A 57671-nucleotide genomic window follows, 5' to 3' on the forward strand; every position below is an offset into this window, starting at 1 on the left:
CTGCAGCCGTGAACGATGGCCTGCGGCCGCGCCGGCAATCGGCATAGAGCGTGAATTGGGAGACCACGAGCACGGAGCCGCCCACGTCGGCAAGCGAACGGTTGGTTTTGCCCTCGTCATCCTCCATAAGGCGCAAGGCGAAGATCTTCCTCCAAAGGCGCTCCGCCTCCGCAGGCGTATCGGTGGCGCCAACGCCCAACAGGATGAGATAGCCCTGGCCGATCTGAGCGGTCACCTTGCCGTCGATCGTAACGCTCGCGCGGGTAACGCGCTGGAGTACCGCCCTCATCGGCAATCCCCGCTCGCAGCGGAGCCATCGGAGCCCGCGAGCGAGCCCTCAGGTGCCCGGAGCTTGGCGCAGAGGTCCTGAAGCGCATGGAACCGGTGGCTGATAGCGTTCTTCTCCTCGGGCATGAGCTCCGCCATGGTCTTGCCCGGCGTATCCTCAGGCAGAAACAGCGGGTCGTACCCAAAGCCAAACGACCCGCGGCCCTCGAAACCGATGGTGCCCTCGCAGAACCCCTCGCCCATCGTAACCGTGCCATCGGGTTCGATGAAAGCGATGGAGCTTACGAATCGCGCGGTGCGCCCCGGTTCAGCCACGCCCTCAAGGGAGCGAAGGAGCTTCGCGTTGTTCGCCGCGTCGTCACCGTGCACGCCGGCATAGCGAGCCGAATACACGCCCGGCTCGCCATCGAGGGCATCGACCATGAGGCCCGAATCGTCGGCAACCGCGGTAAAGCCCGTTTCCTCGACGGCGGCCCGCGCCTTGATCTGAGCGTTCTCAGCAAAGGTGGTTCCCGTCTCATCGGGGTCGTCGAAGTCGCCGAGCTGCGAGAGGGCGACGAACCTCATGCCGGGAAGCGCCGCGGAAAGCATCGTCTCGATCTCCACGAGCTTGTGCGCGTTGCCGGTTGCCACCACGATGGTGCGCGCAGGATCGAGCGCTGCCGGATCGAGCTTCTCAAGTGCCATCTGAATCCCCTACTCGTCGTCGCGAAACGCCGTGACCTCGTTTTGGAGGTCGATGAGCTTGGCGATGCCCTTGTCGCCCAGATCGAGCAACCTGCCCAGGCGCTCGCGGGAGAACGGCATGCGCTCGCCGGTACCCTGGATCTCGACGATCTCGCCGGTATCGGTCGCCACGAGGTTCATGTCGACCTCTGCACGCGAATCCTCGCGGTAATCGAGGTCAAGCAGCTCGCAGCCGTCCACCACGCCCATGGATACCGCTGCAACCTGGCCGGTGAGCGGCAAGCGCGCGATCTTGCCCGCCTCGACCCACGCCATGAGCGCGTCATGAAGCGCAACCCAAGCGCCCGTCACGGAAGCGGTGCGCGTGCCGCCATCCGCTTGGAGCACGTCGCAGTCGACCGTCACCGTATACTCGCCGAGCATGCGCATATTGGTCACCGTGCGCAAGCTCCGACCGATGAGGCGCTCGATCTCCATCGAGCGACCTTTGCGGTTGCCGCGCTCGCGCGCCGTACGACGTCCGGTCGAGGCAGGAAGCATGGCGTACTCCGCCGTCACCCAGCCCGCGCGGCTCGCCTTGCGCCAACCGGGAACCCCCTCCTCGATGGTCGCGGCGCAGAGCACGCGCGTATCGCCGAACTCTACCAAGCAGGAGCCGAGGGCATGCTTCATGACGTCGCGGGTGAGCGCCACCGGACGCATCTCGTCCATTGCGCGACCGCCCGAGCGATCGATCTCGATGTAATCCATAGGTATCCCTTCTTTTAGCGCGGATCTATTCCGCAATCATGCGACGCCGCGGGGCCTGAGGCAGCAGACACGTCGTGCTCCATCGCTGATGGAGCACCCGCTAGCACGGCGCACCGGAGCCGGCATCTCAGCGATACAGCCGCTCCAGCTCGTCGATGCTCACATGCTCGATGCTTTTGAGCGGCTGCCCGAAGATGAAGCTGCCTGCCGCGGCGAATTCCGCGATATTGTCCGACGTCGTCGCAAAACGATGCTGGGGCTGGGCGAGCTCGCCGGCAAGCTGATCGCGGCGCGCGAGGATGTCCTTAAGCTCCCTTGTGGTCTCCTCCGCAGACGATACCACACGAACCTCATCGCCGAGCGCCGCCCGGATGGGACCGGCGAGCAACGGAAAATGCGTGCAGCCGAGCACCACGGTGTCGACATCGCTACCGGTGATGGGAGCGAGCGTGCGCGCCACTTCGGCACGGGTCTCGGGCGTGTCGAAGATATCGCCGTTCTCCAGCCAGCGCTCCTGCAGGTGCGCGCCTGTTGCGAGCTCGCGCTCGACGATCTCGACGAAGCTCGGAGCTGGGCAGCCGTACACATCGACGCCCGCATCGAGGTCCTGGATGGCGCGCGTGTAGGCACCCGATCTAACCGTGAGGTCGGTAGCGAGCACGCCGACCTTGCGTGTGCGCGTGGTGTTTATGGCTGCGCGGGCTCCCGGGGCGATGACCCCGATCACCGGCACCGCAAGCGTTTGCTGCGCGACCTTGAGCGCGGCGGCAGTCGCCGTGTTGCACGCGATGACGATGATCTTGACATCGTGCTTCTCGAGCCAGCGCGCCGCCTGCATGGCGAAGCTGCGCACCTCGTGCTCGGTGCGCGTGCCGTACGGGCAGCGCTTGGTATCGCCCGCATAGAAGATCGACTCGTGGGGCAGAGCCATCGCGATGGACCGCGCCACCGTGAGCCCGCCCAAACCGGAATCGAAAACACCAATGGGCCGTGCATCGCCCTCCGAGGCGGCGCTCACCCCGCCTCCCGCGTCAGCCGTTGTGCACAGCGACATATCCGCCCTCCTTCACAGTTTCAAAACCCGCAAGCTAGTCCTGTGCCTCGAGCAGCGTGCGCATCGCGCGGACCCATCCGTCCACGATCCGCCCGCGCGCAACGCGAACCTCGGGATGCGACGCCAGGAAGTCCTCGGCATCGCTGTTGTGCAGGGCGTTTTCGACCAGCAGGAACATCCCGACGTAATCTGCCATGAGGTAGTCGGAGGTCGCGTCGCCAATGGCGAGCGTTTCAGCCGGATCGATGCCTTTGAGCTCGCAGAACCGCTTGATCGCGCGCCCTTTGTCGAGTCCCTTGGGCATGATGTTGAATGCGCGACCGGGCACGCCTTCGGGGAGCTTGAGCGTCGTGGGCGCCGAGATGTAGTTGAGATAGCCGTTATCCGCCCAGTCAAGATCAAGCCCGCAGCCGTCAAGCAGGGCTCGCGCCTCCTCATCAGGAATCTCACCGCGGAGTCCGACCGTCACCTCACGATACTTGTATCCCGTCGACATGTCGTTGTGGTACTCGAGCAGCCCAGGCCAGCGCCCCACGAATTCGTCGCATACGCCGGTTTGCTCGATAACCTCATGGGGCGTGAGGCCGCAATCGGGATCGTACGCCATATCAGCCGTGAAGTATTCCCACTCGTCCTTGGAGCGATCGAGCATGATGATGCCGCCCATCTCTCCGATGTAGGACTTGAGCCCAAGAAGGCGCGAATCCTCATGAAGCATAGAGCGATTTCGCCCCGAGCAGGGAATGACCTCGATGCCCGCGCGCTTGAGCTCGACGAGCACCGACACGAAGGAAAGGCTGTGCTCGCCGGCCGCGTTCAGGAGCACGCAGGACCCGGGTCCGTACATGGTGCCATCAAGGTCGCTGAAAACGTAGCGCACCTTCGCCAGCCGCTCGCGCAGCTCGCCGGTCGCCACCTCCGGCAAAAAGACGTTTTGCTCAGGCATGTATCCTCCAAAAGCCCCGCGGGACGGCGGCTCCGCCCACTTGTGCCCTTATCATACCGAGCGCCACGGGGCCATGGGGGCACGCGCCCGAAGCGACATTGCATTTCCGTAGGGTTGCGATGCGCTCTGTTAGGCTATACTGTGTACCCACGGGCGATTGGCGCAACGGTTAGCGCAGGTGCTTTACACGCACAAGGCTGGGGGTTCGAATCCCTCATCGCCCACCACTGAGCTGCTAGGCGCTCGGTTCGGCATGTTCGAATCGGGCGCTATTTTTTCGCGAGCACCGTGGGGCACGCGCCCGACCCAACCGCCCCGAGCCGCCTCCACGGTATGAACGCAAACCTTTTGTGGTAGAAGAACCGAATACAACTTGCCGCATCCTGTCTCTGGCGGCGCATGATTGGAGGAACCCATGCACGCAAAAGCCGAGCATTCCGGAAAGACCGCCCTCATCCTAGAAGGCGGCAGCTTCCGCGGCCAGTTCACCGCCGGCGTGCTTGACGTGATGCTCGAGCACGGCATCGAGGTTCCCGTATGCTACGGCGTCTCCGCCGGAGCGCTCAACGGGCTGAATTTCAAATCGCGCCAGATCGGTCGCGTCAACCGCGTCAATCTCGCGTTCTGCAACGACCGGCGCTATATCGGCACCAAGTCGCTTACCGCAACGGGCAGCCTCATCGGTTATGACTTCATGCTCAACGATGTCCAGGACCGGCTCGATCCCTTTGACAACGACGCGTTCCTCGCGAATCCCATGCGCCTGTTCGCCACGATGACGGACATCCTGTTCGGAACTCCCTCCTACCTCGAAGTCAAGAATGCCGTCCTCGATATCGATATCCTTCGCGCCACCACCTCGCTTCCCCTCATAACCCAGCCGGTCTCCATCGACGGCCATCTCTATCTCGACGGCGGCGTGGCGGACTCGGTGCCCATCGAGCACGCGCTCGAAGACGAAGGCTATCGCCGTGCCATCGTCGTGCTTACGCAGCACCGCGGCTACCAGAAGGAACCCTATGAGCTCATGGCTGCCGCACGAGCTCGCTATAGCGAGTATCCCTACCTGCTCGAGGCCCTCGAGACGCGCCACGAGCGCTATAACGAGCAGCGCGAGCACATCTGGGACTACGAACGCGACGGGCGGGCGCTGGTGATCGCACCGCAACGCCCCGTCGAAGTGGGCCATATCGAACGCGACCCGGCCAAGCTGCTTGATCTGTACATCCAGGGGCGCCAAGAAGCAATCCGTCTGCTCGATCGCATTCGGGAGTTCGCCGCTTAGTTTGTTACAAATTCGTAATCTCTCATAATGAGTGCTATTCTTCCGTATCAACAAATAATCGATTCTTCTTTATTCACGATACGGGTGATGGTATGGGATATAGGGTTGCTGTCGTGGGCGCGGCGGGATATGCGGGCGTCGAACTCGTGCGCTTGCTGCTCGCCCATCCCGATTTCGAGCTCGTCGCAGCCACGTCGGCGGAAGACGCCGGCAAAGCGATCTCCGACGTGTACCCCGCCCTTGCCGGAGCGACCGATCTTTTCTTCACCCCGCACAACGACCCCGTACTCGCAACGTGCGACGCCGTGTTCCTAGCGGTGCCGCACACCGCGGCGCTCAAGATCGCGCCGTCGCTGCTGGACAGCGGCGTGACGGTCATCGACCTCTCGGCGGACTTTCGTCTCGCCGATGCTGCAACCTATGAGTCGTGGTATGGAGTGGAGCACACCGCGCCCGAACTCCTTGCCACGAGCGCATTCGGTCTCCCCGAGCTCTTCGCCGAGGACCTCCTGCGCGCCAAGGACCAGCGCGCCTCTGGAACAGCACCGCTCGTTGCCTGCGCCGGATGCTTCCCCACGGCGACATCGCTCGCAGCCGCGCCGGCCATCCGCTTGGGCTGGGCCCGCGAAGGAGCTCCCATCGTTGTGAATGCGATCTCGGGTGTGACGGGCGCCGGCAAAACCCCCACCGCACGCACCCATTTCTGCAGCGTCGCGGAGAACGTCGAGGCATACAGCGTCTGCCGTCACCGCCATACCCCCGAAATCGAGCAGATCCTTGGTCTCGAGGGACGCGTGGTCTTCACGCCGCACCTGGCACCTTTGAAGCGCGGACTGCTGTCGACGGTTACCATTCCGCTCACTGAAGATGCGCAGTCTCTTGATGGCGATGCCGTGATCGATGCATATCGCGCCGCGTATGAAGGACACCCACTCGTCGACGTCCTCGATGCAGGGAGGACGCCGCGTACCGATTCCGTTGCAGGAACGTGCCTCTGCCAGGTAGGGCTCGCGATTGACCGTCGCACAGGGGTCCTCGTCGCGATCGGCGCCATCGACAACCTCTGCAAAGGCGCAGCTGGCCAGGCCGTGCAGTGCGCGAACATCGTATTCGGACTCGACGAGCGACGAGGCTTACCGCTCAGCGCCCTCCCCGTTTAATCGCTTGCACGCGATAACTGATGCGCGGGTGGCGTTGCCCGTGCGGCACCCGCTCGGTACACTTGATGGTGCTGCATGGCACTCGGCTTTGCACCCTCGTCTAGCTCAGGAGAGACCTTATGGATATGGAACAGTTCGATGCGGCAATCCGCGCCGTTCCGCAAGGCGGAGTCACCAGCGCACGCGGCTTCAGGGCAGCCGGTGTTCACGCCGGCTTCAGGAAGAATCCCGAACGTCTCGACCTCGCGCTCGTCGCTGCAGACGAGCCCTGTCCTACCGCCGCCGTCTTCACCACCAACCGCTTCTGCGCTGCGCCCGTCCTGATCAGCCGTGACCACCTTGGTGGTCGGGGCTCGGGGATCGCCCGTGCCATCATGGTGAACTCAGGCAACGCAAACGCTGCAACCGGAGACCAAGGGCGCGCCGTCGCACAGGAGTCGGCAGAGATCGCTGCCCAGATCCTCGGCTGTGATACCAATCAGGTGCTCGTCGCTTCGACCGGGGTAATCGGCCAGCCGCTCTCGACCGATCCCTTCGAAGCCGGTGTTCCCATAGCTGTCGACGCTCTCGCCCGCGACGGTGGTCACGATGCCGCTTGCGCGATCATGACCACCGACACGCATCCTAAGGAGTACGCCGTATCCTACGAGACCCAAGCGCTCGAATATCTCGGCTGCACCTTCACCGTCGGAGGCTGCGTCAAGGGTTCGGGCATGATCATGCCCAACATGGCAACCATGATCTCGATCATCACCACGGATGCACCCGTTGCGCCCGCCACGCTCGGCAGCCTGCTGACCTCCGTCGTGGGCAAGACCTTCAATAAGGTGACCGTCGACTCCGATACCTCGACCAATGATACGTGCGTGCTCATGGCGTCGGGCGCCGCCGCGCCGGGCGCGGAGCCCATCGAGGAGGGCAGCGACGCGTACTGCGAGCTCGAGCAGGCGCTCTTTGTCGTATGCGAAGCGCTCGCAAGGGCTATCGCCTCCGACGGCGAAGGGGCCTCTAAACTCGTGACGGTCAACGTCAGCAGCGCTGCCAGCGATGCAGATGCCGATGCCGCCGCGCGCGCCGTCGCCAACTCGCCCCTGGTGAAGTGCGCCATCGCGGGCCGTGATTGCAACTGGGGCCGCATCGCCGCCGCGCTGGGCAAGTCCGGTGCCGAGTTCGATGAGAGGCGCACCTCGATCGACTTCATGGGCATCCCGGTGTGTCGAGACGGCCTTGCGGTTCCCTTCGACGAAGACGAAGCCCTGCGACGATTCGAAGCCCCCGAGATCGTCATCTCTTGCGACCTCGGCGCAGGCACCTCGGCGACCACGATCTGGTCCTGCGATCTCACGCATGACTACATCTCCATCAACGCCGATTACCGTTCGTAAGAACTTCGTTCACAAGCACAATCGGTGCGGTCGCGCTTCAAGAGCTCGCCGCACGCATGGCCGGGTGCCCGCGAGGCGCCTGCCCTTCGCCTTATCTTTTCCTATCTAAACCTGGAAGGCCGCTATGAAATACGCACGTGACACCGCTTCCACCCGCCCTTACCAAGAAACCGGCGAGCTGCTGTACGAGACGCTACCATGGGTCAAGAACCTCACCGGCAAGACGGTCGTCATCAAGTACGGCGGCGCCGCCATGGTGGATGACCTCCTACGCGATGACGTGATGAGCGATGTCTTGCTGCTCAGGATCATCGGCGCGCGCGTGGTCATCGTCCACGGCGGCGGCGCCGAGGTAAGCGGCGCCCTCAAACGCCTCGATCTGCCCGTTGCATTCAAGGATGGACAGCGTGTCACCACGCCCGAGGTCATGGATGTGGTCCGCGAGGTCCTCGTCGGCAAGGTCAACACCGATCTCGTATCGGCTCTCAACCGGCATGGCACCGTGGCCGTCGGCGTGTCCGGCAGCGATGCGGGTACCTTGATCGCCCAGCAGCTCGACCCCGCGCTCGGTCGTGTGGGCGATATCGTCCGGGTCAATCCCGATTACCTCGAGAGCCTGCTCGACAATGAGTACATCCCCGTGGTCGCCACGGTCGCTCAGGGCGAGGACGGCGGCTTCTTCAACATCAACGCAGATGTCGCCGCGGGGCATATCGCCGCTGCGATCCATGCGCACAAGATCATCTTCCTAACCGACGTCGACGGTCTATACGAGGATTTCGATGACAAGGACTCGCTCATCTCGAACCTCACCCTCGAGGAGACCGAAGGGCTCCTCGCCGACGGAACGGCCGCCAAGGGCATGATTCCCAAGTTGCGCTCGTGCGTGCACGCGTTGCGCCACGGCGTGTACCGCTCACACATCATCAACGGCACGACGCCGCACGCGTTGCTGCTCGAGCTGCTCACCGACGCCGGCATCGGCACGGTGATACACGCCACGGCCGAGGCGTACGAGTTCGATCGCCATCCGCATCCAGTAGGTGCACTCGCCGCCCGCCTCTCGCAGGATGTCGAAGAGGAATTTGGCATCGAGGGCACCGAGTAACGTCGCCACGGCCCGGGGCGCATCTCATCAACGGATGGATGCCGCCAACGCCCGCAATCATTGGAGGAAACCATGGACCTCGAACAGGAACGCTCCCTCGATGGAACGTATATCATGCCCACATTCGGTCGCCTGCCGGTACTGTTCACGCATGGCGAGGGCATGAGGCTTTACGACGACACAGGCAAGGAGTATCTCGATTTCCTTGCCGGCATCGGCGTCTGCTGTCTTGGACATGGGCATCCGGCGCTGGTAAACGCTCTTTCGCATCAGGCAGAGCAGCTCCTTCATGTGTCGAATTACTACTACATCGAGCATCGCGCCGAGGTGGCCGCGCTTCTTTCCAAGCTCGCGAACAATGACATGGAGGGTGCTGAGCGGCTCGCTCGGGCGCTGTGCTCTGGAGATGCGCAGGCTGCCATGGACGCGGCGCAGCCGGCTGCGGGCGAACAGGTTTGGCAGACGTTTTTCGCCAACTCCGGTGCCGAGGCGAACGAGTGCTCCCTCAAGCTCGCGCGCCTCTACGCGCAACGACACGGCAACGGCGGCAACGCGATCGTTTGCTTGCATGGCGGGTTCCACGGGCGCACGCTCGAGACCCTGGCCGCAACGATGCAGGAGCGGCTCCAGGAGCCGTTCCAGCCGCTGCCTGGGGGATTCCTCATGTGCGAGCCCAACGACATCGATGGGCTACGGGAGCTCTTCGCACAGCATGGTAAGCAGATCGCGGGCATCTTGATCGAGCCGATCCAAGGCGAGAGCGGAGTCCATCCCCTTACCGCTGAATTCGTCCACGAAGCTGCCGAGCTGGCACACGCAGCCGGCGCGCTCCTCATCTCCGATGAGGTGCAGGCGGGAATATTCCGGTGCGGTACGCCATTCGCCATACAGTCGCTCGGCATCGCACCCGATATCATGAGCCTTGCAAAGGGCATCGCTGGCGGCGTTCCATGCGGCGCCTGCGTGGCACGGGCGGAAATCGCCCGCACGTTCGCCCCCGGTGAGCACGGGACGACGTTTGGCGGCAGCAACCTCGCGGTAGCAGCTGCCGAGGCCGTGCTCTGCGAGCTCATCTGCGGAGCATATGGAGAGCATGCCGTCCATGCCGGCACCTACCTTATGGAGCGCCTTGACGCCCTTCCCTGCGTCACCGAGGTGCGCGGACGCGGGCTCATGGTCGGCTGCGACCTCGCGCCCGATGCATGCGACGCCCATGACCTCGTTGCGGCCCTTCTCGACGACGGATTCGTGCTCAACGCCACAGGCGATCACACGCTACGGTTCCTCCCCCCGCTCATCTGCACGCCCGATGATATCGACCTTCTGGTTGACGCTCTCGCGCATAGGCTCGAGCAGGCTGGGTAAGAGCTTGAGCACAGGCAGCGACCGTGGTATGCTGCTTTTCCACGCTGCATGCGCAGCAGGTACTTTGACAGGTCGAGTACGGCTTTGCGGTGACAGCGCCGCAGCCTGCCAGACCGCCTTCTGGGGCCGACTGGTTTCGACGCGATAGCTCTGAGAGAGGAAGCAGGCCGTGGTCTCCTCGCCACGTTAAACAGGGGTACTGTCAAAATGAATTGACAAGAATTCTTCTTACGAGCCTCAGCTGGCTCTTGCTGCTTAATTACATAGCAGCACGCCAAACCCGGGAGTTCCCCGCCCCGGGAGCGGTGTCATCTTAGGGGAATGCTCCTGCGCACGTAATCGGTATGGCGCAGGCTAAGACTGAACCGGTTGGGGTGCCGCGAGCGTGTCGCTGCGCGCAAGGCACCCGAGATCAAATCAGCGACTGAGCCTGGAGATGCCGATCAGGGGGCTTTCGTGGACCGGAGTTCGATTCTCCGCGGCTCCACCAACTTTTTCCGGGCTTTCTACCCCGTCGCAGGTAGAAGGCCCGTTTTTCAATCCGCTAGCCCATATATCTCCCGCTGTCTTTGGCTAATTTTGGCTAACGCACGCCCCGCGCGCCATGTCAACGGCGAATCTTGGCGAACGTCGGAAACATAGGCTTGCCTATGAATCGAAATATGCTATATCTCGCCTATTTCGATTCTCAGTATAGGAGACTTCTAGCCTATTGCAAGACTTTTCTAAGATATTTCTTGCCTATTCTTAGTGCGGCTCATACGATATAGGCGATGTATTGCCAATTCTGAAGGGAGTGAGATGTGATCCTTCAGCTGAAGCGAATCAGAAAAGCGAAGAAGCTTTCCCAAACCCAGCTCGCAGAATTAATTGGGGCGAACCTTCGCACAATCGGCGCTTGGGAACGCGGTGAAACCATGATGAGCATCGAGCAGCTGTGCCGGTGCTGCGAGATCCTGGGCACCACGCCGAACGAGATGACCGGCTGGTACATCGAGCACCCCGAGGATGCGCCTGGAGCGGGTGGGGCGTCGGCCGACCCCCGCCGCGCCGCCATGGTCGACGCCTACGACGCGCTTACCGAGGACGGCAAGACGCTCGCCTCGGAGACGATCGCGAGCCTCGCCCGCGACCCCCTGCGCCGCGCCGACGCCGCGGGGGGAAGTGCTGGACATGGCGCTGCGCCGGATCGCGAGGAGATGAGCGCATGAGCGCGCGGGAGAAGGTCGCCGAGGCGGCGCAGGCCGTCGCCGCCCAGAAACTCGTGGGGATCGTCTTCGACGCCGTTTTCACCGTCGCGCTCGTCGCCTGGGGAGCCCTCAGCGGATCGTTCGCGACCGTGTGGGCATTCGCCGTGGCGCATCCCGCCGAGTGCGCGCTGTGGAGCGCGGCGTTCCTGTTCGGCGGCGCCTTCCTCGGCCTCCTGCTCAGCCGCCTGCTCGAGTTCGGCAAACGGGCGCGGCGCGTCGACTTCCTGCGTCGCTCGTTCGAGTTCATGTCGCCCAGGCGCAGGGCCATCGTTGCCCTCGCGCTAGAGGAGGGCGTGGTGAGCCTGCCCGACCTCGACACCGATGCCGCGACACTCTGCCAGCTCGGCATCCTCGGGGCGCCGCCATTCGGGTTCAGACTCGCCAACGTCGACTACAGCATCCAGCCCGCGGTCGCCGACATCATGAAGAAGCACGGTGCCGAGTGGACCGGGAACATGGACGCCGAGACGGCACGCCGCTTGATCGCAAGGAGATGAGCGCGTGATGGGGGAACCGAAAGAAATGTCGGGATTTTTGTAGACAACGTTTGACACCGGGGCCTGTCCGGGAATATCTTGTACTGCAGATACGGCCCTTGGTGAGATGCCCCGCAGCGATGAGCGGTGCGCGTAAACCAAGGGCCTTCTTTTGTAATATGAGAAAGCCATTGTCAAGAGGCATGACGTTACAGGTCCCAGATTTTATTCCGGGACCTGTAACTATTTCTCGCCGGTTCGCCTGCATGAGATGCTCGTTAGTCGTCGCTCGCCTGGCAGGCTAATATCCGCGGACTCGTGCGCCATTTTGTTTGCGTTTAGCTCAGCTGGCATATGTTTTGCGCACCTACCGCATTCCGATTCTCCGTCCGGGGCCGTCGCTCGAAAACCTCCCAGTCTTTGTCCTCGGGCGCCGCCTCGCCTGGCTGCCCATCAAAAAAGCCGTGAGCCGGTCCCGGCGATGCGTCGATATGCAGGCGCATCCGGCAAGAAGGTCTGTATCGCCCGGGCCTAGCCGAGCGTCCCCTCGGCCCGCCTGCCGATCTCCCAGACCCAGCAGGCGAGCTCCCGGGCGACGGCGACGTTGGCGACGCAGGTCCGCTTGCCGGCGGCCCTGAGCGATTCGTGGCGATGCGCCAGACGTGCGGTGGCATCGTCTGCCCGGCTTTTCACGTGCCGCGGCACCTCATATCCCGAAGGCGCCGCCTTGGGCTTGGGCGAGCAGCTCATATAGTGCCAGGAGGACTCCACGAGGACGCGGCGGGAGGCGCCGTTCCCCGTCTTGGTGATGCCGCCCCGCGCCTCCCTTTCGCCGCTGGAATGCTCGGAAGGGGTGATGCCCACCCAGGAAGCGTAGGCTCCCGCGGTCGGGAAGCGGCTGAAGAGGCCCGCCTCGGCGGCGAGGCTGAAAGCGGATATGACGTAGATGCCCTTGATGGAGGCGAGGGCGCCGACCCTATCCTTCCATCTTCCGCTCCGGGCCTCGGCAAGCACCAGCTTCTCGAGGGCCCGCTTGTCCGACTCGGCGCAGCGCACGCAGGTGACGTAGTGGTCGAACGCATGGGCCGCTGCCGCCTCCTGCGGGCGCAGGCCCTCGACCCATCTCCAGAAAGCCCGGGTCCAGGCCCCTCTCTTCCGACCGAGCGCGTCGACCTCGTCGAAGGCGTATCCTCGCCTCAGCAGGAACTTGGAGAGGCGCTGCCGCGCGCGCTGCAGGTCGATGCGCGCATCGTCCAGCGCGCGGGACAGGTCGCGCGCCGCCTCCACCTCGACGGGCGGTATCCAGACCTCGATGATGTTGTGGGTGGCGAGGAGCCTTGCCAGGAAGGCGGCGTCGCGCCTGTCGTTCTTGCGGCGCTTATCGGCCGCCGGCTTCTGCATCTTGGAGACGGCGCCGACGATGCAGTCGACGCCGAGCCCGCGGAGCTCGCGGCACAGGGCGAACCCCGTTGGGCCCGACTCGTAGACCGCCCTGGGGTCCTCGAAGGCCTTTATCCAGGAGGCGATCTCCTGAGCGTCGGTGCCAAAGGTCTTCTGCCTCACCTCGCCCGTGTAGGGATTGAAGGCGCAGGCCGCGACGGAGCGGGCATGCACGTCGAGGCCGACGGAGGTAACATGGGACACGGGGAGCCTCCTCCCATGCGTGCGGTACGGCGGGCACCGCAGGCTGACGATACACAGCCATTGTTCCCGCCCAGCCCGCGACCCGGCATGCCGCGGGGAGGCTTTCCCTCCAATGGCTTTCTCATATCGTCTTTGGAGCACCCATGACGAAGACGGCAATCCTCGTAGACGGCGGTTTCTACCGCAAGCGCGCGGCGAAGCTCTGGGGCAAGAAGACTCCCGAGGAGCGGGCGGAGGAGCTCAACCGCTACGTGTTCCGTCACATCCTGGAGAAGCGCGACGGCCATGTCCGCCGCGAGCTCTACCGCATCTTCTACTACGACTGCCCGCCGGTCCAGAGCACGGTCTACCACCCGCTCCTGAAGAGGAACATCGACTTCGGGAAGGAGGAGACGTACCGCTGGACGCTCGACTTCTTCGACGCGCTCAAGAGCAAGCGCAAGATGGCGCTGCGCATGGGCAAGCTCTCTGACGTGCGGCCCCACTTCATGCTCGATCCTGAGAAGGTCAAGAAGCTCTGCGCGGGGTCCATCACGGTCGAGGATCTGACCGAGCGCGACTTCCGCATCTCCTTCTCCCAGAAGGGCGTGGACATGCGCATGGGCATCGACATATCGTCGCTCGCCTACGACGGCATCGTCTCGCAGATCATCCTCGTATCCGGCGACAGCGACTTCGTCCCCGCCGCCAAGGCGGCACGCCGCAAGGGCATCGACTTCATCCTCGATCCTATGGGTAACTCGATAAGCAGCGACCTCATGGAGCATATCGATGGCAAGGAGTCGTTCACCGACCGCGATCCCATGCGGCGCGCCGACGCCGCGGGGGGAAGTGCTGGACATGGCGCTGCGCCGGATCGCGAGGAGATGAGCGCATGAGCGGGGCACTTGGGATGACCATATGATGTCAAAACGAGTTGGTAGAATCGCCGCGAGGTGGTTCAGATGTGGAGAAGGACGATGCAGACCAAATCGGTGACAGTGAAGTTCGGCGGCGACCTCGAGGGCGTATCCGTCGACACCTTCACTCAAGTCGTGCTCAACTACGCCAGGGTGCTTCAGCTCGCCGCCGCTGAGACCGATCCGAACGTGAAGATCGATGTCAAGATCACAGCCACGAGACCAGGCTGTCTCGAGGCGATCCTTCAAACCGCCGTCACGAGTCTACCTGGGCTGTTGGCAACGCTATCCCAGGTTAGCGATCAGCTGACACCCATCATCGATAACGTAAACGGATATCTGAAGTTGAGGCAGTTCCTCGGGAAGAAGGGGGCTCCCAAGTCCGTCGAGAGCTCGGGAAGCGGCATCACCATCGTCACCGGCGATAACTCGACCATCAACGTTACCAACAACGTTTACAGGCTTGGTACATCGGACCCCGTCGACAGCGCAGCCGAGATGATGTTCTCGGCGCTTGAGGGGGACGACAGCATCGCCAGCATCTCCATCGGATCCGAAGGCACCGAGGGCTTCGAGGCGCCTTCAGCCGATTTCCCGACGATAAAGACGGCACCACAATGCGTCGTGGGAGACGAGCGGGTGAAGATTGAGGAGAAGGTCTACCTCTCGGTAACGAAACCGATGCTTGAAGTGAGCGACAAGAGGAAATGGGAGTTTTACTGGAATGGCCAGAAAGCCACCGGATATGTCTCCGATTTCGAATTCCTGAACAAGCTCGTGAGCCATGAGTACACGTTCGGCATCGGGGACGACATCTTGGCCGATCTTGAGCTGACTCAGAAGCGAAACGCCATGAATGTTTGGGAGAACAAGCGGATACGCGTCATCAAGGTATACGACGTCATCGCTCAACCGAAGAGACGGAAGCTGTTCTGATCCGAGAGGCGTGATATCAGCGGCGCAAGCGCACTATGATGGCGCATCAACAGCAAACCGCCCTCCCCCTCCAAAGCTTGGCGGCGACGAGGGGAAGGGCTGAGTACCCACCGAGATCCGGGAGGCAAGGTGATTTTACCATGGCCGTCCGCAGGCTAAAGAACGGCAAGTGGCAGGCCGACGTCACGGTCGGCGTGAAATGGGACGGCGCCCGCGACCGCCGCACCCGGGTGTGCAGGACCAAAAAGGAGGCCCAAGCGGCGGAGCGGGCATTTCCCATCGAGCGCGACGGCAGGCGCGGGATCTCCGGGCGAATCACGTTCCGCGAGTTCGTGGATACGCTCTGGTGGCCGCAGAAGGCCGGGCTCAGGCGCAACTCGCGCGACACCTACCGCCAGGTGCTCAAGCGCAGGCTCGTGCCGGCATTCGGCGACATGGACCTCGAGCGCATAAACCGCATGTCCGTGCAGAAGATGATCCTCTCGTGCCCCACGCGCAAGTCGGCGCAGAAGGCCCGCGAGGTGCTTTCCTCGGTCCTGGGCAACGCCGTCGAGATGGGCATGATAGCGGTGAACCCAGCGTCCTTCCGCTACCAGTACCCCAAGAAGGGTGACGGCGGCAGGCAGGGCGAGTGGCTCACCACCTTCGCCCAGCACCGCCGGCTGCTCGGGTACCTGAGGGAGCGCTGCCCCGGCACGGCCGAGGAGCGCATGGTGGTCCTCGGGCTCTGCCTGGGCCTGCGGAAGGGCGAGATCTTCGGCATCGACTGGGAGGACGTCGACCTCGCGCGCGGCACGGTGGCCATACGGCGCACGTACACCGTGGGCGAGGGCGGCGCCGCCCTCGACGACCCCAAGACCGAGCGGAACGAGCGCACCATACCGCTCACCTCTTGGGCGGCCGCCAGAATGAAGGCATGGGGCCCGTCATCCGGCCCGATAGTGACCGGGCGCGACGGCGGGCGCATGAACCCTAACACGGCCGGCAAGCACATGCGCAGGCTCGTCGAGGGGTGCTATGATGACGGCGAGCCCATCCCGCGCGTGACGCTCTACACGCTGCGGCACAGCTTCGCCACCGCCTGCATCGGCGCGGGCATCGAGGTGGCCAAGGTCTCGCGGTGGCTCGGCCACTGCGACGTGAGCACCACGTACAACCGCTACGTGAGGCCCATGCTCGGCGACCTCGAGGTCGAGACCTCCGTCATCGATGCGGCGATGGGCGATGTGTAGGCGGTGTGATTGTGGCAATTCTGGCAAACGCTCTAAACGTTCGCGCAGGTAGACAGCGCATGTAACAGGCGTTCGATTCTCCGCGGCTCCACCACAAGAGAATAGGGCGAACTCTCATCAAGAGGGCTCGCCCTTTTTGCTATCCGCCCTCTAACAGCAATCAGCAATGCCAGCAATGCGGGCCTCCACCCAACTCGGATGGAGGCCCGCATTTTGTTATCTACCGGTCAGATGGAGAGTGCGGGGCCGAAGCCCGCAACGCCAACGTTACTCAGCAGCCTTTTTAGCGGCCACCACGGGATCGGCGTTCACATCGGACTTTCCGCGACCGTACGTGGGGCGCGCCGCATCGTATTGCAGGTCGCGGGCGACGTCGAGCACCTTGTCCTGGGTCACGTTCGCATAGCGATGGCATGCGCACATGTGGTTGGGCAGCACCTCGGTAAGGTTGGGCGCACCAACCTCGCAGGCGCCGATCTTGGCAAAGCAACGCCCTGCAAAGCGGCAACCCGCCGGAGGATCGATGGGGCTCGGTACATCGCCCTCGAGAATGATGCGCTTTCGCTGCAGATGCGGATTAGGACTCGGGATGGCCGAGAGCAGCGCCTGCGTGTAGGGGCAGAGCGGCTCATGGTAAAGCGAGTTCTTGGGAGCGATCTCCATCAGACGACCCAGATACATGACGCCCACGCGATCCGAAATGTGCTTCACGACGTTCAGGCCATGGGCGATGAACAGATACGTGAGTCCGAACTGATCCTTCAGGTCGTCGAGAAGGTTAAGCACCTGCGCCTGAATTGACACGTCAAGCGCCGATACGGGCTCGTCGCAGACGATGAGCTTGGGATTCACCGCAAGCGCACGGGCGATACCGACACGCTGGCGCTGTCCACCTGAGAACTCATGCGGATAGCGGTTCTTCATGTAGCTCGCCAAGCCCACACGCTCGAGCAGCTCATCCACGCGCGCATCGATCTTGTCAGCGGGCAGGATATTGTTGGTCTTGATGGGCTCCGCTACGATCTGGCCGATCGTCATTCGCGGGTTCAGGCTCGCGTACGGATCCTGGAAGATAAGCTGGATCTCGCTGCAGAGCTTGCGGCGCTCCTTGTGCGGAAGCGCGGTGATATCGCGCCCCTCAAAAAGGATTTTTCCGCTCGTAGGCTTGAGCAGCCCCACAAGCATCTTGCCGATGGTGCTCTTGCCGCAACCCGACTCTCCGACCAGGCCGAACGCCTCGCCTTTCTTGATCGAGAAGCTCACATCGTCGACGGCGCGCACGAACGATGTCGGCTTGCCAAAGAAGTTGCTGTCGGCCACGAAGCTCTTGGTGAGGTGCTGAACCTCGAGCAGGGTCTCGTTTTCCATCTAGTGCACCTCCTCCTCGGTGGCGCCCACCGAGCGGTTCGCGCGCTCATGCTGCGTAGCGATGGCGCGCTCGACCTCGGAAGGATCGTCGTACAGGAAGCAGCGGACGCGTCGGTCGGTACCGGGAACGTCACGCAGCTCGGGAACCTCCTTGCGGCACCGATCGAAGCACCGGTCGCATCGGTCGGAGAAGGGGCATCCCGGGGGCATGTCGAGCACGTTGGGCACCGAGCCCTTGATCATGTAGAGGCGCTCGGACTGCTCGTCCTCCAAACGCGGAATGGACCGCAGAAGACCGAGCGTGTAGGGGTGCAGCGGGTAGTCGAACAGCTCGACCTTCTCGCCCTCCTCGACCACCTGGCCGCAGTACATGACGACCACGCGGTCGGCCACCTCGGACACGACGCCCAGGTCGTGCGTGATGAGCATGACGGCCATGTCGAACTCGTCGCGCAGCTTGTAGATAAGGTCCAGGATCTGAGCCTGGATCGTCACGTCGAGCGCCGTCGTAGGCTCGTCGGCGATCAGGAGCTTGGGATCGCAGGAGAGTGCCATGGCGATCATGACGCGCTGGCGCATGCCGCCCGACATCTGATGCGGATAATCGCGCGCGCGCTCCTCGGGGCTAGGGATGCCCACCACGCGCAGCATCTCGACCGCACGCGCCCAAGCGTCCTTCTTATTCATGTCGGTATGCGTCTGGATGGCCTCGACGATCTGGTCGCCCACGCGATAGACGGGATTCAAGCTCGTCATGGGCTCTTGGAAGATCATCGAGATCTGATCGCCGCGGATGGCCTCCATCTCGCGTTCGCTCGCAGCAAGGAGATCCTTGCCGTCGAACGTGATGGAACCGCCGGCAACATGGCCGGGATCCTGCAGGAGGCCCATGATCGAGAGCGAGGTCACGCTCTTGCCCGAACCCGACTCGCCCACCACGGCCAGGATCTCGCCGCGGTCGATGGAGAAGGTGACGCCGTTCACTGCGCGGACGATGCCCTTACGCGTGGGGAACTCGGTAACGAGGTCCTTCACTTCAAGCAATGCCATAGGTATCACCGCTTCCTTGCTTTGGGATCGAAGGCGTCGCGGATACCGTCACCCAGCAGGTTGAAAGCGAGCACGGTGATGGTGATGGCAAGACCGGGGAAGATCATCGCGTGCGGGGCGCGGAAGATGTAGTTGCGCCCGCGACCCAGCATGTCGCCCCATTCCGCCGCCGGCGGCTGCACGCCCAGGCCCAAGAAGCCGAGCGCCGCCGCATCGAGGATGGCGCCAGAGATGCCGAGCGTCGCGCGCACGATGATCGAGGGCAGCACGTTAGGTAGCACGTGGCGGAAGATGATCGTGGCATCGGAATCGCCGATGACGCGCGCGGCTGCCACGTAGTCGGTCTGCTTGACCGCAAGGATCTGGCTGCGCACGATACGCGCGTACTCAGGAATCGACACAAAGCCGATGGCGATGATCGCCTTGTCGATGCCGCGGCCGAGTGCCGCCATGAACGCGATGGCAAGCAGGATGGACGGGATGGCGAGCATCATGTCCATGAAGCGCATGATGATCGTATCGACGATTCCGCCCTTGTAGCCGGCGATTGCGCCGAGCGCGACGCCGATCGTGAGCGAAATGGCGACCGAGAGCAGACCGACCGTAAGCGAGATCTGGCTACCGATAAGGATGCGGCTGAAGATGTCACGGCCCTGCTGGTCCGTGCCGAACCAATGCTCGGCGCTCGGTCCTTCGAACGATTGGGAAAGATCCTGTTGATACGGATCGCACGGAAGCACCTGTGGTGCGATGGCCGTCACGATGGCAATGATCACAAGCAGCGAGATGACCACAAGGCTCACCATTGCAGGCTTGTTCTGCGTGAGGGAGTACCACATGTCCTTCCAGAGCGACTCGGGCTTCTGCGCAGCGCGCTCGCCCTCCGGCGCCTCAGGCGGCATCTGCGATGGCGCGGGCTCCTCCTCGCGGAGGACGGCTGCATCGTTGATGAGTTCTGCCATGCGAATCACCCCTCTTCCTGCGAGTACTTGATGCGGGGATCGAGATAGGCGTAGATCACGTCGACCACGAGGTTGACGATGATGAAGATGACGCCAATCAGGAGCACCGCTCCTTGGACAACCGGGAAGTCTGACTTAAGGATGCAATCGACCACATACTTTCCGATGCCCGGCCACGCAAAGACCGTCTCGGTGAGCATAGCGCCACCAAGAAGGCCGCCCAGCTGGAGTCCGATGACCGTCGTGATGGGAAGCATGGCGTTGCGCAGCGCATGGTGGCGATTCACGCGGCCCCGACGCAGGCCTTTCGCCCGGGCGGTGCGCACGTAGTCCTCGTTGAGGGTATCGAGCATGCTCGAACGGGTCATGCGCGTAATGACCGCCATGGAGTAGAGCGAGAGCGCCAGAGCCGGAAGGATGATGTGGCTCAGCGCATCGGAGAACGCCTCGAAGTCACCTGAGAGCAGGGTATCGATCAGGTAGAGGCCCGTACCCCCCACCGGTGCAAGCAGAGGATCGATGCGACCGGACGACGGGAGCACGTGAAGCACGCCTGCGAAGAGGATGATGAGCAAGATTCCCGACCAGAAGATCGGCATGGAGACACCGATCAGGGCGAAGATCATCGAGACGCCGTCGATGAAGGTGTTCTTGTGCACCGCGGAGACGACGCCCAGCACGATGCCGACGACCGTGGCGATGACGATCGCGACGAGCGCGAGCTCCACCGTGGCAGGGAAGCGGCTCATAAGCTCCTGGATAACCGGCGTGTGCGTGTAGTAGCTCTCGCCGAGGTCCCCGGTGAGCGCACCGGTGAGGAAGTCGAAGTACTGCACGATGATGGGATCGTTCAACCCGTTGGCATCGCGCCAGGCCTCCATGGCCTCGGCGGTGGCATGCTGGCCGAGAACGACAGGCGCCGGGTCGGCCGAGAACACGCGCATGATGAGGAACACCAGGATGGAGACACCCAGCAGGACCGGGATCGCCAACAGGATGCGCTTGATGATGTATTTCAGCACGTCGTCTACCTCCTTTCCATTCCTTTCAGACCCGGCGGCACCGGGCCGGTTGTCACCAAAACGGGCCGGGCAAGGCGCCCGGCCCCGTTTTCGCTGCTAATGACAAACGATTATACGCGTTTGCACCGCGAAGCCCAAACTTAGGCGGTCTTGGTGATGAGCTCCAAGTGCACAACACCCGTCGGGTGATAGTAGAAGTTGTTGATGCTCGGAGCATATGCTGCGAGGTTCTTGGAGTGGCTGATGAGCATCCAGGGCATCTCGTCGGCAACCATCTGCTCGCACTGCTTGTAGATGGCGTCGCGATCATCGCCGTCGGGCGTGGTGAGACCCTGCTGGATAAGGGCGTTGTACTCATCGTTGCGATAACGGCCCACGTTCATGGAGACGTTCTCGTCGGCAAGCAGGTTCATGAAGTTGTCGGGGTCGCCGTTGTCGCCCACCCAGCCGTACAGGCAGCAGTCGAAGGCATCGGTCTCGACCTTGGTCTGGTACGTGGTCCAGTCGTAGGAGACGATCTCCATCTCGACGCCAACCTCGCGCAGATAGCCCTGGATGGCCTCGGCGAGCGGCTGGCCGCCGATCGAGTTGTAGGGGCGCACGTTGGTATAGGTGAGCATCGTGCAGCTCGTGATGCCCAGCTCGGCAAACTTCGCCTGGGCGGCCTCGGGGTCGTAGGCGGTCTGCTGGATGTCCTCATCGTAGGGGGCCATCCACAGCGGCATGACGGAATTCGCCACGCCCGCGTAGTCGCCGTACAGGCTCTGGACCATTTCCTCGACGTTCACTGCCTGGCAGAAGGCGCGACGAGCTTCGAGATCGGCAAAGACGCCCGAGTCGTTGCGGAAGGCCATGTAGTTGATGTTCATGCCATCCTCTTCGAACAGCTCGTTGCCCGCGCCGGTGATGGTATCGACCACGGAGGCGTCGATGCCGTCGATCATGTCGACCTCACCGTTGTTGAGGGCGGTCACACGAGAGGAGTTCTCGGCGATGATGCGGAACACGGCGTTCTTCGTCTGCGACTTGTGCTCCTCGTCCCAGTAGTCCTCGTTCGCCTCGAGCACGATGCTGTCGCCCTTGGTCCAAGACACGAACTTGTAGGGGCCGGAGCCGATCGGGTTCTCGTTGGAGTCGCCAGCCTCGATGGCGGACGGCGCCACGATGGGGGCGGCGAGCGTCATCGCCATGTTGCGGATGAACGGCGTCGAGGGAGCGCGCAGGGTGATGACGAGCGTCGTGGCATCGGGGGCCTCGATGGAGGCGATGCCGGAGTTTGTGGACTCGGAGCCGAACACGAAGGATGCGTAGGGCATGTCCTCGGTGCGGTTGGGCTCGAGCTGGCGGGTGATGGAGGTCACGATGGCGTTGGCATCGCAGTCGGTGCCGTCATGGAACTTCACGCCCTCGCGGATCTTAAAGGTGTAGGTAAGGCCATCATCCGAGATATCGGGCATCTCGCCGAGGCTTGGCAGAACCTCGGTCGTCTCGACGTCGAACTTGAGCACGGTATCGTAGATGTTGGACATGACCTTTGCGGACTCGCCATCGTCGACGTACGCGGGATCGAGACCGCGAGGATCGGCGCCCTGGGCGAACGTGATGGTGTCGGCAATCTCGCCAGATGCGCTAGCCGAGCCAGAGCCGCCGGCGCGCTGGCTGCCACAGCCCGCGAGCCCGGTCGCTCCGATGACGCTCACGGCGCCCATCGCCTCGATGAAACGACGGCGCGACATCTCTTTGATGGACATAGGCCCCCCTTACCTTTGGGACAACAGTTGCCTGTGTGCCAAGCTCGATGGCTAGGCTGTCACATTGTCAACAAGTTTAGCCGTATCCCTCGTATATGGATTCGGGAACGCCGGGAATTGCTTTATTTTGCTAAAGTGTTTCGTATCTTGAAACAAACTTGACAGAACATCGCGGCCCATCAACCTTCTCATTACGCTTGATGCGCTGCCCCCTCACCGCCCACATTCCCCCCACCCCGGTAAAGCCGAGTGCTTCGCAGCCGAGTGCTGCATACCAAAAGGGAGGCCCCGAAGGGCCTCCCATCATGCGACGCGTGCAATGCTGCCAAGGACCGCGTCGAAACGCCCCGCCCTCGCAGTTCAAAGGACCTTCTAGTCCCTGCGGCCGAAGAGCGCCAGAAGGCGCAAGAAGACGTTGATGATATCGAGGTAAAGATCCACGGCATACCACAGCGCATTCGTGAACGTGGGCACCGCGGTGGTGGCGCGATAGACGTCGTAGCCGATGAACCCGCAGAAGAGCAGGATGACCGCGATGTCCGTGATGCTCTGCTGAACGCCCATGAGCGCGAGCACGAGCTCCACCGCGACGATTGCGAGCAGCCCGACCACGAGCACGCCCTGCAGACGGGCGAAGAAGTTGGGGAACATGATGCCGGCGCAACCGAACACGATCATGATGCCCGCCGTGGCGGTAAACGCCATCGAGATGCTCGCCATATCATAGGCGGTCAGCGCGAGTGAGGTGGTGAATCCGAACGTCAGGCTGAAGAGAGCGTAGCCCACAAGCCCGAGCGTAAGGTTCTCACGGCTGCGGCCGATGCTCATGCAGATGATGCCACCAATGGATCCAGCAAGGCTGCCCAAGGTGACGAGCAACGGGTTACGAACCATGAAGAGCACGAACTCGCGCGTCCCGGTGATGTGCGAGCACGCTGCCATGATGATGAACGACAGCACCACGAACCCCGTGAGCACTGCGTTGTAGAGCCGTCTGGAGATGAGCTGAGGCGCCGGCTGCTCCCGATAAATCGGGCTACCGTACCGCTCGACTTCGTTCATAAAGATCCTCCGATCAACGTGGACGCGCCTGCGCGTCCCGGTTCTGGACAGTGTACCCAATCTTATGCGCCCAAACCAGCATTCCGCAGCCAAGGCCGAAAGCCTTACAGAACGGACCAAGCCAGTCCGCCTCTGCCGAGCGAAGCGCCGGGCAAGGCGATGGCCCCGCCGTGAGCACCGGAGGCAGGCGGCGCGCCCGTTCCGTGCTAGTCGAGCTCCTTGAGCCCCTGGCACAGGCTCCAGTACTCGCCGCGCAGAGCATAGAGCTCCTCGTGCGTGCCGCGCTCGATGATGCGGCCGTGCTCGAGGACCATGATCGCATCGGCATCGCGCACGGTAGAGAGGCGGTGCGCGATCATGAACGTGGTCCTCCCCTGCATGAGCTGGTCCATGCCGCGGCCTATGAGCATCTCGGTACGCGTGTCGATGGAACTCGTCGCCTCGTCCAAGATGAGCACCGGTGCACCATCGACGGCAGCACGGGCGATGGCGAGCAGCTGCCGCTGTCCTTGGGAGAGGTTCGCACCGTCGGCGGTGACCATCGTATCGTAGCCATTCGGCAGTCGGCGGATGAACCCGTCGGCGTTCGCGATCCGAGCCGCCGCGCGGATCTCCTCATCGGTTGCATCGAGCTTGCCGAATCGGATGTTGTCCGCAATGGTGCCGGTGAAGAGATGCGTATCTTGCAGCACGATGCCGAGCGAGCGGCGGAGAGAATCCTTGGCGATGTTCTTGACGTTGATGCCGTCGTAGGTGATCTCGCCTTTCTGCACGTCATAGAATCGGTTGATCAGGTTCGTGATCGTGGTCTTGCCCGCACCGGTGGATCCCACGAAGGCGATCTTCTGGCCAGGCTTGGCGAAGAGGTTGAGATCGTGAAGCACCTCGTGGCCGGCATCATAGCCAAAGCTCACGTTGTGGAAGCGCACGTCGCCACGGAGCGGTACCAAGCCCACAGCCAAAACGGTGCCATCCACACCTCGGGCCGTCTGCTGTACCACGGCGCCGCCATCCGCTGCGGCGGGGACCGCCGCAGCCGAGACGCAGCCCTCGGATGCCGTCTCATCACCGGGTGCGAACTCGCCGGCAGCCCCCGCTTCCGCAACCGGCACGAGCGCACCCCATGCACCCACGCCGTAGCCGTCGGGAATCCTCCAGGCCCAATCGTTCTCGCCCGTCTTCACGAGTTCGACGGTCCCCTCGTCGACTTCCGCAGGCTCGCGCATGGCTGCGAAGACGCGCTCGGCACCGGCAAGGGCGGAGAGCAGGAAGTTCGACTGCTGGGTGAACTGGTTGATGGGCATCGCCGTCTGGCGCACGAACACCAGGTAGCTCGCGAGCGCCCCCACCCCGGTCATGCCGGTGATAGCCATGAGGCTCCCCACCACGGCCACGATCGCGTAGTTCACGTAGCTGATGGACACCACCGCGGGAATCATCGAGGCGGCGTATGCCTGAGCGCCCGTACCCGCCACGCGCAGGCGCTCGTTCTTGTCGCGGAACGCCATCACGTTGGCCTGCTCATGGTTGAAGACCTTGACGACCTTCTGCCCGCCAACCATCTCCTCGATGTAACCGTCGAGCTCGCCCAAAACCGCCTGCTGCCGCCGGAAGTACCCGCGGCTCTTCTTGGTGGAGAACGCGATGTAGGCGAACATCGCCGCATAGCCCACCACCACGATGAGCGAGAGCTGCCAGTTGAGCACGAAGATCAACGTAAGCGTGCCCACGATCTGGATAAAGCTCTGGATCACCATGGCGAAGCTGTTGTTCATAGCCTCGGCCACGGTGTCGACGTCGTTGGTGAAGTAGCTCATGATGTCGCCGCGGTTGCGAGCGTCGAAGTACGCAAGCGGCAGCGTCTGGATGTGGGCGAACAGGTCGCGCCTGATATCGACGAGCACCTTCTGCGCCGCGTGGACCATGAGCTGCGTGTATCCCAGCGCCGCGAGCACGCCTGCGATGTAGATGCAGGCCGTGATGACGACCCAGCGGATGAAGGCCGGAACGTCGCCTGCGGTCAGGGCATCAACCGTCGGCTGGATCATGTACGTGCCGAGCAGGTTGGCAGAAGCCGAGATGGTCACCAGCACGGCAACGGCAAGGAACAGCAGCTTGTGCCTGCCCATATACGAAAGAAGCTCCCTAAGTGTACCGATGAGGTCGCGCGGTTTGTTTCCCGGTGCCGGCATCAGCGCTCGCCCCCTTCCTGCGCCGTATGGACCTGCGACTCGTAGATCTCGCGATAGATCTCATCATGCGCAAGGAGCTCATCATGGGTGCCCACCGCATGCACATGCCCCTCGTCGAGGACCACGATCATATCGGCGTCCATCACCGAGTTCACACGCTGGGCGATGATGAGCTTCGTGACGCCCGTGAGCGCAGCAAGCGAGCGCCGGATGTCCGCTTCGGTGGCCATATCGACCGCGCTCGTCGAATCATCGAAGATGAGGATCTTCGGGTGCTTGAGCAGGGCGCGGGCGATGCACAGGCGCTGTTTCTGTCCGCCAGAGACGTTCACGCCGCCCTGCCCCACGTCATAGTCGAGCCCGCCGGGCAGACGGTCCAAGAACTCGTCCACCCGTGCTGCACGGCACGCATCGAGCAGCTCCTCGGTCGTTGCCTTGGGCGCACCCCAGCGCAAGTTGTCGCGAACCGTCCCGCTAAAGAGCACATTCTGCTGAAGCACGATGGAAACAGCGTCACGCAAGGCGGCTAGATCATAGCGGCGCACGTCCTCCCCTCCGACGAGGACCCTTCCCTCGGTCGCATCGTACAGGCGCGGAACAAGCTGGACGAGCGTGGTCTTACCCGAGCCCGTCCCGCCTAGGATGCCAACGGTCGAGCCAGCGGGAATGGCAAGCTCGATATGCTCGAGAACATGCTCTTGGGCGTCGGCGCGGTACTTGAACGACACATCCTCGAAGACGATCGAGCCATCATGCACCTCGGTAAGCGCATCGAGCGGCGAGGCAAGGTCGACGTGCTCGTCCAAGACTTCGCAGATGCGGTGAACGCTCGCAAGCGATCGCGTGAGCAGCAAGAACACGTTCGAAATCATGATGAGCGAGTTCAGGATCTGCAGCACGTAGGAGAGAAAGCCCGTAAGCTCGCCCACTTCGAGCGAGCCGGAGAGGATCATCTGCCCGCCGAACCACATGATGAGCGTCGTCGCGGTGTACATGGAGGTATAGAGCACCGGCATGTTCAGCACCGCCAGCCTGAACGTGCGCTCGCTCGTCTTGGCAAGCCCCTCGTTCACCTTGCGGAACTGCTCGCACTCGTAATCGCCGCGAACATACGCCTTGACGGCGCGCACGGCTGTAAGCATCTCCTGGACGACGTTGTTGAGCTTGTCCACCGTCTGCTGGAGGACGCCGTACAACGGCCCTACGTGGCGCACGATCGCCGCCATCCCCAGTGCCATGACCGGTGCCACGCAGAGGAACACGATCGCGAGCCGCGCGTTGAGGAAGATTGCGAACCCAAGCCCCATGGCGAGCATCACGGGCCCGCGGACCATGGGCCTGAAGCCCGCATTGAGGGCGTTCTGGATCACGGTGACATCGGTCGTCATACGCGTGACAAGCGATGACGCATCGAAGCGATCGAGGTTCGCGAAGGAGTAATCTTGGACGCGCTCGTACTCGGCTGCACGCAGACGCGCTCCCAGCCCGTAGGCAGCACGCGCGGCGAAGCGTGCATAGATGAGCCCCGTCGCAAGCGCGAGCAGTGCGCAGACGGCCATGTAAGCGCCCTGCCGCATGATGAACGACACGTCACGCGTCGCCACGCCCACGTCGATGATGTCCGCCATGAGCGCCGGTATGACCATCTCGAACGAGCACTCGAAGATCACCAAGATCACGCCCATGATGGCATCGCGACGATAGGGTCCCAGGTAGCCTGCGATGCGGATCAGTTCACGCATGGCGCTCGACCTCCTTACCGGCAAGCGCTTCGCCGTATGACCTGAGATTCGCGCGGGCGCGAGCCAGATAATCGGCAAACGCCGCCACTTCCTCCGGCGTAAAGCCGTCGAGCATCGCCGCCGCCTCCTCGCGACACGCAGCCTCCCATGCATGGGCGACGCGCGCGCCTTCGGTAGTTAGCGAGACGATCTTGCTGCGACGGTCGTTTTCAGCAGGGGCAATCTCGACGAAGCCCCTCTTCGCGAGGGCATCGAGCATGCGCGAGACGCCTGCCGGATCGAGATCGTAGTAGGCTGCAAGCTCCCGTTGAGAGCACGAGCCGTGGCGCTCTAGATAAGACAGGAGCCTGGGTTGGCCGGTGCCGAGTCCCACCGAAGCCATGTAAGGGCGCATGATCTGTCGCTGGACATGGCTGATGCGATGCAGCAGAATACGCAGTTCGAAGAGGTCGGGCTGACCATCAGCTCGTCCTTCTGGCGCGACGCCGTCTTGCCCGGATCGGTCCACGGTACCTCATCTCCCTAATAGTTGATGCATCAATTATTGATACATCAATTAGTACCGCGTCGGCATCCGCTCGTCAAGGCAATCCCGGTGACCCGGCCCATGGCTACACGGCGGGAATCGCGCCCGTTGCAAGCACCTGCTCGAGAGCATCCTCATCGAGAACGGGAACGCCCAGGCTCTCTGCCTTGGCGAGCTTGGAACCCGCCCCCGGCCCGGCAACCACATAATTCGTCTTCTTGGAGACCGATCCCGTGACCTTGGCGCCCAGCGCCTTCAACGCTGCCCCCGCCTCATCGCGCGTGCGGCGCTCGAGCGTGCCCGTGAGCACGAACGTCAAGCCGGCAAGCGGCTGCGCCTCGGCAAGCGACACGTCGACGCCGGTCTGCTCGGCGGCGCGCGCTGCCTCCCCGCTCAGATCTTCCTCGAGGTTGAGCCCTGCCACGCGCAGACGCTCGAGAACCGCAAGGTTCTCGGACACCGAGAAGAACTGGCGCACGCTCTGGGCGATCTTGGGCCCTACGCCATCGATGCCCGCGATATCCTCCTCGCTCGCGGTGATGAGCGCCTCGAGCGTGAGGAAGCGACGGGCGATGAGCTCCGCCACGCTCTTGCCCACATGACGGATGCCCAGTGCGAAAAGCACGCGCGAGAGCGGCTGCTGCTTGGATTTCACCAGCTCATCCATCACCTTGGCGGCAATCGTGGCACCCACCGGAATGGGGTCGCCCGCGCGCACGCCGCGGCGCTTGTCATCTTTCTGGTAGGTGCGACCGGTGTCCAGACCCGCCAGGTCGTCGACCGTGAGCTGGTAGAAATCGGCGACGTCGCTCACCAAGCCCGCCTCGATGAGCTTGTCGATGAGCTCGTCGCCCACGCCATCGATATCCATGCAGCCGCGGCTCACCCAGTGCGCAAGCCGCTCCTTCACCTGCGCGGGGCAATCGATGGAAACGCACCGATATGCGACTTCGCCCTCTTCGTGGATGACAGGGCTCCCGCATGCCGGGCAGGAGGCCGGCATCTCGTATTCGACGGAAGAATCGGGGCGCTTCTCGAGCACCGGACCCACGACCTCGGGGATCACGTCGCCGGCCTTGTGCACGACGATCGTATCCCCCACACGGACGTCCTTGCGACGAATCTCGTCGATGTTATGCAAGGTCGCCCGCGCGATGGTGGAGCCGGAAACCGTCACCGGATCGAACTCCGCCACGGGCGTGAGCACGCCCGTGCGGCCAACCTGAATGCGGATCTCGCGCAGAACGGTCGTCTTCTCTTCAGGCGGGAACTTGAACGCGATGGCCCAGCGCGGTGCGCGCGCGGTGAAGCCGAGCTCGTCTTGCTGGCCAAAGCTGTCAACCTTCACGACCACGCCATCGATGTCGTAATCAAGGTCGGCGCGGTGCGCGAGCGCCTCAGCGCAAAAGGCGTGTACCTCGGCAGGCGTCGTGCAACGTGCCACGTTGGGGTTCACCGAGAAGCCCGCATCGCGCAGCCATTGCAAAAAGGCATGCTGGGAGTCGACATGCAAAGGGGCGGTATCGGCCACGGCGTAGAGGAAGGTCGCGAGATCGCGGCGGGCGGTAACCTTGGGATCCTTCTGGCGCAACGACCCGGCAGCTGCGTTGCGCGGGTTGGCGAAGGGCTCGCGGCCCTCGGCATCGGCCTCCTCGTTCAACCGCAGGAAGCTGCCCTTGGGCATGTAGACCTCACCGCGGACCTCGATGACCGCCGCGGCGTCCGAGCCCATCTGCGCAAGGGCCGGCGCAGCGAGATGCATAGGCACATCGCGGATGGTGCGCACGTTCAGGCTCACGTCCTCGCCGGTTACGCCATCGCCGCGTGTGGCAGCGCGCACGAAGGCGCCGTTCTCGTAGGTGAGCGCGACACCCAAGCCGTCGATTTTAAGCTCGCAGGTATAGGCGGCGTTCCCGGCACCGAGCGCAGCCTCGGTGCGCTCGAGCCATTCGTCGAGCTCATCGAGGTTCATGGCATCGTCCATAGAGTACATCCGCGCCATGTGCGTGACCGGCTGGAACTGCTCGGTATCGACCAAGCCGCCGCCCACGCGCTGCGTGTAGGATTGCGGCGTCACCAGCTCCGGATAGCGCTCCTCGAGCCCCTGCAGCTCCAAGAGCAGCTTATCGAAGGCAGCATCCGTTATCTCGGGCGCATCAAGGATGTAGTAGCGGTAGGCGTGGTACTCGAGCAGATGGTTGAGCTCGGCGACACGGGCCGCCGCATGCTCGCGCTCATCGTCACCGCCGATGACCGCCGGCGCTGGCTCCTGCACCGCATTCTCAAGCGTTCCGTCACCAAATAGGCTGGCTTGCTCCACCATGACTCCTCCGCCTCGCTGTTTGCATCTGCTATAGGGTACCATCTCGCGCCTCGGCGCCTCATAAGCAAAACCCGCGACGGGAGCAGGTCCCGCCGCGGGTCTTCTAGCTTGACGGATACGGCATCGTCCTTGAGGAGGCGCGCCACTCGCGCTACGGACGATTGGCCATGAGGTCCTCGAGGTACTGCTGGAATTCCTCCTCGTCCATGAAGCCGCCGGAGCTGTCGCCCGTCGTACCGTCCTGGTTCTCCGCTTGCACGTCGCCGTCGGAGCCGAGCACCACGTCGATCTGGAGCTCCTCATCGCCGCGCACCACCGTGAGCGTGACGGTCTCGCCGATCTCACGCTCGCGCGCAGCAATGATGAGGCCGTCAGCTGAGCTAACCGCCTCGCCGTTGACGGCGGTCACGATATCGCCCGGCTCGATGCCCGCCTCGTCAGCGGGGCCGTTCGCTATGACCTCGGTGACGTTGGCGCCGGAGGTGATATCGAGCCCCTCGGAACGTGCGGTGTAGGGGTTCACCGAGGTGACCGTCACGCCGATGTAGGGATGCGTGGGCGTCTCGCCGGCGATGATCTGGTTGGCGATGCCGATGGCATAGTTCACCGGGATCGCGAAGCCCACGCCCGAACTCGAGCCGGAGTAGGACTCGATAATCGAGTTGATACCGATGAGCTGTCCTTCGGAGTTGACAAGCGCGCCACCCGAGTTGCCAGGGTTGATGGCGGCGTCGGTCTGAATCATGTTCGCATAGATGGACGTGCCTGAGGTGTCGCGCATAGCCGTTGAACGGTAGAGCGCGCTCACGATGCCCGTCGATACCGATTGCTCATTGCCAAAGGGGCTGCCGATCGCCATGACCCACTCGCCCACCGCGAGGGCATCGGAATCACCGATCTCGATCGGCGTAAGGTTCACGTCCCCAGCATCAACGAGACGAATAACCGCAAGGTCGCTCGACTCATCGACGCCAACGAGCTCCGCCTCGTAGCTGGTCTCGTCGTTCACGGTGACCATGATGGCCTGAGCGCCCTGAATCACATGGTAGTTGGTGAGGATGTTGCCATCGGTATCCAAGATCACTCCGGAACCGATGCCGCCGCCGTCGGCAGACTCAGTGCCGATAGACACAACGGAAGGCAGTGCCTTGGCAGCTACCACCTCTGAAAGCGTGGTGTCCTCGGGGTCGATCTCGATATGCTGGGTGACGGACTCTCCGCTCCCACCGTTATCGCTCCCTGTAGCGCCGCTGACCACCGGAGCCTCGACATTGGTCTCGTCGATACGGAATGCTCCCGTCATGACGAGCGCGATGATAAGCACGGCTCCCACCACAAGACCGCCGAGGGAGGCGAGAAACACCGGGAGCTTCTTGGTCCTCGTCTTGACAACGGTGCGCGTGATCGTGCCGGCGGGCTGGCCGTTCGCCGCAGCGGGCTGGCCGGGCATGGACCCGGGGACTCCCGTAGCGGGACCGCTCGCCTGAGCACCCTGGCCCATGCCGGGACTGCCTGATACAGGACGATCGGCAGCGGGCCGGCCCGTAGACTGGACCGGCTGCTGCGTGGAAAACGGCTGGGACATCGGAGCCCCCTGCTGCATAAAGGGCGCCTGCTGGCTGTTGGCGCCCTGCGGCGAATCCTGCTGAGCAGGCGCCGGCTGAGGCGCTTGGGGCTCTACCGAAATGCGAGGCAGGCTTGAACCGCTCGAACTATTTGAAGCACCTGCTTGCGGCGCATCATCATGAGCGTGAGGTATCTTCTCGTCCATAACGCTGATTCCTTTCGTCTTACGCAGAACTGGGAGATTTCTACCCCATATCCAGCGGATGGCCTCTCACTATGAAATGGTTCAGACAATCTTAATGAAAGCAGAAGGCGACGCCTTGCTCAAGAACACGTCCTGCGGACATGCGCCCGCGCTTGCCGATGTGCGCCTCGCGGAATCACAGGGGCAAGCCCATCAGTCCTTGAAGAGGTACCCTACGCCGCGCACCGTCGTGATATGCGAGGCGATCTGCGGGCCCACCTTGGAGCGGATGCGACGAATGTGCACGTCGACGGTGCGGGTGCCGCCGCAGTACTCGAAGCCCCACACCTGGCGCAAGAGCGCTTCGCGCGAGTAGGCGCGGTTGGGATGCGTAGCCAGAAACGAGAGCAACGAGTACTCCATAAGCGTGAGGTCGACCGGCTCGTCATCAAGATAGACCTGGTACGTCGCAAGATTGATCACCAGGTTATCGATATGCAGGATGTCGTCGGGAGCGAACGCCTCGTCATCTCCCAGCAGCCGCCGAACACGCGCCTCCAACTCGGCGGGCTTAGCAGTAGGGCAGATGAAATCCGAGCGCGCGTGTCCCGGCAAACGAAGGCCGGGAAGCGTCTCGTCATCGGCGATCACGAGCATGGGGATGCTGCCACGCTCTTCGAGCCACGAGGCGATCTGGTCGATGCGGTCGCTGCGGATGCCGTCGGCATCGAGGATCAGCAGGTCGAAATCGTGCGCAGCCGTAGGCGAATCGGGGGTCGCTAGGCTTACCTCGATTCCCATAGTCTGGGTAAGCGAGCGCACAAACTCATGGAAGCGCGTAGTGCGCGCCATGAACAGAACGCATTTCTCGGCCATGCGACACCTCCTCTATCGCGTTACATAATACCCTAAGCTACCAGCCTGCATGAAGAACTCGCCATGTAGAATGACGAATCACCGCACCGACCCGCTCGAACCATGCCGCGCCACGGCGACCTCAGCCGCCCCGAGGCACTCCATGCCATCATGGAGCCCGGCTAGGAGCCGGTGTTCCGGGCTAGGAGTTCTTGTAGTAATGCTCAATCTCCCACTCGGTGACCACCGAGGCGAATTTCGCCCACTCATCACGCTTCTTCTTGAGGAAGAACGAGTGAATGTGCTCGCCAAGCGCGTTCTTCATGAACTCCGAATCCTCGAAGTAGTCGAGCGCCTCATCGAGGTTGCTGGGCAAAGGATCAAAGCCTGCCGACTCGAGCATTGCGGAATCTTGGGAGATCAGCTCGGAGGTGACCTCGTCTGGCAGCTCGAGCTTGCGCTCGATGCCGTCGAGACCGGCCGCGAGCGTGACGGCGTTCACCAGGTACGGATTTGCCATTGGGTCGGGCGAGCGAAGCTCGATGCGTGCAGACAGGTCCTTACCGGGCTTGTAGATGGGCACGCGAATCATCGCAGCGCGGTTACGCAGGCCCCACATGGCATGGGTCGGGCCGTTGCCCTGGCCGGGTGCAAGTCGCTTGTAGGAGTTGACTGTAGGGTTGGTGATCGCCGAGAGCTCGCGCGCATGCGCGAGGATGCCTGCCATGTAATGGCGAGCGATATCGGAAAGGTGGAGCGATTCTTCGTCCTCGCTCCAGAACACGTTGTTGCCCTCGTAGTCGAAAAGCGACTGATGCAGGAACATCGCGTTGGAGGACTCGCCCGTAAGGGGCTTGGGCATGAACGAGGCGTGGATGTTGTTGGCGAACGCCTCGAGCTTGATGATGTACTTGGCCGTCATGATGGCGTCGGACGAGGTCAGGGCCTCAGCATGGCGCAGCGAGATGCCGTGCTGCGAATGACCGGACGAGTGGAACGTGTACTCCACCGGGATGCTCATCTTCTCGAGCATGAGCACCGTATCGCGTCGCAGGTCGCGAGCGGAATCGGATGGCATGAGGTCGAAGTAGCCCACCTCATCCATCGGAACGGGGTGGTCATCGTCGGCGAAGTAGTAGAACTCGAGCTCCGTGCCCACGTTCATGAGATAGCCCGCGCTCTCCGCACGGCGGAACATCTTACGCAGGCACTCGCGCGAATCGCCAGCGAACGGCTTGCGATCGGGCGTGCAGATGTTGCAGAAGATGCGAGCGACGCCGTTATGCGAAGGACGCCACGGCAGCACCTGGAACGTCGAGGGATCCGGGAAGGCGAGCATGTCCGCCTCCTCGAGGGTGGTGAAGCCCTCGATCGCCGAGCCATCGAAGCCGATCCCCTCGTCGAACGCAACCTCTAGATCCTCGGGGCTGATGGCGAAGCTCTTGAGCCTACCGAGCACATCGGTGAACCACAGGTGGATGAACCTGATATCGCGCTCTTCAACGGTACGTAGCACGAAATCGATGTTCTGCTGCTGATCCATCGAAGCCTCCCTGAGACGGCAGTTCTTACCTCAACCACGCTTGGTACGCATGGCAATACGCTCAACCACTGTCGCACAGGATTGTTTCAACGTGGTTTCCCACAAAGGCGGAGCGCTTGGAGAGCCAGTTCCGCTCCCCTCCGCTGGCATGCAGGGGGCGCTTACATCCCCGCGATCACTTGACGCCCTCGCCCAGATCGCGCGCCACGGCGTCGACGCCCTTCGCGGCTGGGCATGCGCGCCGCGTGCGCGAGCTGCAGTGCCCCGTGCAAACGCCCTCTGCGCAGTCCGCGCACGAACCTTTGCGATAGATACGAACGCACACGGCTACGAAAGCAACGCCGATGAACGCTAGGATGATGATATCGACTGGTCCCATGATCAGGCCCCTTTCATATGCTTCTCAGCGAGGCGGCGCACGGAGCAGCGCCGCCAGCAAACGCACCGGATCGCAATCCCAAACCCGGCTCGCACAGCTCACGCGTCGCCTCGCTATGAACCATACCCGCTGAGGGCGCCACCCAACACGGGAGGCACCCCCAGCACATGGCAAACGGATCGCTCCGCGGAGGAGAACGCTACGCCGCGGCAGGAGCCGGAGCGATATCCTCGTCCCAAGCCCACTTGGGCATTGGGCGGAACAGCTGGAAGAGAATGGCCGCGATGAACGCGAGAGCCACGAACGTCCAGATACCAACCTGACCAAGCGCGATGAGGTTGTACATCTGGTTGATGATGAGGCCCACGACCCACGCGAACGCGCACTCGTAGCCGATAGCGATGGCCGTCCATCTGCCCGAGTTCATCTGAGCTCGGATGGTGCCCATGGCAGCGAAGCACGGAGCGCACAGCAGGTTGAAGGCACCGAACGCCGCGATGGCGCCGGCCGTGGGGAACAGCCCGCCGAACGCGACCCACAGCTCGGGCGAAAGACCGGTATCGTCGCCCACGGCGAGAATCGTCGAAGCGATGCCCACGAGGTTCTCCTTGGCAACCAAACCGCTGATGGACATCGCGGTGGTCTCCCAGGAGTCGAAGCCGAGCGGGATGAAGATCCATCCAATGGCACGGCCGATCATAGCGAGGATGGAGAACTCGGTAAACTCCTCGAGTCCGCCGGTGATCTCGGGCAAGAAGCCGAATACGCCCTCGTACACGCCGAAGTTCATGAGGAACCACACCACGATGGTGGAGGCGAAGATGATCGTGAACGCCTTCTTGATGTAGGCGCTCACGCGCTCCCAGACGTGCAGCCACCAGCTCTTAAGCGATGGGAAGTGATAGCTCGGAAGCTCCATGACGAAGGGTGTCGGGCGCCCGGCGAAGAGCTTCGTCTTCTTGAGCATGATGCCCGAAACGATGACGGCGACTACGCCCAGGAAGTAGAAGAGCGGCGCGATCCAGCTTGCCTCGCCCTCGCCCACCAGCGCGCCCATGATGAGCGCGATCACCGGCAGCTTGGCGCCGCAGGGGATGAAGGTCGTAGTCATAACCGTCATGCGACGGTCCTTCTCGTTCTCGATGGTCTTGGTGGCAAGCACACCGGGCACACCGCAGCCCGTGGAGACGAGCATCGGGATGAAGCTCTTGCCCGAAAGGCCGAAGCGACGGAACACGCGATCCATCACGAAGGCGACGCGCGCCATGTAGCCGCAGTCCTCAAGGAAGGCGAGCAGCACGAAAAGCACGAACATCTGCGGGATGAAGCCCAGGACCGCGCCCACGCCCGCCACGATGCCGTCGAGCACGAGGCTCGAAACCAGATCGCTCGCACCCACCGAGGTCAAGAAGCCCTCGATAGCAGCGGGAATGGACGGGAACGCCATACCGAACAGCTCGAAGCCCTCGCCAAAGAGGTTGTCGTTCACCCAATCGGTTCCTGCGGTACCGAAAGCGTCGGCGCTCGTAGCGATGGAGTAGACCGCCCACATGATGATGACGAACAGGGGTAGGCCGAGAATGCGGTTCGTGACCACGCGGTCGATCTTCTCTGAGATGCTCATGGTCGCGGGCGCCTTCTTCACGCACTCGTCCATGATGTGCGCGATGACAGCGTAGCGCTCGCCCGTGATGATGGACTCGGCGTCATCGTCGCAGTCCTGCTCGCACTGCGCGATGAGTGCCTCGACCTTTTCGGCGGCAGCCTTCGTGAGGTTGATGGCTCGAGCCGCCTCATTGTCGCGCTCGAAGAGCTTGACGGCATAGTAGCGACGCTTGTTGGTCGGAACGGAACCGGGGAGCTCTGCCTCGATCTTGCTGAGCACATCCTCGATCGCCGAATCGAACGTATGCTCAGCCACGCTGCCTTTGGTTGCCGCAGCGCGCTTGGCCGCGGCAATGAGCTCGTCGATGCCGGTGTTGCGCAGGGCGGAAACCATGACTACCGGTGCGCCGAGCTTCTTGGATAGAGCGGCCGTATCGATCTTGTCCCCGCTCTTCTCCACAAGATCCGCCATATTGAGCGCCACGACGACAGGAAGACCCGTCTCGATAACCTGGAGGGCAAGATACAGGTTGCGCTCGAGGTTCGTGGCATCCAGAAGCTGGATCACCACATCGGGCTCGCCACTCATGAGGTAATCGCGGCTGACGCGCTCCTCGGGGCTGTACGGACTCAGCGAGTAGATGCCGGGGAGGTCGGTCACGGTAACGCTCTTGTCACGCGAGAGCTTTGCCTCCTTCTTCTCAACCGTCACACCCGGCCAATTGCCGACGTAGCCGTTTTGACCGGTGATCAGGTTGAAGAGCGTGGTCTTTCCGCAGTTGGGGTTACCCGCCAATGCGACATGAAGCTGTGAAGCTGCCATGCATTCCTTCTTCCATAGGCTTTGAAACATTCCGGGGAGCTTCAGCGGTACCGCAGATCCCCTGTTACCGAGCTAGCGTTATGGATTACCCTTATCTAACAATTGATTCTAGGCCGATAGCATTTGTTAGAACTTGCTAACTCTACCTGCAAAAAAATAAGGTCACTGCACCTCGACGATGGCAGCCTCCTCCTTGCGGATCGACAGCTCATAGCCGCGCACCGTGATCTCGATCGGATCGCCAAGCGGCGCCACCTTCACCACCGTGAACTGCGTACCCTTAATGAGCCCCAAATCCATGAGGTGGCGGCGCAGCGCGCCGGTGCCGTGCAGTTTGACGATCGTGGACGAGTCCCCCACCTGCACATCTCCCAATGCCTTCATCGCTTCCCCCTTTCCATGTTCGTTGACCTCCCGAAATTGGGCGACGGATGCGTCTTGACACCGCGGGCATCACATCGTCATGACATGGCTCGCCACCTTGGTATCGAGTCCAAACCGCGCCCCCTTGATGGTCACGATGATGTTACCCCCGCTCGAACTTACCACGTGGACCTCGGAGCCCTCGACGAACCCGAGTTCCTCGAGATGATGCTTGAGCTCCTCGTTGCCGCGCACGCGCGAGACCATAACGGTCTGACCGCTCCGCGCGAGAGACAACGGCATCGCAGGCATCTGCGGCCCTTCAGCCATTGGCAACACCAACTTTCATCGCAACCTGCAAACAAGAACAGACGGGTAGCCACGCGCCGGGCACAAGCCACGGCATCACCGTTTGTTCACCACTGTAAACTACCACTGTTGAGGACGACTGTGAAGCAGAAATTAGCTATTGTTAACATAAAGCGTCGCATGACCGTCAAAGCATCTCGCCAAGAGGCACTTTTTGTCGGTCATGCGATGCTTTTTGCACGCGCTCCCGATACGCACGTGGCACCACGTCTCAGGATGCATCTCGCGGCGCCGGCGCGAGGGGCAGGGCTCCGGGTAGCGCCAAACAAGCCGAAAAGCGAAGGCGCGTCGGGTCCGTGCAACCCCGACGCGCCACGAGCATCCTATGGTCGTTCTGGCAAACTCGCCCTTGTTGGCTTTACAGGTGCGAGGTCACAAGTGTCATCGAACCGGTGAGCTCGAGCTTTTCGCAGGCGGAAAGCGCGAGAAGATGGGAGCCCTTGGCAACAGGCGAGCCGTTCAAGGTACCCTCGCCCTCGACCACGCTCACGCACGTGAAAGGATGATGGATGGGCACCTCGAGCTCGCCATCCACGTTCACAAGCTCGACCGTGTACGAATCGTTGGACTCGAGCACTTGCACCGCCTCGCCGGTATCGATGCGCGAGCCGTCCTCCGGCGCCTCTTGGTTGTAGTCGATGACGTCGAGCGCTTGCGCCATGTGGAGCTCGCGCAAGGTACCGTCGTCCTGCCTGCGATCGTAATCATACACACGATACGTCACGTCCGAGGACTGCTGGCTCTCGAGCACCACGGTCCCGCCTTTGATGGCATGCACGGTACCCGGATCGATCTGGAAGAAATCGCCTTGCTTGATGGGGATGACGTTCAGCAGCTCACCCCAGCGGCCCTCCTCGACCATCTGAGCGAACTCCTCGCGCGAGCGGGCATGCTGCCCGACGACGATCGTGGCGCCCTCGTCGGCAGAAAGAACGTACCAGCACTCCTTCTTGCCGAGCGATCCGTTCTCATGCTCGCCAGCGTACGCGTCGTCCGGATGCACTTGGATGGAGAGGTCGTCCTTGGCGTCGATGATCTTCACAAGCAGCGGGAACTGGTCGCCCTCGATGCCCCCGAACAGCTCGCGATGCTCCGCCCAGAGCCAGGATAGGGTCTTGCCGGCGTACTCCCCCGACGCGATGACGCAGTCCCCGTTGGGATGCGCCGAGATGGCCCAGCACTCGCCTACCGGACCGTCCGGAATATCGTATCCGAACTCGTCCTCAAGCTTGCGGCCGCCCCAGATCTTCTCCTTGAAAACCGGTACGACCTCGATGATTGACTCCATGCTGTCTCCTAACCTTAGCGCCTGTGGGTGCGTGCCACGACCCTACAAGGATACCCCGCCCAGCTCGCTTCGAGCCAGACGGGGCAAACGATTTCATCGCGTGCGGGCGCGGGCGCTGCTCATGCACGGCAGCGCTACATGAGGCGCAAGCCAACCTCCTTGAGCTGGCCCATCGAGACCTCGCTCGGCGCAGAGCTCATAAGGTCGGAACCGCTCGCAGTCTTGGGGAAGGCCATGACATCGCGGATGGAGTCGCATCCGGCGAGCAGCATGCACACGCGGTCGAGACCGAGCGCGAAACCGCCCATCGGGGGCGCACCGAACTCAAGCGCCTCCATGAGGAAGCCGAACTGGCTCCTGGCGCGTTCCTCGGTGAAGCCCATGAACTCGAGCATCTTGAGCTGGAGCTCGGAATCGTGGATACGCATGCCGCCGCCGCCAGCCTCGAAGCCGTCCATCACGAAGTCGTACGTGCAGCTGCCCATCGCAAGCGGATCGGTCTCGAGCAGGTCGAGCTGGTCGATATGCGGCTGCGTGAAGGGCTGGTGCTCCGCCTCGTAGCGCTTTGCCTCGTCGTCCCAATGGAACAGCGGGAAGTCCACGACCCAGAGGAAGTCGTGACCGTCGCGCGGGATATCGAGGGCGTCTGCCATATGCGAGCGCATACCACCCAGAATCTCATCGGAAGCAAGGCGCGGGCCGGCGGCGAACATCACGAGGTCGCCCGGTTCCACGTCGCAGCGGCTCTTGAGCTCCGCCATCTCGTCATCAGAGAAGAACTTGACGATGGGGCTGTTCATGGAGCCGTCCTCGCGGAACGCGATCCATGCGAGACCCTTTGCGCCGAAGCCTTCGGCAACCTTGCTGAGCTTGTCGATCTGCGCACGAGGCCAGGTGCCGGCACCCTTGGCGTTGATGGCCTTGACCACATGCCCCTCGGCATTCGCGGCGCTTGCGAACACCTTGAACGCCGAACCCTTGAACACGTCGGTGAGGTCGACGAGCTCCATACCATAGCGCGTATCGGGCTTATCGGAGCCGTAGGTGTCCATCGCCTCCCAGTACGTGAGGCGGCGCAGCGGCGTGGGCATCTCGACGCCCACCTGAGCGAACGCATCGGAGAGCACGTCTTCGAGTGCGCCCATGACGTCATCTTGGGTGACGAAGCTCATCTCGATGTCGACCTGAGTGAACTCGGGCTGGCGATCGGCACGCAGGTCCTCATCGCGGAAGCACTTGGCCACCTGATAGTAGCGCTCGACACCGCCGACCATGAGGAGCTGCTTCAGGAGCTGCGGCGACTGGGGGAGCGCATAGAAGCTGCCCGGCTGCAGGCGGGAAGGAACGATGAAGTCGCGCGCGCCCTCGGGCGTGGACTTAAACAGGCACGGCGTTTCGACCTCGGTGAAGGCGCGGTCGTGCAGGGCGCTACGGATGGCGAAGGTGAAGTCGCTGCGCAGCTTGAGCTTTGAGGCCATCTCGGGACGGCGCAAATCGAGGTAGCGGTAGCGCAGACGCGTGTCCTCTGCCGTCTCGATACCGTCTTCGATCTGGAACGGCGGGGTCTTGGAACGTCCGAGCACCTCGATGCTGTCCACCAGAACCTCAATCTCACCAGTAGGGAGCTTGGGGTTCACCGTGTCCTCGTCGCGTGCGATCACGGTGCCGTGCACGAGGATGGGCCACTCGGGGCGCATGGTCTCGGCAGTGTGGAACGCGTCGCCTGCCGCGTGCTCGGGATCGAATGTGCACTGGGTCATGCCGGTGCGGTCGCGCAAGTCGCAGAAGATGAGACCGCCATGGTCGCGGCGGCGCCACACCCACCCGGTGAGCGTGACCTCCTGCCCGATGTTCTCAGCGCGAAGCTCGCCGGCGGTGTGCGTGTGCATGGATCGGTGGTCTGCTACCACGAATGCCTCCTCGAATCTGTGCCGCCCCGTGCCGGAGCGGGCGGCGCCGTACAGATCGCCGGGCTACGTAAACAGCGCAGCCCGACATGTGCTGCAAGATGGTACCATCTCCGAGCACCTCTGGAGCACAGCACGTACGTTTTCCCAAGTTCGCAATAATCGGGTGCCGGTCGCGCGCGTACGCAATCCCTGCAGAACGCATCAATCCACGAAGTGAAACCGGTTCGTGGAGAAAGAGAACGTTATCGTGAAGCCCTCACCCGCAACGGAGTCCGCTCGGACCCCGACGCCCATCTTGTCGCAGAGGCGTTTCACAAGATACAGGCCTATACCGGTCGCTCGTTTGCCGGTCCTGCCGTTCTCGCCCGTAAAGCCCTTGTCGAAAACGCGCGGCAGATCTGCTGGCGTCACCCCGCACCCGTTGTCCGCCACGGCAAGCTCGACCCGCTCATCTGCTGTTCCCTGTGCGACCAAGCGAGCCTCGAAGGAGATGCGCAGGCCGCTCGCCGGCGCATACTTCACGCTGTTCTGGACCACCTGGCCCAAAATGAACGCAATCCACTTCTCGTCAGTGAAGACCTCAAAATCAAGCGCGCCCAGCTCCGGCGTCGCATGCGCTTCGATCAGGGTCGGGGCGTTCGCCCTAAGCGCGTCGTTTACCAGCGTGCGCACCGTATAGCGGCGAATGAGGTAATCGCGGTCGAGGGTCTCGGACCGCGCATAGAAGAGGGCCTGGTCGATGTAGCCTTCAACCCTTCGAAGCTCGCTATCGAGGCGCTCCAGCCGCTCCCCTCCCTCTGGTTGATCTGGATCGTCTCGCATGTTGTCGAGCATGAGGTGCGCTGCGGCAAGCGGGCTTTTAGCCTCATGCACCCAGGTCTCCACGAACTCACGGTAATCCTCCAGCTGGCGACGGCTGGCAGCGACATCGTCGTTGGCGGTCTTGGCGATGGCGCGCACCGCGTCAAAGGTAATGGCGCCTTCCAGATGCTCGGGACGATCGACCATCTCGGACAGCCAGAGCGGATGCTCGATACCCTCTGCAGCCCGCTCAAGGTCCGCGAAGAACTCGCGCTTGCGCATCCAATCGGCCCCCAGAACCAAAGCGCAGGCCGCGATACCGACCAGGCACACGATGGCAATGATCCCGGCACTCACACCGGCGATGGCGAGCACAAACGCAATGAGCGCCAAAGCAGCCGCCGGAAAAACAAGAAGCGGAGCCGCCGAGCGCAGGTACGACGCGAAACCCATCGAAACTCCTACACCGAATAGCCTTGGCCGCGATGCGTAACCAGGTAATTCGTCACGCCGATCTTAGCGAGGGTCGCCCGCAGCCGATTGATGTTGACCGTGAGGGTGTTGTCGTCCACAAACGCATCGGAATCCCACAGATCGCGCATGATGGCTTCGCGCGAGACGATCTGCCCAGCGCGACGCATGAGCAGCGAGAGAATGCGCGACTCGTTTTTCGTGAGCTCCACCTGGCCGCCCTCAGCCGACGCAACGGAGCGAGAAAGGTCTAGCGTGACGCCGCCGTGCTCGATCGCCGTACGCCCCTCCGTCCCGGATGCGCGACGCAGCAACGCTTGAATGCGCGCCAGAAGCACGCGGGCGCTGTAAGGCTTGGGGATGAAATCGTCGGCACCCAAGGTCATGCTCATGACCTCATCGATCTCGGTGACCCGGGAGGTGAGCACGATGATGGGGACCTCCGAGACCGCCCTGAGCTCACGGCAGACGAACTGGCCGTCCGTCCCGGGCAGGGTGAGGTCGAGCAACACCAAGTCCGGCTCAGCAGCGCGAACCTCATCGACAACATGCTCGTAGCGCTCGGCGCAACGCACCTCGTATCCGTTGCGTTCGAGAAGCTGCACGAGTTCGATACGAATAGCCTCATCGTCCTCGACGACGAAGATTTGCGGCATCGTAGATCTCCTCTCTGGAAATCGTCGGTCAACGGCGCGCGGAGTCACGCAGCTTGTCAAATGCGGACACCAAAAATGCAATCAGCTCTGCATCTGCTGCAGTCCCCACGCGATCGATTGAAGCCACCGCTCCGTGCTCGTCGGAAAGAAGAGCCACCGCGCCCGCGTCAAGTCCGCCAACGACGCGGTACGAGAGGGCTGGATCACGCTCGACGCGAACACCGCGCGTCTGTGCGAGCTGCTCGGCCAAACTCACTGCGGCACAGGGATTCGCCTCGGATGATATGCCCACCGTGAGGACTCCATTCGCCACGGAGCAGAGCACCTCAGGCGCGATCCCCGTTCTATCTGCTTCCACGCGAGCGTTCGCTGCGCGAACCATGAGAGCGTCGGCGGTCGCATCAGCGAGCGGCGCGTAAGCACCGGTGCTCATGACTGCCTGACCCGCTTCATCAATCACCAGCATGAGAACGCCATCTGCCGCGGCGGTCGTATCCTCGGCGAGCGCCCATTCTATGTGCTGCTTGACCCAAGAAAGCATATTCGCGCTTATGGGACCATCCTGAAGATGGCGCTGAGATAGGGCGCGCATGTGCCGGTTGAGCATGGGCACATGCCTGCCGGCAAGGCGCCAGCGGCACACGAGCGCAGGCTCGCCCAGCGAAAAATCTTCATCTGCCATAGATGCCTCCCCATGCGACGAGCGTTTCAGCACGCTTGCCCCCAGATCGCTTGCACGGCGGGCGGCGCGCGCTCCATTCCGAAGCCATTGTAGCCCCCATCAGAACCGCTTCATCAAGTTCAAGCAAGAATGATGTCCTCATACCCGCCTGCTGGTGCCCTCAGCAAGCTGAGCTCTCAGATTCCTATGGATACCGCGTACCTCACACAGCATCTAGATGGGCGATCTTGCGTGCACCTCGCGTAGCCCCCATTACAGTTTGAGAAGTAGTTAGCCCAATCGCTTAAGCCATCCGCTTAGACGGTCGGACTACGATTGACATATGTCCCGAGGGACTGCCGATCGGGCGCCCGCGGACGGCCTTATGCCCCTGCCCCTTGAGGGCCCGGGGGGTGTTGCCGACGCGGGCGCCGCTGCTTCTGACGACTAATAGGAAACTGCCGGGCTCCTCCGACCAAAGAGCGCCACGGCCAGGTAATGTGGGTGTCGCGCGAGGCAGCATTCCGATCGACCGACGATTGGAAGGATACCATCATGCTGACCGAAGCCACCGCCTGCCCTGCCGTAATAGGCCTCGACGTCGGGAAGTTCTCCCATTGGGCGTGCCACGTGACCAGGCAGGGCGAGATCCTCGCCAGCGGCCCCGTGGCCAACACCGAGCATGACCTGGACAGCCTGTTCGCCCGAGTGGATGCAGGGACGCTGGTCGTCGTCGACCAAGTGCGCAACATCGGGTCGCTGGCGATATCGAGGGCAAGGCTGGCCGGGCTGCCCGTCGCCTACCTGCCGGGAATCGCCGCCCACGGAGCTGCCAAGNACGACTAATAGGAAACTGCCGGGCTCCTCCGACCAAAGAGCGCCACGGCCAGGTAATGTGGGTGTCGCGCGAGGCAGCATTCCGATCGACCGACGATTGGAAGGATACCATCATGCTGACCGAAGCCACCGCCTGCCCTGCCGTAATAGGCCTCGACGTCGGGAAGTTCTCCCATTGGGCGTGCCACGTGACCAGGCAGGGCGAGATCCTCGCCAGCGGCCCCGTGGCCAACACCGAGCATGACCTGGACAGCCTGTTCGCCCGAGTGGATGCAGGGACGCTGGTCGTCGTCGACCAAGTGCGCAACATCGGGTCGCTGGCGATATCGAGGGCAAGGCTGGCCGGGCTGCCCGTCGCCTACCTGCCGGGAATCGCCGCCCACGGAGCTGCCAAGCTGTTCGCGGGCGACGCCAAGACCGACGAGCGCGACGCCGCGGTCATAGCCAAGACGGCGCTCGGCATCCCGGATTCGCTGCTGCCCGTGCCAAGGCGCGACGAGAGGCTCGAGGCCGCAAGGTCGATGGCGGCGCAGAGGAACCACATGGTCACCTGCTCCACCCGTGACAAGAACAGGCTCAGGAGCATACTCCTGGAAAGCTGCCCCGCGTTCGAGGCGCTGGCCGACCTGGCCGATCCCCATTGGCTGAAGATGATGGAGTCCCTGGGCGGCCCCTGGGGCATCCTGGATGCCGGCAAGCCTGCCGTCGGCGCCGTGACCCGCGGCGCGAACAGGGCGCGCATCGACGCCGCGCTGGCGGCGATATCGTCGTCGACGCGCCCGTCCGAATACCAGGTCATGGCAGAGAACCCGCAGGTCAGGATGCTTGCCAGGCGTATCAGGGAGTCCGCCGAGGAAGCCGCAAGGCTCGACACGGAGATAACGGCGCTGCTCGTCGAGGACGGCACTTACGAATGCCTGCTGACCATCCCAGGAATCGGCCCAAGGACCGCATCGGAGCTGGTGATAAGCATCGACATCGACGACTTCCCCGACCACGACCACCTCGCATCGTATTGCGGAATCGCTCCCAGGAACCGCCAGTCAGGCAAGTCGATATCGTCGGTGAGCGCCTCGCGCCAGGGAAACAAGAGGCTGAAAAACCTGCTCATCTTCTCCTGCAACTCGCTTAGCAGGAGCAGGGGCCGGTTCGGCGACTACTACCGCAAATGCAGGGATCGCGGCATGTGCCACGGAGAGGCATTGAAGGCGGTCGCCAGGAAGAGGATGAAGGTGATCTACGCGATCATGAGGGACAAGGTCCCGTACTCGGCCTAGCTAGCCAGAGCCATAGAAAAACGCCAGCCCGACAAGGGCTGGCGTCAGCATGCTCGAAAGCAGTGATCTTTGGGACTGCGGTGGGAATCCTGGACCAAATCCATCCTATGCGACTAGTCCCAAATCCCTTCGGTACTGCATGGGGCTCTTGTAATCCAGGTCGCTCTTGATCCTGATGTCACGATACCATCTCAGATACGCGTCGAGCATGGTGATGAACTCCTCGATTGTAACCCCATCCCAGTCGCGTCCGTAAAAAAATTCCACCTTGAGCCTTCCGAAGAAGCCCTCGCACCTCGCGTTGTCGGGGCTGCAGCCCTTCCTCGACATCGATCTGACCAGGCCGTTCTCTTCGCATATCTTTATCCAGCCTGGCCAGCGATAATGACCGCCTCTATCCGAATGCACGGCCGGGTGGTCGCCCTCGTCGAGCCACTCACACGCTCCGAGCAGCGAGGAGTTCGCCATCTCGGCATCGGGAGACGTGGAGATCGACCAGCTCAGCGGCATTCCGTCGAAACAGTCGACGATTGGCGAGAGATAGGCCTTGCCGGCGGGGATGCGGAACTCGGTGACGTCCGTTATCCATGTCTCGTTCGGGCTGTCGGCGCGGAAGTGGTGCTTTCCCCGCTCGTCTAGCAGTAGGTTCGGAGGCGCTGCGGACGTCTCGCCCTCGTAGGAGCTGTAGCGCCGCTTCTTCTTGGCGGCGCATGCGACCAGGTTCTCCTCGGCCATAATGGCACGCACGGTCCACTCGCCGACTCGGCTCTCAGATCCAGACCCGGCGTTGACCTCGGCGACGATGCGCCTGTAGCCGTAGGTGCCGCCGCTGGATTCGAACGCCGCTATTACCGCCTCCCTGGCGGACGCGTGTTCCTCGGTCTCGCCTTTGAGCTGCACGTTCCTCGCGTACTCGTAGCTGCTCTTGGCCATGCCCACCACGGGGAGCAGCTCGCAGAGCTTATACTTGGTCCTCAGCGCCGTCACCATCGCCGCCTTCTCCGCGTTGGCCAGGCGGTCCGGGTCGGCGCCCGGGTCTTTTTTTACTATCTCGAGGGTCGCCTGGCGTACGTCGAGCTCAAGCTGCACCTTTCTGAGCTGCATCTTCGCCTCTCGCAGCATATCTTGAAGCTGCTCGATGTCATCGGGCAGGTCGTCGAACTCCTTGCTCACGGGTTCTCCCTTCTTCTCGGGTCCCCCGTTATTATCGCCCATCATCTCCCTGCGCCAGAAGTAGGGTGCGGTCCTCGACACGCCGTGACGCTCGGCTATCACCGCGGCGGGCCCAGTCCTCGCCTCCAGCTCCGCCACCACCTGCACCTTCTTCTCGATTGGAATCGGCGGCGTCTTTGGGTTCGGGCCCCTATACTTGCGCTGCCCGGGCGCTATCTCGTCGATCCAGTCGCCGAGCACCTCGCGGCTCTTGGGATATCCCAGCGCCCTCATCGTCCTCACCAGGCTCTTTCCATGCTCGAGGTAGTGCTCGACGGCGCGCTGCTTCATCTCTGCGGTGTACCTCGGATCGGTGGCGAACTTGCTCTCGGGCACCTCACCGGTTTTCTTGTACTCGTTCCACCAGTTACGCAGGCAGGCTCTCGTCGGATATCCTAACTCTGCGACGGTGTCGGCGTAGCTATGGTCGAATTTGATGAAGGTCTCTATCGCGCGCTTCCTCTGCCCCTGGCTGTACATGCGGTTCTCCTCCTGTCCCGCCTTGGTCCAGGATTCCCACCGCAGTCCCTTTGCCAACAAAATCAGTTGACAAAACTATAGGAACACCCCCCTGCGAAGCGCTTCTACGTGTGCAGCATTCTAATTTGCAACCCCCGTGCCAAAACAAATCGCCAAGCGAAACCGGGCGCCCCGTCCAAGCGAAATCGGCGCCCCTTTCTTCAATCAGTCACGGGAACACCGCCGCGAGACTCTGGTAAGAGCATCGCCAGCAGCCCAAAGAACAGTTCGATTGTCTTGGCGGTGGTCAAATCCAATCTGGCAGAGTAGACCAATGAAGTGCAATTCATCTACCTGCACGTTTTATAGCAGAAGAGGTGTGTCTATCTGACCAAACGCAATTGGACCACCGCCAAGAGCAACGAACATCCGCCACGATGAAAACAGTGCGTTTCTCCACGGGGCCAAAAGGGATTTCGGCCCATCCCACTCGACGAAATGTACTTTTTATCCGCGAACATGTGTATATAAATCAGGACCACCCGCATAGCGGGTGGTTTGCTCTTAGGGTGTAACCCTAGGGGCCCAGGCCAGGGACTCAAGTCCCTGGCCTGAACGAAGTTCAGGCCCGATAGCCCCTTGACTCGTGGCACGCCCGTCGAACGGGCGGGCCGCTACCCCCTACCGAACGGGTCCTCGTACTCCTTCACGCTCAGCCTGTCCAGCGCGATGTCGGCGGCCTCCTGCTCCCTGATGTACTTGGCGATCGTGGCCTCGTTCAGGCCGACGGTGGACACGTAGTAGCCCTCCGCCCAGAACTTCCTGTTCCCGAACTTGTACTTGAGGTTCGCGTGCCGGTCGAACATCATCAGCGAGCTCTTCCCCTTCAGGTAGCCCATGAAGCTCGACACGCTGATCTTGGGCGGGATGCTGACCAGCATGTGCACGTGGTCCGGCATCAGGTGCCCCTCCATGATCTCCACCCCCTTCCAGCGGCAGAGCTGCCTGAGGATCTCCCCGAGGTCCTTGCGGTATTGGTTGTATATCGCCTTCCTTCTATACTTCGGTGTGAACACGATGTGGTACTTGCAGAGCCACTTCGTGTGCGCGAGGCTGTTGGCCTTCTGCGCCATGGCTATCACCCTCCTCTTGGGGCTGGCGACCTGAACAATCACCATCCTAGGAGGAGGGCGGCCCGTTGCGTAGCATCAGTGGGATCCACCCGCGTAGCGGGTGGTTTTCAGTGGCGCGCTGCGCGCGCCACAGGGTTGATGACCCTTGAAGAAGGACCACCCGCATAGCGGGTGGTTTGCTCTTAGGGTGTAACCCTAGGGGCCCAGGCCAGGGACTCAAGTCCCTGGCCTGAACGAAGTTCAGGCCCGATAGCCCCTTGACTCGTGGCACGCCCGTCGAACGGGCGGGCCGCTACCCCCTACCGAACGGGTCCTCGTACTCCTTCACGCTCAGCCTGTCCAGCGCGATGTCGGCGGCCTCCTGCTCCCTGATGTACTTGGCGATCGTGGCCTCGTTCAGGCCGACGGTGGACACGTAGTAGCCCTCCGCCCAGAACTTCCTGTTCCCGAACTTGTACTTGAGGTTCGCGTGCCGGTCGAACATCATCAGCGAGCTCTTCCCCTTCAGGTAGCCCATGAAGCTCGACACGCTGATCTTGGGCGGGATGCTGACCAGCATGTGCACGTGGTCCGGCATCAGGTGCCCCTCTATGATCTCCACCCCCTTCCAGCGGCAGAGCTGCCTGAGGATCTCCCCGAGGTCCTTGCGGTATTGGTTGTATATCGCCTTCCTTCTATACTTCGGTGTGAACACGATGTGGTACTTGCAGAGCCACTTCGTGTGCGCGAGGCTGTTGGCCTTCTGCGCCATGGCTATCACCCTCCTCTTGGGGCTGGCGACCTGAACAATCACCATCCTAGGAGGAGGGCGGCCCGTTGCGTAGCATCAGTGGGATCCACCCGCGTAGCGGGTGGTTTTCAGTGGCGCGCTGCGCGCGCCACAGGGTTGATGACCCTTGAACAAAGATGGGGCGCGGGAATGATCCCGTGCCCCATCTGCTCGAACGTGGGTCTTGGTTCCCAGCTTCAGAATGTGCTTAGTGTCGGAAATGACGCGTGCCCGTGAAGATCATCGCGATGTCGTGATCGTCGCACGCCTTGATGGACTCGTCATCACGCACCGAACCGCCAGGCTGGATAATCGCCGTTACGCCGTGCTCCGCGAGCACGTCAACGTTGTCGCGGAACGGGAAGAACGCATCGCTTGCAGCAACGAATCCGCTGGCAGAAACGCCCATGCGCTCGCAAGCCTCCTCGGCCCGCTCGCAGGCGAGCAACGCCGAGTCGACGCGGTTCGGCTGACCGGGACCCATACCGATGCCGGCGCGGTCCTTAGCGACCAAGATGGCATTCGACTTGACCGTCTTCACGACATTCCACGCGAACAAAAGATCGCGCATCTCGGCATCGGTTGGCTTGCGGGTGGTTGGGCAGGTGAACTCAGTCGAATCCTCATCCACCGTGTCAACGCTCTGCATGAGCATGCCGCCATCGACGGAGCGAAGCTCGAGCTTCGCGTGCCCCTCGGCACCGCCCGTTGCGAGCACGCGCAGGTTCTGGCGCTTTGCCAGACGCTCAAGTGCTTCGGGCGTATAGCTCGGAGCGATGAGCACCTCGACGAACTGCTTGTTCTGATCGGCGAAGTGCTCGACGAGCGAGAGCGGAACCTCGCGGTTGACGGCGATGATCCCGCCGAAAGCGCTCTTGGGATCGCAGGCGAACGCGCGGTCGTAGGCCTCGGTGGCATCCGAGCCGATCGCCGAGCCGCACGGATTCTGATGCTTCAGAATGATGCAGGCGGGCTCATCGAACTCGCGCACGGCGTTCCATGCAGCATCGGCATCGAGCAGGTTGTTGTACGAGAGGGGCTTGCCTTGGATGAGTTCAGCGCCAACAAGCGGGTTTGCAGAGCTCACGAGCTGGGCGAACTCCCCGTCGAAGCGATAGACGGCAGCTGCCTGATGCGGATTCTCGCCGTAACGGAGGTCTTGGACCTTGCTCAGGTGCAAGTCGATGATCGACGGCGGATCGAAGGGCTCCTCGGGATCGATGGCCTGCTCCTGAAGCTTTAGATAGGTGTTGAGCCACAGCGAGATAGCCGTGTCGTACGCAGCGGTGCGGGTGTAGACCTTTGCCGCAAGGCGGCGGCGCGTGTTCTTGGTCGTGGCACCGCAGTGAACGCGCATCTCATCAAGAATCGCATCATAGTCAGCTGGATCGCACACGACCGTGACGGAGTCGTTGTTCTTCGCAGCAGAGCGCAGCATGCTCGGACCGCCGATATCGATGTGCTCGATGGCGTTCTCGAAGGTGACGTCGGGGTCGGCAACGGTCTTCTCGAACTCATAAAGGTTCACGCAGACGAGATCGATCAACTCGATGCCGTGTTCCGCGGCCTCTGCCATATGCTGCTCGGAATCGCGGCGCGCGAGCAAGGCGCCATGGACCTTGGGATGGAGCGTCTTCACGCGACCGTCCATCATCTCGGGATACCCCGTGAACTGCTCGATAGGCTTGACCGGCACGCCAGCCTCCTCAAGCACCTTAGCCGTACCTCCGGTCGAGATAATCTCGACGCCGAAGTCGTTGACCAACGCTTGCGCGAACTCGACCACCCCCGTCTTGTCGGTGACCGAGATCAGCGCGCGCTTGATCTTACGTTCAGCTCCCATGCCGCCCTCCTCCTGCGACGAAGCCGGGCAAAACCGCCCGACAACAATGAATACCCTCTAATGTAGCGCAAAGCGCGAATTCGCGCAGGATACAACAACTCCCGGAGAAATTGACAAGAACCTGTGAGCGATCTGCGTGCGAACCGCGGTGATTCCTTGCCGTCACGCAGCCGACACAACCCACCGATGCGAACGTGATAGAACGAATGTAGTCCCAAGAGAGAAGGTGACCGTGGTCTCACGCGTTCGTTATCGCCCCTTTGAGGATGATGACCTCGATGCGGTCGCATCCATTCTGCGTCCGGAGTGGCATACCCGCTCCGAGATCGAGGAATATAACCATCTAGAAGCCGAGATGGATCTGGCATATTGCCTGAGCACATCGACGTTTTCCCAGGTAGCCCTTATCGATGGCGTACCGCAGGGCATCGTACTCGCGCGTGCTGAAGGCGAACGTGCGACCGATGCAGACCGCTGGCTCAAGCTGGAGGCTCAGCTCTTCGAACGCCTGCGCGAACTCGACGAACGAGCGGCAGAATGGATGCGCTCCTACACACGCTCTTCGCTTCGCGTGAACAACGGCCTCCTGGAGCAAAGCGGGGTTGACCGCGGAGCAGAGATCGTTCTTCTGGCGGTTGGACGGGGCGCGCGCCATCTTGGCATCGGCAGCGTCCTCATCGACGCCGCCACATCATACTGCGCCGACCGTTCCGCCCAGAGCCTCTACCTCTTTACCGACACCTCGTGCAGCTGGCAATTCTACGAGCACCACGGCCTCAAACGCGTAGCGGCGCATCGCTGCAACCGAGAGGAGCGCCGCGTTCTTGCACGCGAGATGTACCTCTACCATTTGGATCTTTCCGCATAGCAGCCCGTCATGCCGATTGCCGACGCGAGCCCTCACCGGCCACCGTGGCCCCCAACATCCATGCACGGAGTAGCACATTGTGATGGAGTTGCGAGGACCCCGGTTTCGCGTTTCACCACCGACGATTGGGTATATCCATCGATGAGGAAAAATGCGCCCGCCGGCGCTGCGTTCGAAGGGGACGAGAAACCATGGCACTTAACGAAGAGGTAACGAGCGTACTCAACGAGCAGATCAACAAGGAGCTCTACTCGGCGTATCTATACCTCACCTTCGCCGACTACTATGACGACCGTGGCCTCAAGGGCTTCGCCAACTGGTATGAAATCCAGGCCAAGGAGGAGATGGACCACGCCATGGCGATCCGCCGCTATCTGCTGGATAACGACTACAAGCCCACGATGGAGGCAATCGCTAAGCCCGATAAGACGTTTGAGAATGACCTTGAGCCGCTTGAAGCGGGCCTTGCACATGAGGAGTATGTCACGAGCCTCATCCACCACTGCTACGAGGTCGCGCATGAGCATCATGACGTCCGCACGATGAAGTTCCTTGACTGGTTCGTTTCCGAGCAGGGCGAAGAGGAGACCAACGCTCGCGACATGATCACCAACATGAAGCTTTTCGGCAGCGATCCTAAGGGCCTCTACGATCTCGATCGCGAGTACCAGGCACGCGTCTACGCCCAGATGACTGCCCTGCCGCTGTAGCTCTTGTATCGGCGCCGAAACGACTCGCCGGCGCCAAAACTGCCCCCCTTTTCCAAGGAGCCCCGGGCCGCAAGGACCGGGGCTTCGTTTGTCTAGACAGGAGCATTTTACCGCCTTGAAGAGCTTCTTCCTGGAGCCACGTGCCGCGATTGCCCCCGCCCAGCAATCAGATCGTGCACTTCCATAGCCTCTTCTACGTGGTCCCCTGAGGCCTCCTCATTCACCAGAATCGGTCGGTTCTCAACCACCTGAGTTGAACTCAAAATGAGCTCACCCCCTCCCTATCGGTCGCGACCTTCCAACACGACCCGCATGCCGCGAGGAGGACGGCACAGACTTATATCAATAAAACAGGGAAGTCCTCCTGTCCGGTTACTTGCTGAGCAGGTTCTTTGTCTTTTTTTCTCAACGGCATTCAGGGTGCACAGCATACAGACCATCAAAAAAACCGTATGTCGATGTTGGCGTGCAAAAGCCCGAGTGAGTGCAGCTTCCGAGCAACATGCATAACCACCTGCACTCGCAACCGGAACCCGCACCAGCGTCGGGGCCCTCGGGCCCGGCGCGGCATGCGGCGCGAACAACGCGCGACAACGTCGGCCTCGCGGCGTGCCGGCAGCCCTGACCGGACGCCGCGGGGTACCTTTAAGCACCGTAAGCATGGGAGGCCTTCTAACGGGAATCGGGCGAGACAGCTTCGCTAGACGATGTAGCGCTCCAGCTTCGCACGGTGGCAAGGTTCGTATTCGACGAGTTCCATCAGCTCAGCCGCGGTCATGTATTCAATCGAGAGCGACGTACCTTGTGCCTCAAACAGCGGGGCAATATATTCTTCGGCAAGCTTCTCAAAGCTTTCGAAGCCCTTATGCTCTTCCGTTTCCATCTTCAGATATTTCTCCATGTAGCCTTCCAGGGTGCTGGGGTTGGTGAACTCCCAGACGCAGTTCAGCAGCGTCACCTTTCCTGGTCGGTACGTGGCGTCGTTCACGAGCTTTCCGTAGATCGCGAGCAGGTGCTTCGTCATCTGCAGGCTGTCGTACCTTCCACCTGAAAGGTGTTCAGGCTTACGCCCCCTTCCCATGACGCAGATACACGCGAGTTTCTGGAACATCGCTACGAACCTTTCGGCATCTTCGCGAGGAACGAGGTAGTGAGTCGCTTCGAGATAATCGGGGCGAAGGGTGTGACGGGGAGTCCCGAGCCATTCGAACATCTTCATCTCGCAGTAGACGTCTTCTCCTTCGCCTTTCAGATACGCGTCGAGATTCGCCGGATGCGGGTTGTTTCGCAACGTCGGCAGCTGGTACTCATAGGCAAGCTCATAGCTTCCAGCATGCTTTCCTGAAGTGATCCTCACAGGACCGTTTCCAAGCAGGTTGAACGTCATTGCCGAGCTAGACCGGATGGAACACATCTTCCCGTCGAGCTCGCTTCCGCCTCCGCGCTCATACATGGCGCGAACGCTTCCAGACATCGGGACGACCAAGTTGTCTTCCAGGCGCTTGAGATGGTAAAGCTTCCGCGTCCTGCTTCCGCCGTTTCCGAATTCAAGCGGTCCTTCAACTGCGATCAGTTTTTTCTTAATAGCTTCATGTAACGTGGTTAGGTAGTCCATGGCGGCCTCTTTCGGCGTGTTGAAGGGATACAAGCGGATAGCGGACGCCACCCCATTATGTGCAATTAGGCTGCCTATGCCCGCTATGCATGATATGAGCGGCGGGTTCGTGCATGAACTGTACAGCTCTTCCCGGACACGACCTACATGCTCAGGTCGCGCCACGAGAAGACGGCGGTTCCCAGAGCGAAGAGCGCGAGCGGTGTGATGTCGCCAAGCCAGGAGAACTCACCCCACCCCTATGAGCATCTGCACGAGGACGAAAAGCGAGCACAGAGCGACACCCGCCCATCGTACGGCCGTAACGCTCGGCAGCGCGCAGGCGCCCGCCCAGCACCCTCAGACTCAAAGGCGGTAGCTCGACGATTCTGATTCGACCGGCTAGCGACTCGCTCGCGCCCTTCATGAGATGGTGTGCCCGCGAGCCGGACAACACGATGCGCCCCTTCTCGTCAGACTGTTCGACCACCCATCTCATGGGCGAGATGAGCTCGGGAGCGCTGGACTTCGTCGATGATCAGCGGGAGGTTCCCTCGATTCGAAGAACAGTACGTCATCTTGCTTTGCGGGCAGGTAGTCGCGAGGGTTTTCCATCGAGATGTAGCCGGACGACTCACCCAGATGCTCCCCGAGGGCCGCCGTCTTGCCGACTTGGCGAGCGCCTATCACCAGCACCACTTTGCCTTGTTTGAGCATACTGCCAATCGTTGGCTCTATTTCGCGTTCTATATACATGAAATGGCCTCCCTTCCGAGAGGCCATGTTCTCACGTTACGCCAGTTTGGTCAGATTTGGGAATTGTGTTCCCAAATATTACTCCCACTCGATCGTTCCGATGGGCTTTGGCGTGAGATCCATCGCTACGCGGCAGATGCCCGGCACCTCGGCCAAGATGCGATCGGTGATGCGCTTCATGAGCGACCAGTCGAGCTCCGGTACCGTTGCGGTCATGGCGTCGACGGTGTTCACAGCACGGATGATGGCAGACCACTCGTAGGCGCGCTTGCCGTCGCGCACGCCGGTCGCGCGCATGTCCGGCACCACGACGAAGTACTGCCACACCTTGCCAGCGAGCCCTGCCGCATCGAACTCCTCGCGCAGGATGGCATCGGCCTCGCGCAGCGCCTCCAAGCGGTCGCGCGTGATCGCGCCCAGGCAGCGCACGCCCAAACCGGGGCCCGGGAACGGTTGGCGCTCGACCATGGACTCGGGCAGCCCGAGCGCGCGCCCAACCTGGCGCACCTCGTCCTTAAAGAGCAGGCGCACGGGCTCGACGAGCTCGAACTGCAGGTCGTCGGGCAGACCGCCTACGTTGTGATGCGCCTTCACGCCGTCGGACTCGACGATGTCCGGGTAGATGGTGCCCTGCGCCAGGAAGCTCACCTCGCCAGCCACTTTGCGAGCCTCTTCCTCGAACACGTGAATGAACTCGGCGCCGATGATCTTGCGCTTGCGCTCGGGCTCTGCCACGCCATCAAGCAGATCGAGGAAGCGGTCGGTGGCGTCCACATAAACCAGGTTCGCGTCCATCTGGTTCTTGAACACGTCAACGACCTGCTCGGACTCGCCCTTGCGCATGAGGCCGTGGTTCACGTGCACACAGATGAGCTGCTTGCCCACCGCACGGATGAGCAGGGCTGCCACCACGCTGGAATCGACGCCGCCGGAAAGCGCGAGCAGCACGTTGCCCTCACCGATCTGCTCTCGCAGCGCCTCGACCTGCTCGTCGATAAACGACTGCGCGAGCTCGGGCGTGGTGATGCGGACCATGTCATCGGGACGCTTGCTGGGTAGTTCCATGACGCAACTCCTTTGAACGAGCCATACCTAGATTCAGTGTATCGGCTGCGTAGATTGGGGCGCACGGCTCGTCGGCAAGCGGCGCAGGCGGGAACGGGCGTGATACATCGAGGCAGGGGCAGCTCGCATCGACGTACGGGTAGCCCTCAGCAACCCAGCAAACGGTGCGCCCTACATGCGGTTGCGAAGCGCCTGGAGTTTGGAGAGCGTGTCCGCCGAAAGCCTGCTACCGAGCGTAAGCTTGATGTCCGGCGCGGCCTCCGCCTCCGCCACATCGACATCCACCTGGCGAATCTCCTCGACGAACATCCGCGCCGAGATACGCGTGACCCCCTTGCCCATGACCGTGGCTTGGATGGTGCCGTCGCTCGTCACCACCGAGCAGGCACGGCCGGCCTCGCGAGCCTCGGTGCACAGGCGCTGCACCACCGTATCGGCCGAAACGCCCGTGGGAGAGAACTCGATACGCACGCCCGCCTGGGGCAGGTTGGGCCGATCGGCCGAGACGTTGCCCGCGCCGTCGAACACGATCACCGGATCGTAGCGGCGCAGCGCGAAGGCCGCCACGTCGGCGATGAGCGCCGTGCGCGCGCGGTCGTAAACGTCGTTGGAATAGGGGTCGTCGGAACGGTCGAAGATGAGCTTCTCGTAGCGCGGGCTCGCGTGGATCACGTTGTAGCCATCGACCACCAGAAGCTCGCGCTCGCCCCGCGAGTTCGTACCACGTGCCGGATCGACCACGCTCTCGTTCACGAACGCCGAGGCGAACGCATTGCCCGCGCCATATGTCTGCGCGCTCACGATCGGCTTTGCCGAACCCTCGCCGAACCGCTTCGCCTTCGCCTTCTGCCGGCTCTTCTTGCCCATAGCTCCCTCTCACGCGCGCAACGCCAGGCACTTCTTGACGTCAGGCGCCTCTTGATCTGATCGACGTTTTGACAGCTCGCGTCAGCGCGAGTTCTGGCGCAGCCACTCGTAGCAAAGGGCCGTAGCCGCCTGCGCCACGTTCAGGCTCTCGGTCTTGCCATGTTGCGGCAGCTTCGTAAGGTCATCGCAGGTCTCGAGCACGAGTCGGCTCAGCCCGTCGCCCTCCGAGCCCATGACGAGCGCGATGCGACCGGAAAGCGGCGCATCCCAGCACACCCCCTCGGCATGCTCGCTCGCGCCGACCGTCCAGAACCCTGCGCCTTTGAGCTCCTCGAGCGCGCGGG

At 62.3% G+C, this 57671-nt stretch carries 51 protein-coding genes, 1 tRNA gene and 1 other RNA gene (2 of these 53 cut by a window edge); 16 read left to right on the forward strand and 37 right to left on the reverse strand.

Going from position 1 to position 57671, the window contains the following annotated elements:
• From dtd to C1717_RS00960, 5 genes are all read right to left on the reverse strand, one after another.
• Positions 1 to 289, reverse strand: partial view of a D-aminoacyl-tRNA deacylase gene (gene dtd / locus C1717_RS00940; RefSeq protein ID WP_102371392.1) — the 5' portion only. 158 nt of this gene lie to the left of the window's left edge; only the first 289 of its 447 coding nucleotides appear in the window; its start codon is at positions 287 to 289; its stop codon lies off the left edge, out of view.
• Positions 286 to 975, reverse strand: coding sequence for an RdgB/HAM1 family non-canonical purine NTP pyrophosphatase (gene rdgB / locus C1717_RS00945; RefSeq protein ID WP_102371393.1), 690 nt, complete (start codon positions 973 to 975; stop codon positions 286 to 288). Before rdgB ends, dtd begins: the two co-directional genes overlap by 4 nt.
• A gap of 9 nt (positions 976 to 984) precedes the next feature.
• Complete coding sequence (rph, locus tag C1717_RS00950) at positions 985 to 1725, reverse strand: ribonuclease PH (protein ID WP_102371394.1); 741 nt, start codon at positions 1723 to 1725, stop codon at positions 985 to 987.
• A 127-nt stretch (positions 1726 to 1852) separates the two neighbouring features.
• Positions 1853 to 2779 carry a glutamate racemase gene (murI, locus tag C1717_RS00955; RefSeq protein WP_102371395.1) on the reverse strand — a complete coding sequence of 309 codons (927 nt, stop codon included), beginning with the start codon at positions 2777 to 2779 and terminating at the stop codon, positions 1853 to 1855.
• Between the two features lie 34 nt (positions 2780 to 2813).
• The gene (locus C1717_RS00960; protein WP_102371396.1) at positions 2814 to 3725 is read right to left on the reverse strand and encodes an HAD family hydrolase; all 912 of its coding nucleotides are present in this window, start codon (positions 3723 to 3725) and stop codon (positions 2814 to 2816) included.
• Positions 3726 to 3876: 151 nt separating this feature from the next.
• On the opposite strand from C1717_RS00960, the gene C1717_RS00965 reads away from it, so the two are divergent.
• From C1717_RS00965 to C1717_RS01005, 9 genes are all read left to right on the forward strand, one after another.
• Positions 3877 to 3952, forward strand: a tRNA-Val gene (locus C1717_RS00965).
• A 188-nt stretch (positions 3953 to 4140) separates the two neighbouring features.
• Positions 4141 to 5010, forward strand: a complete 870-nt coding sequence (locus C1717_RS00970) for a patatin-like phospholipase family protein (RefSeq protein WP_102371397.1) — start codon at positions 4141 to 4143, stop codon at positions 5008 to 5010.
• A gap of 92 nt (positions 5011 to 5102) precedes the next feature.
• Entirely contained in the window at positions 5103 to 6170 is a 1068-nt protein-coding gene (gene argC, locus C1717_RS00975) for an N-acetyl-gamma-glutamyl-phosphate reductase (RefSeq protein ID WP_102371398.1), read from the forward strand.
• A 119-nt stretch (positions 6171 to 6289) separates the two neighbouring features.
• Positions 6290 to 7555, forward strand: coding sequence for a bifunctional glutamate N-acetyltransferase/amino-acid acetyltransferase ArgJ (gene argJ / locus C1717_RS00980; protein ID WP_102371399.1), 1266 nt, complete (start codon positions 6290 to 6292; stop codon positions 7553 to 7555).
• Positions 7556 to 7679: 124 nt separating this feature from the next.
• The gene (gene argB, locus C1717_RS00985) at positions 7680 to 8663 is read left to right on the forward strand and encodes an acetylglutamate kinase (RefSeq protein ID WP_102371400.1); all 984 of its coding nucleotides are present in this window, start codon (positions 7680 to 7682) and stop codon (positions 8661 to 8663) included.
• Between the two features lie 72 nt (positions 8664 to 8735).
• Positions 8736 to 10028, forward strand: a complete 1293-nt coding sequence (locus tag C1717_RS00990) for an aminotransferase class III-fold pyridoxal phosphate-dependent enzyme (RefSeq protein ID WP_102371401.1) — start codon at positions 8736 to 8738, stop codon at positions 10026 to 10028.
• Between the two features lie 122 nt (positions 10029 to 10150).
• Positions 10151 to 10518, forward strand: a transfer-messenger RNA (tmRNA) gene (ssrA, locus tag C1717_RS00995).
• A 313-nt stretch (positions 10519 to 10831) separates the two neighbouring features.
• Entirely contained in the window at positions 10832 to 11239 is a 408-nt protein-coding gene (locus tag C1717_RS01000) for a helix-turn-helix transcriptional regulator (protein ID WP_102371402.1), read from the forward strand.
• On the forward strand, positions 11236 to 11775 hold the full coding sequence (locus tag C1717_RS01005) for a hypothetical protein (protein WP_102371403.1): 540 nt from the start codon (positions 11236 to 11238) through the stop codon (positions 11773 to 11775). The genes C1717_RS01000 and C1717_RS01005 overlap by 4 nt, the downstream gene beginning before the upstream one ends.
• Positions 11776 to 12285: 510 nt before the next feature.
• On the opposite strand, the gene C1717_RS01010 is transcribed toward C1717_RS01005, so the two are convergent.
• Positions 12286 to 13398 (reverse strand): IS110 family RNA-guided transposase, encoded by a 1113-nt coding sequence (locus tag C1717_RS01010; protein ID WP_102371404.1) that lies wholly within the window; start codon positions 13396 to 13398, stop codon positions 12286 to 12288.
• Positions 13399 to 13541: 143 nt separating this feature from the next.
• On the opposite strand from C1717_RS01010, the gene C1717_RS01015 reads away from it, so the two are divergent.
• The 3 genes from C1717_RS01015 (at position 13542) to C1717_RS01025 (ending at position 16465) form a co-directional block, all read left to right on the forward strand.
• The gene (locus tag C1717_RS01015) at positions 13542 to 14276 is read left to right on the forward strand and encodes an NYN domain-containing protein (RefSeq protein WP_102371405.1); all 735 of its coding nucleotides are present in this window, start codon (positions 13542 to 13544) and stop codon (positions 14274 to 14276) included.
• An 81-nt stretch (positions 14277 to 14357) separates the two neighbouring features.
• Positions 14358 to 15233 (forward strand): LAPAL motif-containing putative phage structural protein, encoded by an 876-nt coding sequence (locus C1717_RS01020; protein ID WP_102371406.1) that lies wholly within the window; start codon positions 14358 to 14360, stop codon positions 15231 to 15233.
• Between the two features lie 140 nt (positions 15234 to 15373).
• Positions 15374 to 16465 (forward strand): site-specific integrase, encoded by a 1092-nt coding sequence (locus C1717_RS01025; RefSeq protein WP_180965786.1) that lies wholly within the window; start codon positions 15374 to 15376, stop codon positions 16463 to 16465.
• A gap of 267 nt (positions 16466 to 16732) precedes the next feature.
• On the opposite strand, the gene C1717_RS01030 is transcribed toward C1717_RS01025, so the two are convergent.
• From C1717_RS01030 to C1717_RS01135, 22 genes are all read right to left on the reverse strand, one after another.
• The gene (locus C1717_RS01030; protein WP_102371408.1) at positions 16733 to 17833 is read right to left on the reverse strand and encodes an ABC transporter ATP-binding protein; all 1101 of its coding nucleotides are present in this window, start codon (positions 17831 to 17833) and stop codon (positions 16733 to 16735) included.
• A complete protein-coding gene (locus tag C1717_RS01035) occupies positions 17834 to 18883 on the reverse strand; it encodes an ABC transporter ATP-binding protein (RefSeq protein ID WP_180965787.1) in 1050 nt (349 codons plus the stop codon).
• Positions 18884 to 18888: 5 nt separating this feature from the next.
• Entirely contained in the window at positions 18889 to 19845 is a 957-nt protein-coding gene (gene nikC, locus C1717_RS01040; protein WP_245859332.1) for a nickel transporter permease, read from the reverse strand.
• Positions 19846 to 19850: 5 nt separating this feature from the next.
• Complete coding sequence (locus C1717_RS01045) at positions 19851 to 20867, reverse strand: ABC transporter permease (RefSeq protein ID WP_102371409.1); 1017 nt, start codon at positions 20865 to 20867, stop codon at positions 19851 to 19853.
• Between the two features lie 140 nt (positions 20868 to 21007).
• The gene (locus C1717_RS01050; RefSeq protein ID WP_102371410.1) at positions 21008 to 22618 is read right to left on the reverse strand and encodes an ABC transporter substrate-binding protein; all 1611 of its coding nucleotides are present in this window, start codon (positions 22616 to 22618) and stop codon (positions 21008 to 21010) included.
• 372 nt (positions 22619 to 22990) lie between these two features.
• A complete protein-coding gene (locus C1717_RS01055) occupies positions 22991 to 23680 on the reverse strand; it encodes a Bax inhibitor-1 family protein (RefSeq protein WP_102371411.1) in 690 nt (229 codons plus the stop codon).
• Between the two features lie 206 nt (positions 23681 to 23886).
• Complete coding sequence (locus C1717_RS01060) at positions 23887 to 25872, reverse strand: ABC transporter ATP-binding protein (protein WP_102371412.1); 1986 nt, start codon at positions 25870 to 25872, stop codon at positions 23887 to 23889.
• Entirely contained in the window at positions 25872 to 27614 is a 1743-nt protein-coding gene (locus C1717_RS01065; protein WP_102371413.1) for an ABC transporter ATP-binding protein, read from the reverse strand. The genes C1717_RS01060 and C1717_RS01065 overlap by 1 nt, the downstream gene beginning before the upstream one ends.
• Complete coding sequence (locus tag C1717_RS01070) at positions 27607 to 28122, reverse strand: MarR family winged helix-turn-helix transcriptional regulator (RefSeq protein ID WP_219722244.1); 516 nt, start codon at positions 28120 to 28122, stop codon at positions 27607 to 27609. The genes C1717_RS01065 and C1717_RS01070 overlap by 8 nt, the downstream gene beginning before the upstream one ends.
• A gap of 103 nt (positions 28123 to 28225) precedes the next feature.
• Positions 28226 to 30463, reverse strand: coding sequence for an NAD-dependent DNA ligase LigA (gene ligA, locus C1717_RS01075; RefSeq protein WP_102371414.1), 2238 nt, complete (start codon positions 30461 to 30463; stop codon positions 28226 to 28228).
• 151 nt (positions 30464 to 30614) lie between these two features.
• Positions 30615 to 32048 carry a S1C family serine protease gene (locus C1717_RS01080; RefSeq protein ID WP_245859333.1) on the reverse strand — a complete coding sequence of 478 codons (1434 nt, stop codon included), beginning with the start codon at positions 32046 to 32048 and terminating at the stop codon, positions 30615 to 30617.
• Between the two features lie 378 nt (positions 32049 to 32426).
• Complete coding sequence (locus C1717_RS01085; RefSeq protein WP_102371416.1) at positions 32427 to 33089, reverse strand: response regulator transcription factor; 663 nt, start codon at positions 33087 to 33089, stop codon at positions 32427 to 32429.
• Between the two features lie 181 nt (positions 33090 to 33270).
• Positions 33271 to 34611 (reverse strand): glutamine synthetase family protein, encoded by a 1341-nt coding sequence (locus tag C1717_RS01090; RefSeq protein WP_102371417.1) that lies wholly within the window; start codon positions 34609 to 34611, stop codon positions 33271 to 33273.
• A gap of 175 nt (positions 34612 to 34786) precedes the next feature.
• Entirely contained in the window at positions 34787 to 34990 is a 204-nt protein-coding gene (locus tag C1717_RS01095; RefSeq protein ID WP_102371418.1) for a hypothetical protein, read from the reverse strand.
• A gap of 199 nt (positions 34991 to 35189) precedes the next feature.
• Positions 35190 to 37418, reverse strand: coding sequence for a ferrous iron transport protein B (gene feoB / locus C1717_RS01100; protein ID WP_102371419.1), 2229 nt, complete (start codon positions 37416 to 37418; stop codon positions 35190 to 35192).
• Positions 37419 to 37580: 162 nt separating this feature from the next.
• Complete coding sequence (locus C1717_RS01105; RefSeq protein ID WP_102371420.1) at positions 37581 to 37802, reverse strand: FeoA family protein; 222 nt, start codon at positions 37800 to 37802, stop codon at positions 37581 to 37583.
• 69 nt (positions 37803 to 37871) lie between these two features.
• Entirely contained in the window at positions 37872 to 38111 is a 240-nt protein-coding gene (locus C1717_RS01110) for a FeoA family protein (RefSeq protein WP_245859334.1), read from the reverse strand.
• A gap of 397 nt (positions 38112 to 38508) precedes the next feature.
• Positions 38509 to 39438, reverse strand: a complete 930-nt coding sequence (locus C1717_RS01115; protein WP_102371422.1) for a type I phosphomannose isomerase catalytic subunit — start codon at positions 39436 to 39438, stop codon at positions 38509 to 38511.
• A gap of 134 nt (positions 39439 to 39572) precedes the next feature.
• Complete coding sequence (aspS, locus tag C1717_RS01120) at positions 39573 to 41327, reverse strand: aspartate--tRNA ligase (RefSeq protein ID WP_102371423.1); 1755 nt, start codon at positions 41325 to 41327, stop codon at positions 39573 to 39575.
• 222 nt (positions 41328 to 41549) lie between these two features.
• Entirely contained in the window at positions 41550 to 42602 is a 1053-nt protein-coding gene (locus C1717_RS01125) for a sensor histidine kinase (RefSeq protein ID WP_102371424.1), read from the reverse strand.
• An 8-nt stretch (positions 42603 to 42610) separates the two neighbouring features.
• Positions 42611 to 43276: a response regulator transcription factor gene (locus C1717_RS01130; protein WP_102371425.1), complete on the reverse strand. Its 666-nt coding sequence runs from the start codon at positions 43274 to 43276 to the stop codon at positions 42611 to 42613.
• Positions 43277 to 43304: 28 nt separating this feature from the next.
• Positions 43305 to 43958: a hypothetical protein gene (locus C1717_RS01135; protein ID WP_102371426.1), complete on the reverse strand. Its 654-nt coding sequence runs from the start codon at positions 43956 to 43958 to the stop codon at positions 43305 to 43307.
• Between the two features lie 534 nt (positions 43959 to 44492).
• Between C1717_RS01135 and C1717_RS01140 the strand changes: the two genes are divergently transcribed.
• On the forward strand, positions 44493 to 44783 hold the full coding sequence (locus tag C1717_RS01140) for an IS110 family transposase (protein WP_425430935.1): 291 nt from the start codon (positions 44493 to 44495) through the stop codon (positions 44781 to 44783).
• A 47-nt stretch (positions 44784 to 44830) separates the two neighbouring features.
• Positions 44831 to 46051 (forward strand): IS110 family RNA-guided transposase, encoded by a 1221-nt coding sequence (locus tag C1717_RS01145; protein WP_245859336.1) that lies wholly within the window; start codon positions 44831 to 44833, stop codon positions 46049 to 46051.
• A 105-nt stretch (positions 46052 to 46156) separates the two neighbouring features.
• Here the strand turns inward: C1717_RS01145 and C1717_RS01150 are convergent, their stop codons facing one another.
• The 4 genes from C1717_RS01150 to purH form a co-directional block, all read right to left on the reverse strand.
• Positions 46157 to 47743, reverse strand: coding sequence for an IS3 family transposase (locus C1717_RS01150; RefSeq protein ID WP_077071627.1), 1587 nt, complete (start codon positions 47741 to 47743; stop codon positions 46157 to 46159).
• A 653-nt stretch (positions 47744 to 48396) separates the two neighbouring features.
• A complete protein-coding gene (gene tnpA, locus C1717_RS01155) occupies positions 48397 to 48855 on the reverse strand; it encodes an IS200/IS605 family transposase (protein WP_102371427.1) in 459 nt (152 codons plus the stop codon).
• A 292-nt stretch (positions 48856 to 49147) separates the two neighbouring features.
• Positions 49148 to 49606 (reverse strand): IS200/IS605 family transposase, encoded by a 459-nt coding sequence (tnpA, locus tag C1717_RS01160; protein ID WP_077071246.1) that lies wholly within the window; start codon positions 49604 to 49606, stop codon positions 49148 to 49150.
• A 226-nt stretch (positions 49607 to 49832) separates the two neighbouring features.
• Positions 49833 to 51467: a bifunctional phosphoribosylaminoimidazolecarboxamide formyltransferase/IMP cyclohydrolase gene (purH, locus tag C1717_RS01165; protein WP_102371428.1), complete on the reverse strand. Its 1635-nt coding sequence runs from the start codon at positions 51465 to 51467 to the stop codon at positions 49833 to 49835.
• Positions 51468 to 51693: 226 nt separating this feature from the next.
• Between purH and C1717_RS01170 the strand changes: the two genes are divergently transcribed.
• Together C1717_RS01170 and C1717_RS01175 are read left to right on the forward strand one after the other, a co-directional pair.
• Positions 51694 to 52335 (forward strand): GNAT family N-acetyltransferase, encoded by a 642-nt coding sequence (locus tag C1717_RS01170; RefSeq protein WP_245859337.1) that lies wholly within the window; start codon positions 51694 to 51696, stop codon positions 52333 to 52335.
• A 191-nt stretch (positions 52336 to 52526) separates the two neighbouring features.
• A complete protein-coding gene (locus tag C1717_RS01175) occupies positions 52527 to 53045 on the forward strand; it encodes a ferritin (protein ID WP_102371429.1) in 519 nt (172 codons plus the stop codon).
• A gap of 700 nt (positions 53046 to 53745) precedes the next feature.
• Here the strand turns inward: C1717_RS01175 and C1717_RS01180 are convergent.
• The 5 genes from C1717_RS01180 to rlmB form a co-directional block, all read right to left on the reverse strand.
• Positions 53746 to 54660, reverse strand: coding sequence for a hypothetical protein (locus C1717_RS01180; protein WP_102371430.1), 915 nt, complete (start codon positions 54658 to 54660; stop codon positions 53746 to 53748).
• A gap of 151 nt (positions 54661 to 54811) precedes the next feature.
• Positions 54812 to 55138, reverse strand: coding sequence for an AAA family ATPase (locus tag C1717_RS10770; protein WP_245859339.1), 327 nt, complete (start codon positions 55136 to 55138; stop codon positions 54812 to 54814).
• A 335-nt stretch (positions 55139 to 55473) separates the two neighbouring features.
• The gene (guaA, locus tag C1717_RS01190) at positions 55474 to 56460 is read right to left on the reverse strand and encodes a glutamine-hydrolyzing GMP synthase (RefSeq protein WP_102371431.1); all 987 of its coding nucleotides are present in this window, start codon (positions 56458 to 56460) and stop codon (positions 55474 to 55476) included.
• 171 nt (positions 56461 to 56631) lie between these two features.
• Positions 56632 to 57327 carry an NYN domain-containing protein gene (locus C1717_RS01195; RefSeq protein ID WP_102371432.1) on the reverse strand — a complete coding sequence of 232 codons (696 nt, stop codon included), beginning with the start codon at positions 57325 to 57327 and terminating at the stop codon, positions 56632 to 56634.
• A gap of 81 nt (positions 57328 to 57408) precedes the next feature.
• Positions 57409 to 57671, reverse strand: partial view of a 23S rRNA (guanosine(2251)-2'-O)-methyltransferase RlmB gene (rlmB, locus tag C1717_RS01200; RefSeq protein ID WP_102371433.1) — the 3' portion only. Its footprint extends 676 nt past the window's final position; the window shows 263 of its 939 coding nt (coding positions 677-939); its start codon lies beyond the right edge, outside the window — the gene reads right to left on this strand; its stop codon occupies positions 57409 to 57411.

This window comes from Enorma phocaeensis (assembly GCF_900186505.1).
Taxonomy (GTDB): domain Bacteria; phylum Actinomycetota; class Coriobacteriia; order Coriobacteriales; family Coriobacteriaceae; genus Enorma; species Enorma phocaeensis.

Coding starts and splice junctions, on each gene's coding strand:
- C1717_RS01135 (WP_102371426.1), bottom strand. CDS start 43,958: ATGGCAGATGAAGATTTTTCGCTGGGCGAGCCTGCGCTCGTGTGCCGC.
- C1717_RS01145 (WP_245859336.1), top strand. CDS start 44,831: ATGTGGGTGTCGCGCGAGGCAGCATTCCGATCGACCGACGATTGGAAG.
- C1717_RS00960 (WP_102371396.1), bottom strand. CDS start 3,725: ATGCCTGAGCAAAACGTCTTTTTGCCGGAGGTGGCGACCGGCGAGCTG.
- purH (WP_102371428.1), bottom strand. CDS start 51,467: ATGGGAGCTGAACGTAAGATCAAGCGCGCGCTGATCTCGGTCACCGAC.
- C1717_RS01030 (WP_102371408.1), bottom strand. CDS start 17,833: ATGGAAAACGAGACCCTGCTCGAGGTTCAGCACCTCACCAAGAGCTTC.
- C1717_RS01050 (WP_102371410.1), bottom strand. CDS start 22,618: ATGTCCATCAAAGAGATGTCGCGCCGTCGTTTCATCGAGGCGATGGGC.
- C1717_RS01035 (WP_180965787.1), bottom strand. CDS start 18,883: ATGGCATTGCTTGAAGTGAAGGACCTCGTTACCGAGTTCCCCACGCGT.
- C1717_RS01025 (WP_180965786.1), top strand. CDS start 15,374: ATGGCCGTCCGCAGGCTAAAGAACGGCAAGTGGCAGGCCGACGTCACG.
- rph (WP_102371394.1), bottom strand. CDS start 1,725: ATGGATTACATCGAGATCGATCGCTCGGGCGGTCGCGCAATGGACGAG.
- C1717_RS01105 (WP_102371420.1), bottom strand. CDS start 37,802: ATGAAGGCATTGGGAGATGTGCAGGTGGGGGACTCGTCCACGATCGTC.
- C1717_RS01175 (WP_102371429.1), top strand. CDS start 52,527: ATGGCACTTAACGAAGAGGTAACGAGCGTACTCAACGAGCAGATCAAC.
- C1717_RS01125 (WP_102371424.1), bottom strand. CDS start 42,602: ATGGGTTTCGCGTCGTACCTGCGCTCGGCGGCTCCGCTTCTTGTTTTT.
- tnpA (WP_077071246.1), bottom strand. CDS start 49,606: ATGGCGCAGAAGGCCAACAGCCTCGCGCACACGAAGTGGCTCTGCAAG.
- C1717_RS01085 (WP_102371416.1), bottom strand. CDS start 33,089: ATGGCCGAGAAATGCGTTCTGTTCATGGCGCGCACTACGCGCTTCCAT.
- argC (WP_102371398.1), top strand. CDS start 5,103: ATGGGATATAGGGTTGCTGTCGTGGGCGCGGCGGGATATGCGGGCGTC.
- argB (WP_102371400.1), top strand. CDS start 7,680: ATGAAATACGCACGTGACACCGCTTCCACCCGCCCTTACCAAGAAACC.
- C1717_RS01195 (WP_102371432.1), bottom strand. CDS start 57,327: ATGGGCAAGAAGAGCCGGCAGAAGGCGAAGGCGAAGCGGTTCGGCGAG.
- C1717_RS00970 (WP_102371397.1), top strand. CDS start 4,141: ATGCACGCAAAAGCCGAGCATTCCGGAAAGACCGCCCTCATCCTAGAA.
- nikC (WP_245859332.1), bottom strand. CDS start 19,845: ATGGCAGAACTCATCAACGATGCAGCCGTCCTCCGCGAGGAGGAGCCC.
- C1717_RS01015 (WP_102371405.1), top strand. CDS start 13,542: ATGACGAAGACGGCAATCCTCGTAGACGGCGGTTTCTACCGCAAGCGC.
- C1717_RS01110 (WP_245859334.1), bottom strand. CDS start 38,111: ATGGCTGAAGGGCCGCAGATGCCTGCGATGCCGTTGTCTCTCGCGCGG.
- C1717_RS01065 (WP_102371413.1), bottom strand. CDS start 27,614: ATGCGTGAACTGATCCGCATCGCAGGCTACCTGGGACCCTATCGTCGC.
- C1717_RS01080 (WP_245859333.1), bottom strand. CDS start 32,048: ATGTCCCAGCCGTTTTCCACGCAGCAGCCGGTCCAGTCTACGGGCCGG.
- C1717_RS01095 (WP_102371418.1), bottom strand. CDS start 34,990: ATGGGACCAGTCGATATCATCATCCTAGCGTTCATCGGCGTTGCTTTC.
- tnpA (WP_102371427.1), bottom strand. CDS start 48,855: ATGGCGCAGAAGGCCAACAGCCTCGCGCACACGAAGTGGCTCTGCAAG.
- C1717_RS01055 (WP_102371411.1), bottom strand. CDS start 23,680: ATGAACGAAGTCGAGCGGTACGGTAGCCCGATTTATCGGGAGCAGCCG.
- feoB (WP_102371419.1), bottom strand. CDS start 37,418: ATGGCAGCTTCACAGCTTCATGTCGCATTGGCGGGTAACCCCAACTGC.
- C1717_RS01005 (WP_102371403.1), top strand. CDS start 11,236: ATGAGCGCGCGGGAGAAGGTCGCCGAGGCGGCGCAGGCCGTCGCCGCC.
- C1717_RS01180 (WP_102371430.1), bottom strand. CDS start 54,660: ATGGACTACCTAACCACGTTACATGAAGCTATTAAGAAAAAACTGATC.
- C1717_RS01130 (WP_102371425.1), bottom strand. CDS start 43,276: ATGCCGCAAATCTTCGTCGTCGAGGACGATGAGGCTATTCGTATCGAA.
- C1717_RS01020 (WP_102371406.1), top strand. CDS start 14,358: ATGCAGACCAAATCGGTGACAGTGAAGTTCGGCGGCGACCTCGAGGGC.
- C1717_RS01090 (WP_102371417.1), bottom strand. CDS start 34,611: ATGGATCAGCAGCAGAACATCGATTTCGTGCTACGTACCGTTGAAGAG.
- rdgB (WP_102371393.1), bottom strand. CDS start 975: ATGGCACTTGAGAAGCTCGATCCGGCAGCGCTCGATCCTGCGCGCACC.
- murI (WP_102371395.1), bottom strand. CDS start 2,779: ATGTCGCTGTGCACAACGGCTGACGCGGGAGGCGGGGTGAGCGCCGCC.
- C1717_RS01150 (WP_077071627.1), bottom strand. CDS start 47,743: ATGTACAGCCAGGGGCAGAGGAAGCGCGCGATAGAGACCTTCATCAAA.
- guaA (WP_102371431.1), bottom strand. CDS start 56,460: ATGGAACTACCCAGCAAGCGTCCCGATGACATGGTCCGCATCACCACG.
- ligA (WP_102371414.1), bottom strand. CDS start 30,463: ATGGTGGAGCAAGCCAGCCTATTTGGTGACGGAACGCTTGAGAATGCG.
- C1717_RS10770 (WP_245859339.1), bottom strand. CDS start 55,138: ATGAGATGGGTGGTCGAACAGTCTGACGAGAAGGGGCGCATCGTGTTG.
- argJ (WP_102371399.1), top strand. CDS start 6,290: ATGGATATGGAACAGTTCGATGCGGCAATCCGCGCCGTTCCGCAAGGC.
- C1717_RS01060 (WP_102371412.1), bottom strand. CDS start 25,872: ATGCCGGCACCGGGAAACAAACCGCGCGACCTCATCGGTACACTTAGG.
- aspS (WP_102371423.1), bottom strand. CDS start 41,327: ATGCACACGCACACCGCCGGCGAGCTTCGCGCTGAGAACATCGGGCAG.
- C1717_RS00990 (WP_102371401.1), top strand. CDS start 8,736: ATGGACCTCGAACAGGAACGCTCCCTCGATGGAACGTATATCATGCCC.
- C1717_RS01115 (WP_102371422.1), bottom strand. CDS start 39,438: ATGGAGTCAATCATCGAGGTCGTACCGGTTTTCAAGGAGAAGATCTGG.